Annotated in this window: 51 protein-coding genes and 1 rRNA gene (1 of these 52 running past the window's edge); 15 read left to right on the top strand and 37 right to left on the bottom strand. The window is 26.2% G+C overall.

Translation table 11 applies throughout. From position 1 onward, the window contains the following. The 3 genes in view from AWT65_RS04545 to AWT65_RS04535 are tightly spaced (at most 9 nt apart) and all read right to left on the bottom strand, a layout consistent with a single transcriptional unit that may run on beyond the window. Nucleotides 1-1,196: the 5' portion of a ring-infected erythrocyte surface antigen domain-containing protein gene (locus tag AWT65_RS04545; protein ID WP_066729804.1), read on the bottom strand. Its footprint begins 673 nt before the window's first position; 1,196 of the gene's 1,869 nt are visible here — the first part of the coding sequence; the start codon lies at nucleotides 1,194-1,196; its stop codon lies off the left edge, out of view. A 9-nt stretch (nucleotides 1,197-1,205) separates the two neighbouring features. After that, on the bottom strand, nucleotides 1,206-6,383 hold the full coding sequence (locus AWT65_RS04540) for a S8 family serine peptidase (RefSeq protein WP_066729802.1): 5,178 nt from the start codon (nucleotides 6,381-6,383) through the stop codon (nucleotides 1,206-1,208). A gap of 8 nt (nucleotides 6,384-6,391) precedes the next feature. After that, the gene (locus AWT65_RS04535; RefSeq protein ID WP_066729800.1) at nucleotides 6,392-8,404 is read right to left on the bottom strand and encodes a hypothetical protein; all 2,013 of its coding nucleotides are present in this window, start codon (nucleotides 8,402-8,404) and stop codon (nucleotides 6,392-6,394) included. A 310-nt stretch (nucleotides 8,405-8,714) separates the two neighbouring features. Here AWT65_RS04535 and AWT65_RS04530 point away from each other — a divergent pair, with 310 nt between their 5' ends. From AWT65_RS04530 to sppA, 6 genes are read left to right on the top strand one after another with little or no spacing between them, the layout of a single operon-like run. Beyond that, entirely contained in the window at nucleotides 8,715-9,524 is an 810-nt protein-coding gene (locus AWT65_RS04530) for a Cof-type HAD-IIB family hydrolase (RefSeq protein WP_066729798.1), read from the top strand. Next, nucleotides 9,521-9,889 carry a response regulator gene (locus AWT65_RS04525; RefSeq protein WP_066729796.1) on the top strand — a complete coding sequence of 123 codons (369 nt, stop codon included), beginning with the start codon at nucleotides 9,521-9,523 and terminating at the stop codon, nucleotides 9,887-9,889. The genes AWT65_RS04530 and AWT65_RS04525 overlap by 4 nt, the downstream gene beginning before the upstream one ends. A gap of 4 nt (nucleotides 9,890-9,893) precedes the next feature. After that, entirely contained in the window at nucleotides 9,894-10,256 is a 363-nt protein-coding gene (locus AWT65_RS04520) for a CidA/LrgA family protein (RefSeq protein WP_066729794.1), read from the top strand. After that, nucleotides 10,249-10,947 carry an LrgB family protein gene (locus AWT65_RS04515; protein ID WP_066729793.1) on the top strand — a complete coding sequence of 233 codons (699 nt, stop codon included), beginning with the start codon at nucleotides 10,249-10,251 and terminating at the stop codon, nucleotides 10,945-10,947. Before AWT65_RS04520 ends, AWT65_RS04515 begins: the two co-directional genes overlap by 8 nt. Then, nucleotides 10,944-11,984: a tRNA 2-thiouridine(34) synthase MnmA gene (mnmA, locus tag AWT65_RS04510; RefSeq protein ID WP_066729791.1), complete on the top strand. Its 1,041-nt coding sequence runs from the start codon at nucleotides 10,944-10,946 to the stop codon at nucleotides 11,982-11,984. Before AWT65_RS04515 ends, mnmA (AWT65_RS04510) begins: the two co-directional genes overlap by 4 nt. Next, a complete protein-coding gene (gene sppA / locus AWT65_RS04505; RefSeq protein ID WP_066729788.1) occupies nucleotides 11,978-13,717 on the top strand; it encodes a signal peptide peptidase SppA in 1,740 nt (579 codons plus the stop codon). Before mnmA (AWT65_RS04510) ends, sppA begins: the two co-directional genes overlap by 7 nt. A gap of 49 nt (nucleotides 13,718-13,766) precedes the next feature. Here the strand turns inward: sppA and AWT65_RS04500 are convergent, their stop codons facing one another. The 3 genes from AWT65_RS04500 to rpmB form a co-directional block, all read right to left on the bottom strand. Next, entirely contained in the window at nucleotides 13,767-14,042 is a 276-nt protein-coding gene (locus tag AWT65_RS04500; protein ID WP_066729785.1) for an HU family DNA-binding protein, read from the bottom strand. Nucleotides 14,043-14,152: 110 nt separating this feature from the next. After that, nucleotides 14,153-15,421, bottom strand: a complete 1,269-nt coding sequence (locus tag AWT65_RS04495; protein WP_066729783.1) for an MATE family efflux transporter — start codon at nucleotides 15,419-15,421, stop codon at nucleotides 14,153-14,155. Nucleotides 15,422-15,499: 78 nt separating this feature from the next. Then, the gene (gene rpmB / locus AWT65_RS04490) at nucleotides 15,500-15,766 is read right to left on the bottom strand and encodes a 50S ribosomal protein L28 (protein ID WP_066729780.1); all 267 of its coding nucleotides are present in this window, start codon (nucleotides 15,764-15,766) and stop codon (nucleotides 15,500-15,502) included. Between the two features lie 263 nt (nucleotides 15,767-16,029). Here rpmB and AWT65_RS04485 point away from each other — a divergent pair, with 263 nt between their 5' ends. From AWT65_RS04485 to AWT65_RS04475, 3 genes are all read left to right on the top strand, one after another. Continuing rightward, nucleotides 16,030-17,418, top strand: coding sequence for a hypothetical protein (locus AWT65_RS04485; protein WP_066729777.1), 1,389 nt, complete (start codon nucleotides 16,030-16,032; stop codon nucleotides 17,416-17,418). 185 nt (nucleotides 17,419-17,603) lie between these two features. Next, nucleotides 17,604-18,218 (top strand): hypothetical protein, encoded by a 615-nt coding sequence (locus AWT65_RS04480; RefSeq protein ID WP_066729775.1) that lies wholly within the window; start codon nucleotides 17,604-17,606, stop codon nucleotides 18,216-18,218. A gap of 112 nt (nucleotides 18,219-18,330) precedes the next feature. Beyond that, complete coding sequence (locus AWT65_RS04475) at nucleotides 18,331-20,247, top strand: hypothetical protein (protein ID WP_066729772.1); 1,917 nt, start codon at nucleotides 18,331-18,333, stop codon at nucleotides 20,245-20,247. Between the two features lie 81 nt (nucleotides 20,248-20,328). On the opposite strand, the gene AWT65_RS04470 is transcribed toward AWT65_RS04475, so the two are convergent. From AWT65_RS04470 to AWT65_RS04445, 6 genes are read right to left on the bottom strand one after another with little or no spacing between them, the layout of a single operon-like run. Further along, the gene (locus tag AWT65_RS04470) at nucleotides 20,329-21,441 is read right to left on the bottom strand and encodes a tetratricopeptide repeat protein (protein WP_066729770.1); all 1,113 of its coding nucleotides are present in this window, start codon (nucleotides 21,439-21,441) and stop codon (nucleotides 20,329-20,331) included. Nucleotides 21,442-21,496: 55 nt separating this feature from the next. Continuing rightward, nucleotides 21,497-21,916, bottom strand: coding sequence for a Holliday junction resolvase RuvX (gene ruvX / locus AWT65_RS04465; RefSeq protein ID WP_066729768.1), 420 nt, complete (start codon nucleotides 21,914-21,916; stop codon nucleotides 21,497-21,499). A 5-nt stretch (nucleotides 21,917-21,921) separates the two neighbouring features. Then, nucleotides 21,922-23,928, bottom strand: a complete 2,007-nt coding sequence (locus tag AWT65_RS04460; RefSeq protein WP_066729766.1) for a hypothetical protein — start codon at nucleotides 23,926-23,928, stop codon at nucleotides 21,922-21,924. Between the two features lie 22 nt (nucleotides 23,929-23,950). Next, complete coding sequence (gene alaS, locus AWT65_RS04455; RefSeq protein WP_066729764.1) at nucleotides 23,951-26,527, bottom strand: alanine--tRNA ligase; 2,577 nt, start codon at nucleotides 26,525-26,527, stop codon at nucleotides 23,951-23,953. 15 nt (nucleotides 26,528-26,542) lie between these two features. Further along, nucleotides 26,543-29,125 carry a DNA mismatch repair protein MutS gene (mutS, locus tag AWT65_RS04450; protein WP_066729762.1) on the bottom strand — a complete coding sequence of 861 codons (2,583 nt, stop codon included), beginning with the start codon at nucleotides 29,123-29,125 and terminating at the stop codon, nucleotides 26,543-26,545. Then, entirely contained in the window at nucleotides 29,112-30,383 is a 1,272-nt protein-coding gene (locus AWT65_RS04445) for an MFS transporter (protein WP_198142953.1), read from the bottom strand. Before AWT65_RS04445 ends, mutS begins: the two co-directional genes overlap by 14 nt. Before the next feature lie 116 nt (nucleotides 30,384-30,499). Between AWT65_RS04445 and AWT65_RS04440 the strand changes: the two genes are divergently transcribed. Genes AWT65_RS04440 through AWT65_RS04420 form a run of 5 tightly spaced genes read left to right on the top strand, consistent with a single transcriptional unit; the run spans nucleotide 30,500 to nucleotide 34,535 of the window. Beyond that, nucleotides 30,500-31,009: an NUDIX hydrolase gene (locus AWT65_RS04440; RefSeq protein ID WP_066729758.1), complete on the top strand. Its 510-nt coding sequence runs from the start codon at nucleotides 30,500-30,502 to the stop codon at nucleotides 31,007-31,009. Beyond that, on the top strand, nucleotides 31,006-31,425 hold the full coding sequence (locus AWT65_RS04435) for a hypothetical protein (protein WP_066729755.1): 420 nt from the start codon (nucleotides 31,006-31,008) through the stop codon (nucleotides 31,423-31,425). Before AWT65_RS04440 ends, AWT65_RS04435 begins: the two co-directional genes overlap by 4 nt. Further along, nucleotides 31,403-32,071 (top strand): M48 family metallopeptidase, encoded by a 669-nt coding sequence (locus AWT65_RS04430; protein WP_066729753.1) that lies wholly within the window; start codon nucleotides 31,403-31,405, stop codon nucleotides 32,069-32,071. The genes AWT65_RS04435 and AWT65_RS04430 overlap by 23 nt, the downstream gene beginning before the upstream one ends. An 11-nt stretch (nucleotides 32,072-32,082) precedes the next feature. Next, nucleotides 32,083-33,162 (top strand): M24 family metallopeptidase, encoded by a 1,080-nt coding sequence (locus AWT65_RS04425; protein ID WP_066729751.1) that lies wholly within the window; start codon nucleotides 32,083-32,085, stop codon nucleotides 33,160-33,162. Nucleotides 33,163-33,206: 44 nt separating this feature from the next. After that, a complete protein-coding gene (locus AWT65_RS04420; protein ID WP_066729749.1) occupies nucleotides 33,207-34,535 on the top strand; it encodes an autotransporter outer membrane beta-barrel domain-containing protein in 1,329 nt (442 codons plus the stop codon). A 24-nt stretch (nucleotides 34,536-34,559) separates the two neighbouring features. On the opposite strand, the gene AWT65_RS04415 is transcribed toward AWT65_RS04420, so the two are convergent. From AWT65_RS04415 to AWT65_RS04310, 22 genes are all read right to left on the bottom strand, one after another. Then, nucleotides 34,560-35,315 carry a formate/nitrite transporter family protein gene (locus tag AWT65_RS04415; protein ID WP_066729748.1) on the bottom strand — a complete coding sequence of 252 codons (756 nt, stop codon included), beginning with the start codon at nucleotides 35,313-35,315 and terminating at the stop codon, nucleotides 34,560-34,562. An 8-nt stretch (nucleotides 35,316-35,323) separates the two neighbouring features. Continuing rightward, nucleotides 35,324-35,875 (bottom strand): DJ-1 family glyoxalase III, encoded by a 552-nt coding sequence (locus AWT65_RS04410; protein ID WP_066729746.1) that lies wholly within the window; start codon nucleotides 35,873-35,875, stop codon nucleotides 35,324-35,326. Between the two features lie 20 nt (nucleotides 35,876-35,895). Next, entirely contained in the window at nucleotides 35,896-37,605 is a 1,710-nt protein-coding gene (ptsP, locus tag AWT65_RS04405; protein WP_066729745.1) for a phosphoenolpyruvate--protein phosphotransferase, read from the bottom strand. An 11-nt stretch (nucleotides 37,606-37,616) separates the two neighbouring features. Then, nucleotides 37,617-38,264, bottom strand: a complete 648-nt coding sequence (locus tag AWT65_RS04400; protein WP_066729744.1) for an ankyrin repeat domain-containing protein — start codon at nucleotides 38,262-38,264, stop codon at nucleotides 37,617-37,619. After that, nucleotides 38,261-38,983 carry a tRNA (guanosine(37)-N1)-methyltransferase TrmD gene (gene trmD, locus AWT65_RS04395; RefSeq protein WP_066729742.1) on the bottom strand — a complete coding sequence of 241 codons (723 nt, stop codon included), beginning with the start codon at nucleotides 38,981-38,983 and terminating at the stop codon, nucleotides 38,261-38,263. The genes AWT65_RS04400 and trmD overlap by 4 nt, the downstream gene beginning before the upstream one ends. Further along, nucleotides 38,980-39,468: a ribosome maturation factor RimM gene (gene rimM, locus AWT65_RS04390; protein WP_066729740.1), complete on the bottom strand. Its 489-nt coding sequence runs from the start codon at nucleotides 39,466-39,468 to the stop codon at nucleotides 38,980-38,982. The genes trmD and rimM overlap by 4 nt, the downstream gene beginning before the upstream one ends. Then, entirely contained in the window at nucleotides 39,461-40,084 is a 624-nt protein-coding gene (locus AWT65_RS04385; protein WP_066729738.1) for a hypothetical protein, read from the bottom strand. The genes rimM and AWT65_RS04385 overlap by 8 nt, the downstream gene beginning before the upstream one ends. Then, nucleotides 40,077-40,469 (bottom strand): PTS-dependent dihydroxyacetone kinase phosphotransferase subunit DhaM, encoded by a 393-nt coding sequence (locus tag AWT65_RS04380; RefSeq protein WP_066729735.1) that lies wholly within the window; start codon nucleotides 40,467-40,469, stop codon nucleotides 40,077-40,079. Before AWT65_RS04380 ends, AWT65_RS04385 begins: the two co-directional genes overlap by 8 nt. 1 nt (nucleotide 40,470) lies before the next feature. Next, a complete protein-coding gene (locus AWT65_RS04375) occupies nucleotides 40,471-41,034 on the bottom strand; it encodes an RNA methyltransferase (protein ID WP_066729733.1) in 564 nt (187 codons plus the stop codon). Between the two features lies 1 nt (nucleotide 41,035). Then, nucleotides 41,036-42,736, bottom strand: coding sequence for an NUDIX domain-containing protein (locus tag AWT65_RS04370; protein WP_066729731.1), 1,701 nt, complete (start codon nucleotides 42,734-42,736; stop codon nucleotides 41,036-41,038). Then, the gene (locus AWT65_RS04365; protein WP_066729729.1) at nucleotides 42,726-44,012 is read right to left on the bottom strand and encodes a transcription antitermination factor NusB; all 1,287 of its coding nucleotides are present in this window, start codon (nucleotides 44,010-44,012) and stop codon (nucleotides 42,726-42,728) included. Before AWT65_RS04365 ends, AWT65_RS04370 begins: the two co-directional genes overlap by 11 nt. Further along, nucleotides 44,012-44,884, bottom strand: coding sequence for an alanine racemase (locus AWT65_RS04360; protein WP_066729727.1), 873 nt, complete (start codon nucleotides 44,882-44,884; stop codon nucleotides 44,012-44,014). The genes AWT65_RS04365 and AWT65_RS04360 overlap by 1 nt, the downstream gene beginning before the upstream one ends. Beyond that, on the bottom strand, nucleotides 44,844-45,365 hold the full coding sequence (locus AWT65_RS04355) for a hypothetical protein (RefSeq protein WP_066729725.1): 522 nt from the start codon (nucleotides 45,363-45,365) through the stop codon (nucleotides 44,844-44,846). Before AWT65_RS04355 ends, AWT65_RS04360 begins: the two co-directional genes overlap by 41 nt. Next, nucleotides 45,346-47,136 carry a tetratricopeptide repeat protein gene (locus AWT65_RS04350; RefSeq protein ID WP_066729723.1) on the bottom strand — a complete coding sequence of 597 codons (1,791 nt, stop codon included), beginning with the start codon at nucleotides 47,134-47,136 and terminating at the stop codon, nucleotides 45,346-45,348. The genes AWT65_RS04355 and AWT65_RS04350 overlap by 20 nt, the downstream gene beginning before the upstream one ends. An 11-nt stretch (nucleotides 47,137-47,147) precedes the next feature. Next, the gene (gene mnmA, locus AWT65_RS04345; RefSeq protein WP_066729721.1) at nucleotides 47,148-48,230 is read right to left on the bottom strand and encodes a tRNA 2-thiouridine(34) synthase MnmA; all 1,083 of its coding nucleotides are present in this window, start codon (nucleotides 48,228-48,230) and stop codon (nucleotides 47,148-47,150) included. A gap of 81 nt (nucleotides 48,231-48,311) precedes the next feature. Next, nucleotides 48,312-49,334 (bottom strand): class II fructose-bisphosphatase, encoded by a 1,023-nt coding sequence (gene glpX / locus AWT65_RS04340; RefSeq protein ID WP_066729719.1) that lies wholly within the window; start codon nucleotides 49,332-49,334, stop codon nucleotides 48,312-48,314. A 112-nt stretch (nucleotides 49,335-49,446) separates the two neighbouring features. Further along, on the bottom strand, nucleotides 49,447-49,842 hold the full coding sequence (locus AWT65_RS04335) for a pyridoxamine 5'-phosphate oxidase family protein (RefSeq protein WP_374041690.1): 396 nt from the start codon (nucleotides 49,840-49,842) through the stop codon (nucleotides 49,447-49,449). A gap of 8 nt (nucleotides 49,843-49,850) precedes the next feature. After that, a complete protein-coding gene (locus tag AWT65_RS04330) occupies nucleotides 49,851-50,843 on the bottom strand; it encodes a lipoate--protein ligase (protein ID WP_066729715.1) in 993 nt (330 codons plus the stop codon). A gap of 16 nt (nucleotides 50,844-50,859) precedes the next feature. Then, nucleotides 50,860-52,557 carry a dihydrolipoyl dehydrogenase gene (lpdA, locus tag AWT65_RS04325; protein WP_066729713.1) on the bottom strand — a complete coding sequence of 566 codons (1,698 nt, stop codon included), beginning with the start codon at nucleotides 52,555-52,557 and terminating at the stop codon, nucleotides 50,860-50,862. A 14-nt stretch (nucleotides 52,558-52,571) separates the two neighbouring features. Further along, entirely contained in the window at nucleotides 52,572-53,594 is a 1,023-nt protein-coding gene (locus AWT65_RS04320; RefSeq protein WP_066729711.1) for a dihydrolipoamide acetyltransferase, read from the bottom strand. Nucleotides 53,595-53,604: 10 nt separating this feature from the next. Beyond that, a complete protein-coding gene (locus AWT65_RS04315) occupies nucleotides 53,605-54,600 on the bottom strand; it encodes an alpha-ketoacid dehydrogenase subunit beta (protein ID WP_198142952.1) in 996 nt (331 codons plus the stop codon). A 14-nt stretch (nucleotides 54,601-54,614) separates the two neighbouring features. Next, nucleotides 54,615-55,580, bottom strand: a complete 966-nt coding sequence (locus tag AWT65_RS04310) for a thiamine pyrophosphate-dependent dehydrogenase E1 component subunit alpha (RefSeq protein WP_066729709.1) — start codon at nucleotides 55,578-55,580, stop codon at nucleotides 54,615-54,617. A gap of 492 nt (nucleotides 55,581-56,072) precedes the next feature. Between AWT65_RS04310 and AWT65_RS04305 the strand changes: the two genes are divergently transcribed. Next, nucleotides 56,073-56,498, top strand: a complete 426-nt coding sequence (locus AWT65_RS04305; RefSeq protein WP_066729708.1) for a DUF2147 domain-containing protein — start codon at nucleotides 56,073-56,075, stop codon at nucleotides 56,496-56,498. 6 nt (nucleotides 56,499-56,504) lie between these two features. On the opposite strand, the gene AWT65_RS04300 is transcribed toward AWT65_RS04305, so the two are convergent. The 3 genes from AWT65_RS04300 to rrf all read right to left on the bottom strand — a co-directional run bounded on the left by AWT65_RS04300 (nucleotide 56,505) and on the right by rrf (nucleotide 57,616). Further along, on the bottom strand, nucleotides 56,505-56,936 hold the full coding sequence (locus AWT65_RS04300; RefSeq protein ID WP_066729706.1) for a DUF3021 domain-containing protein: 432 nt from the start codon (nucleotides 56,934-56,936) through the stop codon (nucleotides 56,505-56,507). Between the two features lie 9 nt (nucleotides 56,937-56,945). Beyond that, the gene (locus tag AWT65_RS04295; protein ID WP_066729704.1) at nucleotides 56,946-57,386 is read right to left on the bottom strand and encodes a LytTR family DNA-binding domain-containing protein; all 441 of its coding nucleotides are present in this window, start codon (nucleotides 57,384-57,386) and stop codon (nucleotides 56,946-56,948) included. Nucleotides 57,387-57,508: 122 nt separating this feature from the next. Beyond that, a 5S ribosomal RNA gene (gene rrf, locus AWT65_RS04290) occupies nucleotides 57,509-57,616 on the bottom strand. Nucleotides 57,617-57,671: the final 55 nt, after the last annotated feature.

Here is a 57,671-nt window from a genome sequence, read left to right as displayed (position 1 = left end):
TCAGTAGAATCAGTAGGTGGTAATTTCTTTCTATCCCCCTCTTCTTTACCTGTATGTATTTTATCAGTAGGTACTTCAACTTTAGATGGATCTTCTTTTTTATCATCATCTCTAATTGATTCATCATCATTCACTACAGGTGGATCTTTTGTAAAATCAAAAGTTCCATCAGAATTTTTAAAATGCTTAACTAAATTAGGTACTTCATTTTCTTCACTTTCATCTTCTTCTTTTATTTTTTCTTCAACTCTTGTAACTATATCAGGTTTATTATATGTACCATATTTTTCTTTATATGCATTTTCTACTTTTTCTCTTTTTGCTTCTAATTCTTTTATTCTTTTTTCTGATTCCACCTTTTTTTCTTCATACTTACTTGTATCACCATCTAGATTATCTACTATATGTTCATCAACACTAATAGCTACAGCTACCGTAAAACAATGATCAGTTTCTTCTATTTTTTTTCTAAGTTTTTCTAATTTTTCTGAATATCCTTTATCCTTAATTAAGTTTTCTTTAGCAATTTCAGGATGTTGATTTATATATTCATTTAATTCTGCATTTAATTGATTTCGTTCTTTTACTTTTTCCTTCAATTGCTTTTCAATTTCAACATACATTCTTTTTAAATCTTGTCTATCTTTTTCATCCTTATATACTTCTTTATATTTTGTTCTTTCTTTAATTTGACGATTCAATTTAAAAAGTTCTTCTCTTTCTTTTAATAGCCTATATTCTACATCTCTAACGCTTTTAAATGCTAATGAAAATTCAGTTGAAAATTTTTCAAAGGCTTTTTCACTTCTTACAGAAGCAAAATTAAGATTGTCTAATTTTTTTTCAAGAGCTATTAAGCTTTCTTCTTCTTTATCATTTTCTCTAATTTGCGAAAAATTATTATATGTATCAAAAGCTAATGTAGCTCCTATTCCTCCACCAACTTCGACTTTAAATTTTTTATATTTTGTATTAAAACTTTTACTTACACCTAAATTTGCACCAAGAGTTGATTTATAAATTTTCAAATCTCCTTTTACTAAATTACCTAAACCAACTTCATCAAACTCTTTCTTTGTTACCTTTTCAAAACTGTAACCCGTATTTACATCAAAATCAATGTTCACAGGTAATTTATTAGCTGAAAATGAACTAATAGTTAATAATAGTGCAAATAAACTTATCTTATTTTTCATATTAATCTCCTAAAATTCATATCTAAACATTGTAGATAGTGCATTATTTTTTATATTTCTATTTTTATATCCAAATCCTAAAGTTAAATTACCAATTTTTTTGTTTACATTCAACCCAAAGTTAACTATATTATCAGTTAATTTAACTCCTGAAATATCATTTACAAATTTATATCCCTTTAATTCACCCTTTGATTTTAAAGTTGTATCTACAAGATATTTTGTATAATCTGCATAAATGCTTATATCTAAATCTTTATCATATCTTACATTGAATTTTGTTCCTAAAGTCATGCTTGGTTTAACAAATACTTCCATTTCAGAATTATATCCAAATTCACTATTTTCATTGTAATAACCTTTAATATATACTGGTACATCCAAACCAATATATGGTTTAATACCTAAGCTTACCTTATTATTTACATCTTTTTCATATTTATATGCTACTATATTATTAATATCTACTAGGAAATCAGAACTTCTTGTATCTTTAACATCCTTATCTAATAATTTTCTTGAAATATGTTTATCTAAATAATCTGCAGATATTATAGTATTTGTTGATAAACCAAATTTAAAATCATTAGTATTAATCATTGCAAGACCTGCTCCATTTACATTAACATCTCCTAAGACATTTTCTTTTTTCAATCCTGCTTTAAAACTTAAATCTTTTAATTTAGAATTTGTGTAATTTAATGCTATAGCTATGTTATGTTTTGAAATTTTGCTTCTAAATTCTTTACCTACACCTGCAAAAAGATTTGTAACTGTAGTAATAATATTTCTTTTATCTTCTTTTCTAATTTTAGTATCTGTTTGTACACTTGCAAAAGTTTCAAATGATTTATTTGTATTTTTTTCTACAGTATCTAAGATTGCTCTATTTCTAATATTTAAATTTTCTAAACCTAAAGTCATAGAATCTACTAATATATTTCCATCTAAAGTTTCTACATCTTCGTCATCGGCAATTTCCAAATTATCTAATTGTATATTCAATTCATTTAATTCTTTATCACTAAGTTTTTTATTCATTTTAGAAACTATAAATTTCTTCAATTTTGTTGATAATGTTTGTACTTTTGGTCCTTCATTTTCTTTTTTATCATTTAATGGATCAAATATATGTTCTTTTCTTTCAAGCCAAATTTTTACAATATTCTTATTATTTTCCTTCTTTAATTCTGTAATCATTTTAAGCCCTGAACTTACACTTTCTTCTCCAAATGTTATTTTAGAAACATCAGCATCACTTACATCTTTGGCAACAAAAATTAATTTTTTATTGAAAGTATCTTCTGTTTTTTCATTACTTTCTTTCGTATCATCGTCATTATAATCTTCAAATTTCTTAACTTCTTTTAAGTCAAATGTCATCATTTGATATTTTCTAAATAAGTCTATATCAAAATGTGAAATATTTGATAAATCTAATTTATCAACACTTAATCTTGCCCCATTTGCTATACGAGTCAATGAATTTTCATATGGTATATATGTACCTAATATATTATCCTTGTTTGAATATGAGTATAGTTGCCCTTTATTTTTTACATTAGCGTAAATTCCACCTTTTAAAGGTTCAAGTCCTAACATTACTCTTGCTAAATTTCCTTTTTCAATATATTCTGAATCTAATTTCAATTTTGCATTTTCAGAAACTATAACATCTGAATTTTGAACACCTTGCACAACCAAAGTTCCTTCTTTTACATATGTTGGTTCTGTATAAGTATTATTACCTGATAAAATCAAAGTACCTTTTCCTAATTTTTCTAAACCTGCACTTTGGAATAATTCTCTTTCTTCAAAGCTCAAACTTGGCAAATATTTCTTTATCTTAGGTCTTAATTCATTTACTATTTGTTGTGGTGTTACTTTAGTTCTTTCTAAAACTCTTTTAACATTTTCATGTGTTTCAAGAAATTTAGGATCTAATATTTCTTCATTTTTAAATTGTGCTGTTACTACAAGACTATTTGCTTGTTCTAAAGTTATATATTTTCTTGATGACATGTGTTTTATAGGATCAAAGGCCCCTTGTATACTATTTCCAAAAGTAAATGTTCCATATGGTACATTTGCAACAAAGTTTTCTTGACCAACTTCATGTGTTAATGCTTTTACAAATCTTGCTGGTCCATCTAGGGCTGCTTCCTTATCCATTATTCCCCAACCTATATTTTCATCTACACCATATAGTCCTATTTCTTCAATTTTTATATTCGGTGTCTTATTTGGATTTTCAGTTGGATTTTCATCTTTCTTTCCTTTTTCTTTATTTAAATCTATAAAATTCAATCTATAATCATCTATAGCTGTTGTCAACATACTTGTTTTTATATCATGTGCACTCATCCATGGAAATTTTTCAGCTATCATACCAGCTACTGCTGTCATTCTAGGTGCTGAGAATGATGATCCAAATGCTATATCACTACCTATATCTTCTCCATCGCTATATTGCTTTTCTTCATTTGTTAATCTCTTTGTATAAACATATGATCCGTCAGCTGCCATAGTCCATAACATAGCTTTTCCTGCTCTTGAAAATGAATATCTTGTATCATCTTTTTCCATATCTTGATGTTCTGCAACCATTTTATCTACAGCTTTAATTCTAGATACTATTTCTTCTTTATATCCTTTAGGATATTTTTCAGGATTTCTTACTATATTATTTAATTCCTTAATTAAGAAATTATATTCTGACAACATTCCTATTCCAAAAGCTCTTAAACGCTTATAGTTAAATTTATCTGTGTATAGTGCCCAAGCATTTGAAATATCTTCAGTTGCTTCATATCCATAACTTGATGTCTTTGGTACAACTCCAACTGAACCTAATAAATTTTTTCTATAGTTATAGTTATATTTATATTCCTTTCCTTCTTCTCTTGCCTTTTCTTTTTCTACTTCATTCATATATGTTGGCAATGAAGCAAAATCATTACTATATTTATAGTTTGGATCATGATAAGCTATTTTTTTACCATTTTTATCATAATTTGCTAAATCTATTTGAGCATAAGAATAAGTATTTCCAGCTGATCTAACAAAAAGAATATCATGATTTGCAGCAGTTATTTCAGGTGCTTCTTTTAAGACACTTTTTAGTGTTAATAATCTCAAATCTACAAGTTTTTTATAGTCACTTGCACTAATTTGATTTCTTGAAGCAAAATATTTATATACACTAGGTATTCCTAAATAACCATTATAGTAATCTTTCATATTTTGTTCTGATTTTTCATCATCTGATTTTAACCATGATAAAACTGCATTTCTGAAATATGCATCTGTATTATATGCTTTTGCTCCTTTTTCAAAATCTTCTTGCTTTAATTTACTTAATTCTAAATATTCTTCTACATTATAGTTTGAACCATAAGACATATTGATTGCCTTAATATTTTTATTCAAATCTAATATAGATGATAAATTTTTAGCAGTATCACTTGTTTTTATATGCTCATCTCCAGAAGCAACACTAATAGTTGTGAAATGCAACTTAGAGAATTTTAATTTATCTAATTCTGGCATACCATAAACTTCTTTTAATAGACGAGCTAATTCTGGATACATAGTTTTGTACATTTCTTTTTTATTAGCATCTGCTATCTTTGCATCTATTACTACATTTGTTATTTCATCCAATTTTTCAGCAGCAGCTTTTACTTTATCCGCTAAATAATTTGTCATTTCTGGTGAATACTTATCTGCATACTTTGATAAAAGATTTCCAATAAATTTATTTAAAGCTTGATAATCTGGTATAAAGTCTGGTAAATTTCCTTTTTCTCCAATCTTGCAAAGAGTATCAGTTATAGCACCTGTCCAATAAAAAGCATCTCCTAAAACTGATTCATCTATCATAGCTCCTATTACTGTTGCACCATGTTGTCTTAATAAGTGTTGTAGAGCTTTTTTTCTTTCTTTTTCATCTGTAGCTTCTTTTACAAAATCCTTAACCTTATCATCAGCTTTTACCGTACCTCTATAAACTCTTTTTTCAACTTCTGGTGATAAATCAAAAAAAGTTCCGTCTGCTACTGCAACATTTACTCCATCAAAGCTTACAAAAGCTTTTTCTTTCTTTTGAAAAACTACTTTTCCATCTTGTAATATTTTTCTTACTACATTATGTAAACCTACATTTTTATCCTTATCTAAAATTTCAGTTACAAAACTTACTTTTCCAGTTTGAGGTTCTGCTTCACTATATTTTTCTATTTTTTGTGATAAATATTCATCAAAACCTCCTATAACCTTACCATCTTCTGTTAATTTAAGGCTTCTTTTACTAAGATCTGCTAAAAGTTTTGAATAATCATCTTTGAAATCTCCTAATTTTATTCCAAAATCTATATTTCTTTTATATTCTTTATCTTTCAAACCATCAATATGATCAATTAAGTCAACTCTTTTAACTCCAGCCAAATCATCTTCATCATAGTATTTATCTGGTTTAAAATAATTTTTATAATCATAAAATTCATAACCATTTACTATTTGTTTTTCTGCATCTGCTACATCTTCAAAAGGATTATCTAAGGTATTAATCTTATACTTAACTCTTTTATCCTTATTCAATTTTTTCAAATCTTCATATCTAATATTATCTGATATTTCACTAGGTCTTTCTTCAATTAAAACCTTATTATCTAATCTAATATCTTTTGTTTTTCCTGTAATATTATCTCTTACTTGAACATAGACATTATTTCTATCCTTATCTGTAACTACCTTATATTTTTCATTTTTTAATTCTGGCTTATCTGGGAAAAGTTCTCCACCTGTTTTTTCTACACCAACTAAAGTTTCGTAACCTTTACTTCCTTTTTTATACACCAAACTAGGCTTTTTGTTATATATTTTAACAATTGATATATTTTTATCTAAACTATCATTATTTAAATATATTACTTCTTTATCATACATTTTATCTAAATTTTTTATTTCAAAATTTTTAGCTGTAATATTTTTAAGTCTGTCTACAGGTTGTTTTTTTATTTCGCTGACTATTTCATTAACACCCTCATTAATATCATATTCAGGTTTAAAATATTTAACTTCTAATTTATTTGCTTTATCAGCATTATTTACCTTTTTTAAACTACTACAACTACTAAGAGCTATTAGACCAAAAAATATAGCTATGCTTTTATTATTTACTCTCATTTTACCTCCTACCATTTATACTTCAAATTTAATGTTAAGCTTGGTTTTAATTTTCTAAATTCAAATTTCTTATCTATTGGTCCAAATAAGCCTTCATCTGGTCTTTTTTCATCCTTTATCAAATCTATTACTTTCTTTTCAAAAAGAGTAGAAATTTCAAATCCTGAACTTAATTCTAAGTTTTTTATTGGCATATATACAACACTAACTTTAGGCTTTAATTCAAAACTTCCTCCTAAATTATATTTATTATTAACTGCATCACTTAACATAGGTTTTTCTTTTGTTTTTTCTATATCATTTGTATTATAGTTATACATTTTTTCACTTCTAAGTAATAGGGTATCAAATTTTGCAAGTACATCTAAGCCACTCTTTAAGGTCAATTTATCACTAATTTTTTTTGTATATTCTACAGAACTATCAAATTCCAAAGAATTTATTAAATATGTTAAAACATTTTTATCATCTGGTCTTGTTACATGATTAAGTGCTAAACTATTTTTATATTTTAATTTATTAATAAATACTAAATCTTTAAGCCCTTTATATTCTGTTTCTATGCTTAAATTCAATTTATTACTTGTATTATTAGGGTGTAAAATTTTTACTTTTTTAATTGTATCTTCTTTGAATTCATTATTTAAATTTACACTCAAATTCAAATCTTTTATTTCTTTATTTGTATATTTTATGTTCAATTTAGATTCAATATTATTTTTAGGTTCATTTTCTTTACTATCAGAAAATTTTACTATTTTACTTAGTTTATTATCAAAATCAAAACTAACATCTTGTTTATCATTTAATTTTCTAACATATTTTGTTTTAAAACCAAGTTTGAAATTATGCGGAACAACATCTGCATTTATATTTGTTGGGTATAAAAGAAAACTTGGAAAATATTCTAAACTTGTATCTAGTTCTAAATCATCCTTATTTTTATTATACATATATTTTAATTTAGATTTTAAACTTGGTTCATATTTTAATGCTAGTTCATAGTTTTCTTTTCTACTTTCATCTGGTAAATATTTTGTCATTCTTGCTTCTATTAAATTTCCTAAGCTATTATCAAAAACTAATTTACCTACTTTTAAATCAACATTATTACTAGCACTTAAAATAAGTTTTGGATCTAAAATATTATAGAAAGTTTTATATGGATCTTCTTTCTTTTGACCCTTAGAATATTCTGCATGATGTTTCATTTCTAATTTCAAACCATAATTATTCTTATTTTCAGAGTATTTAAAACCAAAATTAAATTTTTGATCAAATTTTGTTACATAATCTCCCGAATGGAAATCAGGAAATTCATCTAATTCTGTATCAAGTGCATCAAATGGTCTACTTGCTGCATTAAGATCTATGTCAAAATTGTATTCACTATTTAAAGCATATTTATCATTTAATTTTGTATCAGTTTTACTATTTACTTTAAAATATGCTTCATCTTTATCAAATCTATGAAATTGATTTGCCTTATATTCAATTTTTGAATCTATTTCTGTATTTTTAACTTTTCCTGAAATATTTGTACTAAATACTGTATTTCCTAAAGCTTGTTTTGTTCCATCATCTTCTAAATATTCAGTTTTTACTTCTTCTTTTATTGTCCCATCTTTTGAATAATTTTTCTTTATCCAAAAATCATCTAAATAATATTGAAAATTATTTGTCAATTTTAAATCCTTAGTCAAATTATTTTCATTATTAATTAAAAATTTCAACATGACATCATGATTTGCGTCTCTTTTTTTCCAATTATATATGTGCTTTATATCCTTATCATAATCATTAATTGAGAAATCTTTTCTTGCAGATTTAATATCAACACCAAATTCTAATTCTTTTAACGGTTTAATATTAAATTTCAAAAGATTTAACTCATAACCTGTGGTTTCATATTTGGGTGCAAAACTACTATTAACCTTAACTCCTGTTTCTACGCTTGCCTCGTAAGCATAAGAAGCCATCGATAATAGCACTGCTAAAAAACATATCTTTTTATTTTTCATTCCCTATCTCCTTTCAAGATTTTTCACTTAATTATACTATTTTTTAAAAAGTTTTTTAAATATATTTTATTAATAGTACCATAAATTTTATTTATGCTTGGACTTTTACTGTCTATGTCTTTACCTTTTTTATATAAAAGAAGAAAAGATATATGTGTATAAAGTTTTTATTCTATATTTTTTTCACAAAATTTAATTTATGTAAAAATATAGTTAATATTTTCACTTTATTTAATACTTTCATTACAACCTTAACTTTTCACTTTAATTTATGCTATAATATTCCATATATATTTAAAGGAGTGATTAAATGTTTAAAGCAGTTGTTACTGATTTGGATGGAACTTTATTAAATAAAGATCATTTTCTTAGCACATATACTAAGAATGTTATTAATAAATTCTTAGATAAGGGGTATAAGCTATACATAGCTACTGGTCGTGTAGAAAGAGGAGCAAGATTAATTGCAGATCAATTTTCACACTCTCTTTCTCTTATTACAACTAATGGTGCTAGAATAATTGATGAAAAAGGTAAAGAAATCTATTCAGTAACATTAAATAAAAAATGTAAAGATTTTATTCTTAATTTGGATTACAAGAAATATGGAAAAGAAATATTCATAAATGGCTATTCTGGAACAGATTGGTTTGTTATTTCTGAAGAATATAAGGATTTTTATTCAAAAAGAAGAGTAGATAAAACTTTTGGTGCTACAGTAATAGATATAGAAGAATTTAAAAAGAAAGACTTTAATAAACTTTTTTTTATAGGCTCTTTTGAAAATTTAAAAAAGATTCGTGAAGTTTTAAAAGAAAATATTTCAAAGGATGCAAATATAGATTTTGTTAGTGAAAATTCCTTAGAAATCTTTGATATTTCAGCTAATAAAGCTAATGCAAGTTTGAAACTTTTAGAAAAAGATGGTATAAATCCTGATGAAGTTATTGCCTTCGGTGATGGTTTAAATGACTATTCTATGTTGAAATTATTTAAAAATAGCTTTATAATGGCTAATGCCTTGCAAGAATTAAAAGATTTATTACCCGAAAAAGAGATTATAGACGATAGTCATTCTGATGCTGTTGCAAAAAAAATTGAAGAGGTTTTTAATTTATGAAAAGTGCTTTAGTTGTAGATGATAGTCAATATTTTAGACAAATAATTAAAAATATTTTAGAAGAATATAATTTTAATATTATTGAAGCTAACAATGGACTTGATGCTTATAAAAAATATATAGTATATAAGCCTGACATTGTTACAATGGATATAAACATGCCCATACTCGATGGTTTTGGTTCTATAGAAAAAATTTTATCTTATGATAAAAATGCAAATATAATAATATGTAGCTCTATGATGTTTTTGGATGTATATATTGCAGAAGGTCTTGAAGCTGGTGCAAAAGCCTGTCTTTGCAAACCTTTCACAAAAAACGAATTAATAAATGCTATAGATAATGTTTTGAATGGAGATGATTAAAAAAATGAATGTTTATAAGGAGATTATGTATATTTTAATATTCTCACTTATAGGAGAGCTTTTATCTAAAGGTTTAAAATTACCTATTCCCGGAAGTGTTATTGGAATGATAATTTTATTTATCTTTTTAGAATTGAAGTTCTTAAAAATGAAAAAAATTGAAAAAGTTGGAGAATTTTTATTAGAAAATTTAGGTATCTTATTTGTTCCTGCTGGAGTTGGAATAATGTCAAAATTCAATTTTATAAAAGAAATTTGGCTAAGTTTTTTTCTTATAGCCATATTTACAACCATATTCTCACTAATTGTTACAGTTAAAATTGTTGAATTTGTTAAAAATAGATTTGAAGGAGGCGAAGATGCTTAGTATTTTAATAAACAATCAAATGTTCGGAATTATGCTTACTATACTTATTTATGTACTAGCAGTAAAATTGTTTGTTAAAACTAATTCAGCTATACTTAATCCTATACTAATATCTATAGTATTAATTATAGCTATATTAAAATTTTTTAATATACCTTATGAAACATACAATATTGGTGGATCAATATTCACTACATTAATAACACCGGCAACCGTAGCTCTAGCAATACCCTTGCATAAAAATTTGCATTTGTTAAAAAAACATTTTTTATCTATTATTACTGGTATTATTGTAGGAAACACAATAAATTGTCTACTTGTTGGCTATATTTGTAAATTATTTGCCTACAAGCCTGAAATAATAGCTTCCTTTATGCCAAAATCTGTAACGACTGCAATAGCCGTAGGACTTACTGAAAATGTTCATGGTATAATTCCTATAACAGTAATTTTAGTAATAGTCACAGGTATAACAGGTGCTACTTTGGGTCCTGGAATTTATAAGATGCTTAATGTTGATGACAAAGTAGCCATAGGTGTTAGCTTAGGTTCTGCAGCTCATGCTGTTGGTACAAGTAAAGCAATAGAAATGGATAAGGAAACTGGTGCTATGGCTGGTTTATCAATAGGACTTACTGGACTTTATGTAATTTTAGTAGCTCCTTTAATACTTAGAGTAATCCTATCATGAAAAAAGTTATAGTTGGTATGAGTGGTGGCATTGATAGTTCTGTTGCTGCTCTTTTATTAAAAGAACAAGGTTACGAAGTTATAGGTGTTAGTATAAAACATTTATCCGATGAATTAAGTAATAGTAAAAATAAAACCTGTTGCTCCTTGGATGATATAAATGATGCTAGAATTGTTTGTTTTCAATTAGGAATTCCACATTATGTAATTAATGTTGAAGATAAATTTAAAAAAGAAATTATAACTACCTTTATTGAAGAATATAAAAAGGGAAGAACTCCTAATCCTTGTGTTATTTGCAATGAAAAGGTGAAAATTAGAACACTTCTAGACTTAGCTAAAGAATTAAATTTTGATTATGTAGCTACTGGGCATTATGCTATAAAAAGTGAAGATGGTCTTCTAACATATGTAGATACTGTAAAAGATCAAAGCTATATGCTTTATCGCTTGTCAAAAGAAGATTTATCAAAAATGCTCTTTCCTTTAGGAAAAACACCAAAATCTGAAATTAGAGAACTTGCTAAAAAAAATAATATAATCACACACGATAAAAAAGATAGTACTGGTATTTGTTTTGCACAAGATGGATATATTCCTTTTTTACAAAAAAATCTTGATACTAAGGAAGGGAATTTTATTGATGAAAGTGGAAAAATCTTAGGTAAACATAAAGGATATCAGCTCTATACAGTGGGGCAAAGAAGAAAGTTAGGTCTTAAACTTCCTTATCCCATTTTCATACTTAAAATTTTGCCAAAAACTAATGAAATTGTCCTTGGTCCATATGAAAAATTAATGATAGATAGCATACAAATCACGAATTATATTTTTCATGTAAATTTAACAGATATATTAAATAAAAGAGTTTTTGTTCAACCTAGATTTTCTTCAAAAGGACTATATGGTTATTTATTCTTTTTAGATGGGAAACTCTATTTTAAATATGAAATTAAAAATGCTCAAAATTCAAAAGGTCAACATATAGTTATCTTTTATGAAAATAAATTAATTGGAGGTGGACTAATAGAATGTTAAAAAAAATATTAAAAAATATTTTAGCTTTTATAATCTTTAATTTAAAAATTGTTTATTGTGTTGCAATATTCTTTATAATCAGCCTAATAATTTTATCTAAATCTAGCTTAAAATCAAATCAAAAACCCGTAATTTCTAATTACAAATATGTTGTATTTGATATAGATAAGGTAAAAGAAGAAAATAATCCAACACTTGCTTTTTTTAATGAAGATAATATTAATTTTAACACTGTAATTAACTCACTTAATAATATTAGACTTAATAAAAATGTAGAAGCTTTAATTATTAATCTTGATACTTTAAGATTAAGTCCTTCACAAATAGAAGAATTTATGAAAATTTTAAAAAAATTCCCTATGTCTAATAAAAAAATTTATGCTTATGGTAGCAATATCGACAATGTAACATATAGACTTGCTAGTGTTGCTGACAAGATTGTTATGCCAAATACACTTAGTGCAAGGCTTTCACTAAATGGCTATTATTCTAGCCAACTATATTTCAAAGATATTTTTGATAAATATGGTGTAAAAGTAGAAGCTATTCATGTTGGATCACACAAATCATTTGGTGAACAATATTATTTAAACAAAATGTCTGATGAATTAAGAAGTGATTTAACAAGGGTTTTTGATAATAGACTTAATAATTTTGCCCTTAATATTTCAAAAAATAGAAAGTTAGATATTAATACTTTCAAAAATAATATTTTAGATGGAAAATATGATTCTATAAGTCCTTATACTGCAAAAGATTATGGCTTGATAGATGAAATAATGGATTATGATATGCTAATGGAAAAATTAAATGCAACTGATGATAATACTATTAGTTTATCTGATATTGCACAGCAAGATATGGAAAATAATAGCAAAAATACAATAGCAATCGTTCCTTTAGAAGGAAATATTACTTCATCAAATGAGGATTTATCTGATTTAACACTTTCAGAAAAAAATGTTAGAAATAAATTTGAACAAATAGAAAAAAATAAAAATATTAAAGCTGTTATCCTTCGTATAAATTCTCCTGGTGGTAGTGCATTAGAAGCAGAAATGATACACAAATTAATAAAAAGATATACTGATACTTATCATATACCTATTTATGCTTCTTTATCAGATGTAGCTGCTTCTGGAGGTTACTATATAGCAACAAGTGCAAAGAAAATTTTCGCTAATGAAGCTACAATTACTGGTTCTATAGGAGTTGTTTCTTTATTGCCAAAATTTGATAAGGCTTTCAATAAGTTTAATATAAATAGTCAAGTAATACAAAAAGGAAAATATGCTGGAATTTATGATCCAAGTTATTCACTAACTGATGATGATAGAACACATTTGCAAAATATTTTACAAGATGTTTATACTGAATTCAAACATAGAGTTAGTGTAGCAAGAAATATACCTGATGAAAAATTAGAACCTTTAGCTGGAGGTCGTATTTGGTTAGGTGATGAGGCTAAAAAAATAGGACTTATTGATGATATAGCTAGTCTTGACGAAGTTATAGATATAGTTGCAAAAGAATGTAATCTTACCGATTACAATGTAACACAAATAAATACTAAAATGGATTATAGCAATTATTTAGATTTTGCAAAATCTATATTTAATTCAAATACTAAATTAGATATTTATGATAATATATATAAAAAGCTACTATTTATACAAAATAATAGTCTAACACCACTTTATTTCAATACTAGCTTAAATAAATTAAAATATTAAAACAAAAAAACACTAAGGTTATTCATAGCTTTAGTGTTTTTTATATGATCTATAAATTTATTGTTTTTTGTAAATTCTTTCCTACTTTAAACTTTATAACTTTTCTAGCTTTTATTTTAATTTTTTCTCCACTAGATGGATTAACTCCATTTCTTTCTGGCATATCCTTTGATAAAAATGTTCCAAACCCAATAAATTGAATATTTTTTCCTTTTTTTAAATTATTTTGAATTAATTCTAAAAACCCATTAATTAACTCTTCGGACCTTTTCTTAGTTTCTCCTAGTTTTTCAGAATAAACTGAAATAAATTCTTTCTTGTTCATTGCTACAGCTCCTTTCCCTCGTTATAAATATTTTACCTTAATTATTTAAAAAAAGCAACTTTTTTTAAAAATTATAGGCTTTTTCTTGAATATATTCAAAAAATTAAACTTTATTCTTTACAAAAATCTGTCATGATGAAAAACAAAACTAAACAAGTAACAAGCTCCACAACAGGTATTGTAAGCCAAACTCCTGTTATTTTAAATAAAATCTTTAATATTTCTGTAAAGGGAAAAATCACTATTATGCCTCTTAATATAGAAATTAATCTAGCAAATTTTACTTGTTTCGTACATAGTAACTTTATTTGTCCAAAAATATTCAAACCAGAAAATAAAATCGATGTGAAGTATAGTATCAAAGCTTCAGTTGCTAATTCTTGTAAAGCTTTTGATCTTTCCGGGTTAAACATTAATATTATATTTTTTCTAAATAAAACTAAAAACGCATATATAGTTACCGATAAAACAATTAACAATATATTAGTATATTTTGATAATTTTTTAACTGTGTCATATTTTTTCACAGCATAGTATTTTGTAAGTAAAGGTTGGACTCCTTGGGCTATTCCATTGTAAATAGCGGTAACAATTATCCCTAAATTTGTAACTATGCCATAAGCTGCAATACCAACATTAGCCTTAAGCTTGAAAATAATAAGATTAAAAACAAGTATTACAAGACCCCCACTAAGCTCAGATAAAAACATTGGAAAACCTGTAAATAAAATGAAGTGTGGTTTAAGATAAGCAATTCTTCTACTAAATTTCAAATTTTTAGACTTATAGCAATGTTTATACAATATAATAATACTTATCAATGGTGAGGCACAAGTAGCCATTACTGCTCCAAACATTCCTAGTTTAAAAGGAAATATTAAAATATAATCTAGTACAATATTAAATAAGGTTCCAACAAGCATAGCCTGCATAGCAAGTTTAGGATTCGAATCATTTTTAACAAAAAAATTAAGTATACTACTAAAAATAAAAAAAGGCGAAAAAATATATATGACCCTAAAGTACACATTCGTTATATCGAAAATTTCACTATTTGCTCCCAAAATTCTAACAAAATATGACGAAAAACTTGCACCAATAAGAACCATAAAAAAAGATATAAAAGCACCCAGCAACATCGTAAGAGTAAAAATTTCTTTTTTTAACTTTCTTGATCTTGAAAAACAGACTGAACCTCCAACTGCTAGCATTATACTAATAGCATTAATAAGGGTATAAGCTGGTATAACAACATTAAGCGATGCTAAGCCATTAACTCCTATACCCCTTGAAATAAACAAGGTGTCTGCAAATATATACAAAGACATTCCAAGAGTTCCTAAAACATTTAAAGATACATATTTAATATATTCTTTCATCTTCACCTCCTAAACCAAAAAAGCTGGAATAAAATTTTCCAGCTTTTTAACATTTAGAAACAGAGTCAATAAGCTAGATTACTCTGCTTCTGAAAATAAGACTTTAGATAATCTTTGACTTAGATTTTCTTTATTCTTAATTAAAATTTTTCTAACTTGATCAGAATTCTTTCCCTTTAAAGTCTTCATAGCTTTTGTGCAAACTCTAACTTTAATTTCTTGCCCATTAATAGTTAAAGTCATAACTTGCAAATTAGGCTTCCAAATTCTCTTAGTTGCTTTGTGTGAATGGCTAACTAAATTACCATGGCTAGTTCTTTTACCGAAAACTTCACATACACGCATATTAGTACCTCCTGACATTATTACTAGATTTCTATTATATCACATTTATTCAATACTGACAAGTTTTTATTAAATACATTTCTTTATTTTTTTGTTTAAAAAAGTATTTACCAAAAATTCCCTTTATATTTAAAAAGAACATAAGGATAAAATATTTTAGGTTAAAAAAGTTTAGTTTTTTTTATTTGTATTTTCTTTGCGAATTACTATTTCAATATATAATTGTATTAGAAGATAAAACAATCTTTTAAAGGAGAAAAAACATGAAAAAGACATTAATTTTAACTAGCTTAATCGCTACAATGACTGCATTTGCAGCAACAAAAGGTAATGTTGAATTCTTTAATGAAAATGAATTTGACAACACTAAATTCCAAATTAAAAAACTTGGTGTTAAATCTGACATTGAAATCAAAAACTTAGGTTTAAGTTTTGGTGGAGAAATAAAGGCTGAAGACCTTATTTACAACAATGCAAATGGAATAGATTTAAAACTTACAACTAAAAAATTTGCAGATAAATCAAGTGTTTATGTAAAATATCAATTACCTGATTTCAAAGGTTTAAAAACTTTTGTTAAAGGAACATTTGATCCTGAATTAGAAGATAATTACGCTTTAAAAGGTAAAACAAAATTAGAAGCTAATGTTGAATATAAATTAAAAGATATAAATTTAGGTTTTGACTCTGAAACAGAATTCCCATTCAAAGCAGATACAAATACATATAAAGCAAGCGCAATGTCTACTCAAAAAGTTTATGCTAAGGGAGATATTTTAAAGGTTAAAGGTATAGATGCAGAATTAGCTTTAAACCACAGCTATGTTGATGTTAAAAAAGTATCTGGTAAAGGTAAATTATCATACAGCCCAATTGACAAATTAGAATTAACTGCTAATGCTCAATTCTTAGCTGCAATCAAAGCTAACGAATTAGATTATAAAGACACTTTCTTAGGTAACAAAGATCTATATGAAAAGGCTAATGTTGAAGCTAATGCTAAACAAGATGGAACTGATTATGGAAAGAAAGAACTTAAAGAAGGTAATGGTAAATACGCTCATGCATACAGCTTAGAAGCTAAATACACTGGTTTTGATCATTTAACATTAACTGGTGCTGGATATTTAAACCTAATGCATACTACAAAGGACAATAAAGCTCAAGTATCTGTTGTTCCTTCAGTTGATTTTAAAGTTGAATATAAGGCTTTAAATGACAAATTAGCTTTAGAAGCTAAAACTACTTTAGGTGGATATATTAGTAAATTCAATGAATTTAGAACTCTATTATTAGCTCTAGATACTAAGGTTGGATATACTTTTGATATAAATAATAAATTAAGTATAACTCCAGAATTAGGTATCTATACTAAACATGGATTCAATACTACTTTAGATTATAAAACAAATGATGATACTCATAAACCAACAGAACCTAGAAAATTACATAATAATAAGGCTTTATCTTTCTTAACTATAGGTCCAAAGGTTAATTTAAATTACAAACCTATTACTGACTTAACTTTCACTGCTTCAGTTGAAGTTCCAGTTAATTTTGAAGGATATAATGTAACTGATGCAAAACACAACTTCAAATACAAGAGCTTCTCTGTTAAACCTAATTTGAATTTAAAATATGAATGGAAATAGTTTTAATTGGCACACTTCGGTGTGCTTTTTTTAAAATAAAAAAAACAGCAAGGGGGCTTGCCATTTTCTTTAAAAAATTGTGAAATTCATTTATCTATATATTTGTACCCTTTTTTTCATAAATGTCAAGATATATCCTAAAGATATATATATTTTTGACTTATCATCTAAAAAAAGGAGAATTTATGAAAAAATTTTTTTTATTTCTATTCGTACCATTTTGTAGTTTTGCAAATTTAGAGCTTAATTTAAACAATGATATATATTTGAATTATACCATAGCTAAAAATACAAAACTTTTATACTCCAATTCCTTAGGTTTAAAATATATGAACTTTTTTTCAAAAATCAGGTTTGATAAAATTGAAATAAAAAACTCAAAAAATTTGAAGAAAAAGCATATTACAAATATAGATGCTTTTGCTGGTGTAAATTTTAATATAGATGATTTAGAAATCAAACCTATTATAGGCTACAATAATATAGGATATCTTTCAATTACAGCTAAGTATGGAAAGCAACTCAAAGGCTATATATCATCTACTATATATTTTGATAATAGTTCATTAAATGAACTAGGTTTAGAATATGTAAAAAATATAAAGAATAGTAAAATAAAGATAAAAGTTGGAACCAATCTATCAAGTACCAACAATTTTAAACCTATATATCTTAGCTCTATTGAAATTAACCAAAAAAATATAGTTAATTCTCATGTACATTTTGTAATAGGTTTAAAACTTTTCAATTATGGAAACTCACATGGTATCGGGTTAACTTCCGATATTAACATACATTAGTATCATTTAAAATTTTAAATATATGATGATAAGTCAATTTTAAACTATTCTTTTTTTAAAAAAAGTTGTATAATAAAAGAAAATAGACCACTTTATTAAGAAAGGATAAATTATGAAAAAAACAATTATGTTGGCAACTATAGTTGCATCACTTTATTCAATGGCTAGTTCTGTTTCTGGTCATGTTGAATTTATTAATAATAATAACTTAAAAGTCGAAACTACACAAAAGGAGTTAGAAGATAAAGAAATAACAACACCTAGTACTGGTAGTTCTAATACTGCTTCTACTCCTAAGAAAACTTATAAATCAGAAAAAGATGGTTCTACAAAGCCTAGTTTTAAAACTGATTTAGGTGTTAAAACTGAAGTTACTTTAAATAAAATAGGTTTAAGTTTTGGTGCTGAATTTATGGGAAAAGATGTTGAACTTTATCCAACTAAAGATAAAGCAGGATATAAATTTTCTGAAGATTCAAATGTATATCTTAAATACCAAATACCTGAATTTATGAATATTAAATCTTCAGCTAAATTAGGTTTCATTCCTAAAGTAAGTAAGGATAAAAATGACAAAGCAAGTTTTGCAGGTGAAGCTTTAGTTGAATTAGAAGGATCATACATTTTAGATACAATTAATCTTAATTTAAATTCTTCTACTCACTTACCTTTATACAAACCAAGTGAAGGAACATATGGAGATAAGATGTTCTCAGTTCACAAATTAACTGCTAAAGGTGAAACTGGTGTAATTAAAGACTTAGATGCTTATTTAGAAATTAAAAATGATTATTCTATTTTCAATGCTTCAAATAATCAAGATACAAGTTCTCCATTAAAATATGTAAAAGGTGGACTTGTTGGAGATTACAAAGATGTTAAGAATTTAACACTTACTGCTCATGCAGATTTCTTATACTTACCATCTGATGATAATGATGGACAAACTACAAAGAATATCTTAAAGAATGATGATGAAAAACTAACAGTAGCTAATAGCTATTCACAAGCTTATGAATTTGAAGCAAAATATACTATGCTAGAAAATAAATTAGATTTAAAAGCATCACTTTTAGGACAACATGTACATACTGGTGGACATACTGTACAAGTAGGAGATGTGCATGAATATGTTAATAAGCTAAATGATTTGAAAACAAAATTAGATAACATAAAAAATGATTGTAAGACTGAAATTGATAGTGAAATATTAAAATACTTTAAAGATGACACAGAATTAAATGATGATTTAACTAAGTTAAATGAAAAAATAAAGAAAAATAATACAACACCTGCTTCAGCAACAACTAATACGCCTGCTGCAGGATCTACTAGTACACCTGCAGGGGATAATACGAATGCGGTTGTTCCAGCAACTAATGATAGTATAGAAAAGGACGCAAAAGACTGTATCACTAAGATTGAAGCTCTTTTAAAGAAAATAAAAGAAAATAACTATGATGATAAAACAGATTCAAAATTAAATAAGTTAAAAAATGATAAAAGACAAAACGCCATAACTGAAAAAGCTTACTTTGGTACAAAACTTGGTGTAGCTTATAGACCAATTAATAATTTAGAAATAACTGCTGGTACAGTTTTAGGTGGAACTTATGTTCAAAACTTTGAAGATAATGAAGAAGATAAAATAGATGGTTATGATATAACTGGATATATTAGATTAGATTCTGGTGTTAAATATGTTTATACTCCAGTTAAGAACATAACTGTTGTTCCAGAATTTAATATTTCAGGTTCAGTTGATAATTTGGATGCTAGAAATAAGAATAAATTCCTTAGTGCTAAATTAAACTTAAATCCTAAAGCTTCTATTGCTTATACTCCAATTAAGAATTTAGAAATTGCTGGATTAGTTGAATTACCTATTGAATTTAAACATGTAATAACTGAATACACTACACCAAAAGATGGTGGTTTATTAAATGATGATAATATTTATAACAAAAGAAAATTCGCTTATTCAAGCACAACTTTCAAGACTGGTTTAAATATTAAATATTCTTGGTAATAGTTCATTAAACCCTAAAGTTTTTAACTTTAGGGTTTTTTCTTGCTTTATATAATAAAAAAGGACAATATCACATTGCCCTTATTTCATTTTTTCAATTTCTTTTAATAATTCTTTTGCTATTAACAAATTATTTTTTAATGCTTCTTTTGCATGTTGTTCTGCTAAGTCTAATTTATGATTTGCCATATAAATTACAGTTAATAACACATCTGCTTCTTTTGTTCCTTCTTCCAATGATTTATTTGCATATTTTATTGCTTCATCATACTTATGTTCCATGTATAAGAATTGTGCTACTCCATAATTACCTTGAGCTTTCTTTAACATTTCTGAATATTTATTAATTCTTTCAACATCTTTAGCTGCTATTGATTCTAATAATAGAGCTTTAATATATTCAATATTATCTTTTTCAATATTTAAAGCTTTTTCATATTCTTTTATAGCTTTTTTTGTATCCTTTATATCTTCTGAATATATTCTTGCTATGGTACTAATTAAATCTGCATCATTTGGTGTAAATGCTTCTGAAGTTATCAAATACATTTTAGCTGTTTCAACATCTTTATGTAAAAGATAAAATTTTGCAAAAACTAAACAAACTTGTGCTTTTATATTATTAAAATCTGAAACCGCCGCTTTATTAAGCATAGCTATTCCTTGGTTTTCTTCATTTTGTTCCAAAAATTCTTTACCTAAAACATAATAAAATTGATCTCTAAATTCTGCCTTCTTACTTTCAGCTTCTTTTATAATTTTACTATAATTTTCTATATCTCTTTCCTTATAATAATTAAAAGCTAAATCAGCAAAAATGTCTAAATCATCACCTAGTCTATCCCTTAATAAGTTTAAATACACTAATTTTTCTTTTGGGTTTTTAGCTTCTTTAGCTAGTAATTCATTAGCTAATACTGCATATTGCCCCTTAGATTTTGGATCAGAGCTTGCTTTTTTTAGATACATTTCTTTTTGCTCAGGAGTAATATCAGCTCTAGTTCCCAACATATAATTTATTCTTTCAAATGCTTCCTCTTCCCCTTCTACATTTTTACTATTTTTCAATATCGTGAAAGCTTCTACAACTTTCCCATTATCCAATAAATTTAATGCCTTTTCTAAATCTGCCTTAGGTCCAGCAAATGAAAGGAATGTAGTAAATATAGTTATTATTGCTATTTTTTTATTCATAATATCCCTCCTTGTATACAACAATTTTACTTGTTTTTTTATTTTTTTTCAATTATTAAATTTTTTTCTTTCTATCTAAAAATGTTTGAAGTATAATAGTTGCTGCAAGCATATCTACTACTTGTCTTTTCTTTTTTCCATTTTTTTTAGAAAAATTATTTAAATAATACTCTGCTTGTTTAGTAGTATATCTTTCATCTACAAAATATATATTTATTTTATCTTCTTGCTTTTTTAATTCATTTACAAATTTCTCAACTTTTTCAACTTGTATTTCACTATTTCCATTAAGTCTTAAAGGTTTCCCTACCACTAATTCATAACTACCTTCTTCTTTACAAATTTCTAATATTTTTTTTATTGCATCTTCTTTTTGTCTATTAATTGTACAATAACCTGTAGCCAATATCTCAAGTGTATCACAAGTTGAAATTCCTATTCTTGTATCTCCATAATCAATTCCTATATATTTCATAACTATTACCACACATATTTAATATTAAATTTAGTTTTTATTGCTGTATTACTATAATTGAATTTTTTACCACCTTTATTATCAAATTTAATTGGTATTTCTATTTCTCCATTAATTTTCAAATTATCAATAGGTGTTGATACTGCACTTAATTTTGGAGATAAAATTAATTCTGCATCACAACTTTTTTCAATATTATATAACTTAGCTATTGCATTAAATTCTGGCGATACAGTAATATTATCCTCATCCTCTGTATAATCATATTTAATACCACTTTCTAATTTAACATAGCCCTTTGTATATTTTTCAAAAGATAATCTTGTATTACCTGCAAACATTCCATTTGCACTAAATGTCAATTCATCCATAATCTTATACTTCGCCCCTAATTTAATTCCATAATTAAAGTCATGTGCAGGAACACCAAAACCTAATTTTGAAAAATTAGAAATAGTTTTATTTACAAGATTATCTATTAATAATTTTGAAGATCCTGAATCATTAAATATTTGATTCCATAATTTTTCAATTAAAGTTTGCTTTTTTATATATCCATTTGGTTCTTCTCTCCATTTATTGCATAGTGTAGTTAAAAGCGAATATATTTTATAATCACTTGATATTTTAATTTTTAAGTTATCTTTTTTTGCTTTATATTCCTTTATACTTCCAATAAACGGAGCAATTTTTGGATATATATTTCTTGCTTCCATATCATTTAATCCTAATTTTTTATTTATAAAGTTTGTAATAATTTCATATGTTGTTGCAGGTCTTTCTTGATAATTTTCTAAATCAAGCACTGTCATACTTGGATAAAATTTATATTTAATTTCATTAAGAACTTCTTCAAGTGTTTTATTTTCATTAGCTCCATTTTTAATTTTATTCAAATTTTCATAAACTATTTTTCTTACTTTTTCATTTTCTAAAATAATTTTTTCCATTTCTATAATATTTTTAAAGGCTTTTTCTCTTGATTTTCCTAAATCTTTTTGTCCCTCTTCATATTTTTCTCTAGCTATTTTGGCTACTTTTTTATAATTTTCATATTCTTCTTTATGTTTATTTAAAAAATCTTTTTCTTCTTCATCAAATTGTATATTTTTTAAACTATCAAATAAAACAGTAGAAATATCAGTATTTTTATCTTTATACTTATATATCTTGCTTATTTCATCTGATGTTATAGATACTGAATTAAAATAAATATGTTGAAAAAATATTCCACCTGTTAACTCTAATCTATCATTTAATGTTAAATAACTTGTATCTAAAGTATATGAATGTTCATAATCCTTTGGATTAAGTTCAAAATCTTCATCTGTTAATATATTTTTGACTTTAGATGTATTATTAAATTGATATCTAAAATCTGTTTTACCATTTAATTTAAACTTAGGAGTTGCATCATATTCTCCTTCACTATTAATGCTTAAATATCTTAAGGCACTTGTTTTATGGTATGAATTTTTCAATTCTATACTAGCCTTAATATTTTTTAGATTTTTAATATCTTTCCCTTCAAGGTACAACTTATTCGTTGTTAAAATATCATTACCTGTAAAAGGAAATTCAGTTTTAGAATTAAAAGCTATTTTAGAATCAGGTAAAAATTCATAATTCGCTTCCCCTTCTAATTCAGCTACGCTAGTCTTAAATGATAAGTATTCATTTTCTCTCTTTACTTTTGGTTTCAATGTTCCCTTAAAATATCCACCTATGCCTTTAAATTTAGGAGTTTTATACTTAATAAATATATTTGAATTATCAAAAATACTATTAACTAATGTATGTTCTTTAATTGGAACAGATACATCTTTCATCTTAAGTGTTGCTCCTAATGATACTCCTTCATTTTTCAAATTAATTTCTGTGCTTAATCCTGTTTCTTTAATATTATAGCTATCTTCATATTTTCCATCATATATTCCTTCAATAAAGCCTGATGTAGCATTAGACATACTTACTGTTGCAATTATTAAATTCAAAAATATTATTTTTTTCAAAACTCCTCCTTACATTACATATTTATAATAAATTATTGAATACTTCTCCCATAGCTTCACTCAACTTACTTACATCTTTTCCACCAGCTTGAGCAAAGTCTGGTTTTCCTCCACCATTACCATCTGTAATTTTGGCTACAGTCTTAACTATATCTCCAGCTTTATATTCTTTTGTTAACTCTTTTGTAACTCCACAAGCAAAGCCTATTCTTCCATCTTCAACTGCAGCTAATAGAACTATTGAATTATCAAGTTTTTCCTTTATTTTATCTACATATTTTTTCAAATCTTTTATATTTGCTTTAATAACCTTAGATACTACATTTATATTTTTTATAACTTTTTTATCTTGTATAATATCTAATATTCTATGACTTATTAATTCATCCTTTAATATTTCTACTTCATTTTCTAATTCAGTATTCTTTTCCAAATTCTTTTTAATCGTATCTTCTAATTGGTTTATATCTGTCTTACATTCATTAGCTAAATTATGCAATAAATCTCTATTTTCATTAGCATAATCATAAGCACCAAATCCTGTTACAGCTTCTATTCTTCTAACCCCACTAGCCTTTGCTTGTTCTGAAACAATATAGAATGAACCTATCACTCCTGTGCTAGGGCAATGTGTTCCTCCACATAATTCTGCTGAATAACCAACTATATCTACTACCCTGACAATATCTCTATATTTTTCATCAAATAAGGCTATAGCTCCCATTTCATCTGCTTTTTCCTTTGTAGTATAAGTAACTGTCAACTTATTATTATTTTGTATTATTTCATTAACTCTTCTTTCAATTTTTCTTAAAGTTTCATTATCTATTGCCTTACCATAAGTAAAATCAAATCTCAAACCTTTATCATAAACTAATGACCCTGCTTGATTAACATGATCTCCTAAAATTTCTTTTACTGCTCTATGTAAAATATGAGTTGCTGTATGGTTTCTCATAGTTTTTGATCTAAAATCTTTATCTACTTCTAATTCAACCATATCACCGACATTAGGTATTTCACCTTCAATTGTAACATAGTGTATGAATATATCTGATTTTTTTATTAAATCTTTAACTGTTGCTTTAAAACTATCATTATATATTATTCCTTGGTCACTTACTTGTCCACCTTGTGCAGCATAAAATGGTGTTTTATCTAAAATTAATTGATAAGTATCAGCATCTTTTTTAGAAATATGTAAAATTGTAGCTCTATCTTTTAAAGTTTCATAACCAGTAAATTTAGTTTCTCCATGTTGCTTATAGAAATTAGATATAAATTCATCTTTTATCATATCACTCATAACTACTCTTGAACTCTTTGATCTTTGAACTTGTTCTTCCAATTTTTTATTAAATTCTTCTTCAGAAACTTCTATGCCATGTTGTTCACAAACCAATTTTGTTAATTCAAATGGGAAACCAAAGGTATCATATAATTTAAAGGTTGTATTTCCATCTATTTTTATACCCTTATTTATATCATCTAAAAGTAATTCTGTACCTGCTTTTAATGTCTTAGCAAATTTTTCTTCTTCATATTTTATTACTTCTTTTATTTCTTCTTTTTTATCAACTAATTCAGGATAAGCTTCTTCCATAGTTTCAACTACAGAATCTACTATTTTATATAGAAAACTTTGCCCCTTATCAAATATTTCCTTATTTGCAATACTTCCTGCTCCATAAGCTCTTCTTATTAATTTCTTTAATATATAACCTCTTCCTTCATTTGAAGGTAATACTCCGTCACAAATTAAAAAAGTTGCTGCTCTAACATGGTCGGCTATAATTTTTATTGCTGTTGAATCCTTATCAGTAAGATTTATTGTTTCCTTTATTGATTTTATTATTTTTTCAAATATATCTGTATCAAAATTATTAGATTTATGTTGAACAACAGAAGCTACTCTTTCAAGACCTGCACCAGTATCTATATTCTTTTCAGGTAATGGAACTAGACTACCATCTTCTTTTCTATTCCATTCAGTGAATACCAAATTCCATATTTCTAAAAATCTATCTCCTTCATCTCCAGGTTTACAATTAATTTCTTCATTATTTTTTCCCATATTTAAAGTGTCATAGTAAATTTCACTACAAGGTCCACAAGAACCTATAGGTCCTGCTGCCCACCAATTATCTTCATCACCTAATCTAACTATATGTGAAGGATCTATACCTATTTCATCTTTCCATATGTTATATGCTTCATCATCAGTCTTATACACAGAAACATATAGTCTATTTTTATCTATTTTTAAAACTTCTGTAATATATTCCCAAGACCAACTAATAGCTTCCCTTTTGAAATAGTCTCCAAAAGAGAAATTACCCAACATTTCAAAAAAAGTATGGTGTCTTGGTGTTTTACCAACATTTTCTAAGTCATTTGTTCTTATACATTTTTGATAAGTTGTTACTCTTTTTGTTGGTGCTTTCTTTTCCCCTAAAAAGAACTTTTTAAAAGGAACCATACCTGCAACTGTTAAAAGTAAAGTCTTATCTTCTGGAACTAAAGAAGCACTTTCGAAGTGTTGATGTTGTTTACTTTTAAAAAATTCTATAAAACTTTTTCTCAATTCATTTCCTGTCATTTTTATACTCCTTCATCAATCTAAATTATTAATAAATTCTTTTAATTCTTGTAAAATATTTAATGCCTTAAGTGGTGTTAAATTGTTAATATCTATTTGTGTTATTTCATTTTTTAATTCTTCTAATTCTTCATTTCTCTTATCCTCATCTATTTTTTCAACATAGCTTGGATTATCAAAAAGAGATAATTGACCTATATTCTCATTTTTTTGAATAAGAGTATTTCTTTTTTCTAATTTATTCAAAATTTTCTTTGAATCTTGTAAAACTATCTTAGGTAAACCAGCTAATTTTGCAACATAAGTTCCATAAGATTTATCTGCAGATCCTTTTGAAATAGTTCTTAAAAAAAGAACTTTTGAATTTTTTTCTTCTACATTAATTCTATAATTTATTATTCTTTCATATTCATTTTCTAATTCATTCAATTCATGATAATGTGTTGCAAATATTGTTTTTGCCTTTATTTTATCATGTATATATGAAGAAATTGCAGTGGCTATGGCTAAGCCGTCGTAGGTTGAAGTACCTCTACCAACTTCATCTAATATAATCAAACTTTTTTCTGTTGCTGTATTCAAAATTTGAGATACCTCACTCATTTCTACCATAAATGTACTTTGCCCTGTTAATATGTCATCTGATGCTCCAATTCTAGTTAAAAATTTATCTATTATAGACAAATTAGCAGATTTAGCAGGAACAAACATACCTATTTGAGCTAAAATACAAATTAATGCTATTTGCTTCATATATGTTGATTTCCCTGCCATATTAGGCCCAGTTAAAATGATAAAATTCTTATTTTTTGTAAAATGTACATCATTTTCAATAAATTGTGTATTAATTAATTGTTCTACTATAGGATGTCTCCCATTTAAAATATGTATTTCTCCCTTATCATTAAATTCAGGTTTACAATAAGAATTTGTAACACTAACATAAGCATAACTTGCAATTACATCTATGTATGCAACTATATTAGCAAGTTCCCCCAATTCTTCCTTTTTATCTTTAATTAAATTAGATAATGACTTAAATATATTATACTCCAATTCCACTAATTTTGCTCTAGCATTAATTATTTTATCTTCATATTCTTTAAGTTCTTCTGTTATATATCTTTCACAATTAGATAAAGTTTGTTTTCTAATATATCTATCTGGAACATCTGAAACGCTTGATTTTGATACTTCAATAAAATATCCAAATAATTTATTATATTTTATCTTCAAAAATTTTATGCCTGTACTATTTTTTTCTCTATTTTCTATATCTAGCAAATAGTCTTTACCATGTTTTAGTATCATATTCAATTCTTTTATTTCATCATTGAAATCTTCTCTTATCATACCTCCTTCTCTAACTGAAAAGGGAGGATCATCAATCAAATATCTATCTATTTCCTTTGCTAATATATCTAAAAAACTAATATCTACATTTTTAAATTTTTCTTTCCATAATTCATAAATCTTTTTATAATTTTTAAAAGTAGAATACAAGGCCCTAATATCTTTACCATTTTCATTACCAAATATTATTTTACTAACTATTCTTTGCAAATCATATGTTTGTGCTAAGCAGTCTCTTATATCTTCTCTAAGAAGCATATTATCTATAAGGTACTTAACATCTTTTTGTCTTTCTTTTATTTTTTCAATATCTATTAATGGATAATTTAAATATTCCTTAAGTAATCTACTCCCCATGGCTGTTTTACATTTATCTAAAACCCAAAGTAAACTACCATAAGTAGATTTATCTCTTTGATTTTTCAATAATTCCAAATTTTTTGAACTACTTAAATTTATATTAGCATAATTTGTATTATGTAGCATATTTATTTTAGGTATATTTATTTCTATACTTATTTGTGTTTCTAATATATACTCAAGAAGACTTGCACAGCAATCGATTAACAATTTATCTGTTATTCCAAAACTATCAAGAGAAGTTATAGAAAAGAAATCTGTTAAAAATTCAACACTATTTTTAGGTTTTTCAATTATAGTAGTACTTAAATTTTTGCCTTCCAAATATTGTTCAAGACTTAAACTCGTATATTTTGTCATAAGTATTTCTTTTATATCAAGCATATATATGTATGAAGAAATATTTTTAGCTTCTACAATACTTGCATTAAATACTCCTGTTGTAATATCTATATATGATATATATGCTTTATTATTTTCTATAATAACACAGGCAATATAGTTATTTGAACTAGCCTCAAGATTATCTACATCTATTATTGTTCCTGGTGTAATTACTTTTATGACCTCTCTTTTAACTATTCCCTTTGCTTGTTTAGGATCTTCTACTTGTTCACAAATAGCTACCTTATATCCTGCATCAACTAATTTTGAGATATATCCTGCTACACTATGATAAGGAACTCCTGCTAAAGGAACATCTACTCCTTTTTCTCTATTCCTTTTAGTTAGGGTTAAACCTAAAATTTTAGATGCTATTATGGCATCATTGTAAAACATTTCATAAAAATCTCCAAGTCTATATAACAATATTTCATTTTTATATTTATCTTTTATTTCATGATATTGTTTCATAAGTGGAGTTGTACTATCAATTTTCGACATTTTTTACACCTTGTTTCATAACTAATTTAATAAATACTATTATAATACTAATAATTGTAACTATTGTAACTAAAATAAAAATATTCTTTGGATTAACCTTAAGAGCCTTTGCTAACCAGATATACACTCTATCTCCAAAAAATATTCCAAAAGCAAAGAAGCCTTGAAAAATTCCCATGCTAATGTTTCTATTTTTTTGTTCAAAATATTGTAAAGCTATAGACATAAGTGAAATATATGTTCCTCCATAACCAAATCCATTGAAAATATAGCCAAAGAATGCTAAATATGGATTATTTGTAAATATTATTATCAAATAAAATAGAAGAAAACTTGAAAGACTTAAGAGTAGAGTTTTTTCTATACCAAATTTATCTTTAAAATATGTCCCAACCAAAACACTTGCAATAAGTTGAGGTGTCGCAAACATTGTATCAAGATATGCAAGCATTATTGAAGGCATATGCAAATATTTACTTGCATAAACTATCATATTAGGTCCACTTGTTGAAAATTTAACAAAGGAAATTATAATTGCAACAAAACAAATTATTAAAAATTTCTTATTTGCTAAAACCAAGCTAACCTTTTCTTTCGTAAACTTAGAATTTGTTTTAATTTCTTTTATAAATATACTTAATGTAAATGTAATTATTGCAAGCAAACCTGAAAACAACCATAAAAGACTATACATCTTCACCTGTGAATAAGTCCCTATATATTGAATCGGTGCTGCTAAAAATTCTGCTAATAAAGGAGCAACTGATAAAATAGAAGCCGATACCGAAGCATTACTTTCTGAAAAAGTTTCAGAAAACATTACATTGAATATTGCAAGCATTGAAGCACAAAGCCCCATTGCTAAAGATGAGTAATAAAGTGTGTTTACGCTAGGTTTCAAATATACAGAAAATGAAGTTAACATTATACAAAATATTGCTATTTGTATAAAAATTTTTCTTTTTTGTAAAATATCCGTCAAAAAAAACAAAGGTAATCTTATTATACAGCTTATTAACCCATATGCTGAAGTTACTTGTGCAGCAAGTATTGCACTTTGCCCAAGTCCACCTAATTCAATAGGTGCTACTACATATAGCTTTCTATATGCTCTTATAGTACTTATACTTGTCCAAAAAAATACTAACATCCAAAATATTACTAATTGATTCTTATTTAATTTATATTTTTTTGCTAATATTTGAACAATAATTCCTGTTGTTATTATCATAATAATTGATAAAATAATTTTCTCCATTCAAACTCCTATTCATTCATTTAATTATACCAAAAATACTAAAAAATATCTATAATATAAGTATTTGACTAAAAATTTTAGATATAGTAAAATTCAATTATAGAAAGGAAAAAGATATGAAAGCTATTAAAGATAATTTTAAATTTTTAAAAGGTGATACTAAAATACATCCTACAACTGGAATTACACTTGAATATTTGGTAAAACAAGATGCTATTTGTGTAGCTGTTTTTGATAATAGTTTAGAAAATATATATTTAGTTTCTCAATATAGACCAGGAGCAGATAAAAAATTATTAGAAATCGTTGCTGGCTTAATAGAAAAAGGAGAAAGTCCATTAGAAGCTTGCTACAGAGAATTTAATGAAGAAACTGGTTTTCTTAAAACTGATGTAGAAAAAATAATTTCCCTTAAAAATCCTCAATATGTAAGCCCTGGTTATTCAACAGAAAAGCTATATTTTTATGCAATAAAACTAAAAAAAGGAGCTATTCCAAAAGAACAACATTTAGATTTTGGTGAAGATTTAGATCTTGTTAAATTGCCTATAAATCAAGCATTAGAAATCGCTCTAGATATGAAGACTATATTTTCAATAAAATATTTTTTAGGAGAATTAAAATGACCTTTGTATTTATATTTCTTTTATCATGTATTTCAATATATATTATTTATCTAATATATGTTTATGCAAAAATGAATGCTAAAGAAAATTTAGTTATTAATAAGGATCTAGCTATTTTAAATAATAAATATGTTATTAATTTCAAAGATGCTAAAATTATGAAAATTAATACTATGAGAATAATAACAGAAAAAAGCACAAACAAATCTGCAATTATTGATCTTGATATTAGTATCTATACTGAAAATACAATGGTAAATATTAGGGAATACAAACATGCTATAAAAATAATATCCTTAATAAAAAAATATAATGAATATAATTTTGAAAATTTTTTAAATAAATTTTTTAGTCTTCAACCTGAACTTAAACTCTTACTTGAAAGTGAATTAAATGATGAAAATACTGGATTATGATGTAGAAAGAAAGAAAATAAAAAATATTAATTTAAGAATTAGACCTGATGGAAGTGTATATATTTCTGCACCACTTCATTTACATGAAAGCCAAATAGAGAATTTTATTATTTCAAAAAGAGCTTGGATAGAAAAAAATAAGAAATTAATGCAAAACTACACAAAAATAAAAAATGAATTGGAACTTTATTGTGACAATTCACTTATTCTTTATTTTGGAAAACTTTATACTTTAAGAATTTTTAATAGTATTAATGAAACTATTAATATCAATGAAAATATAATTGAAATATATACTAATTCAACTAATATTAAAGAATTCATATATAACAAGCTCTATTATCCAAAGGCAAAAAAATTATTTCAAGACAGACTTAATTTTTATTTAACCCTTACTAAAAATGAAGCAGTTAATCTTAGAATAACAAGTATGAAGGGTAAATGGGGACTTTGCATTCCTAGTAAAAGAAAAATTAGTTTAAATATAGATTTAATGAAAAAAAGTCAATTAGAAATTGATTCTGTTGTAATACATGAAATTGCACATTTAACTCATCCAAATCACAGTAAGGATTTCTATAACTACATTGATAAATATTTTAAAAATTACAAAGAAATTAATAAAAAATTAAATAAAATATTATAGAAGGAGAAACAATGAACGATAAAATTAAAAAAATTTTTAATACTTTAAATGTTGATGGTCTTTTATTAACTGATTATTTTAATAAAAGATATTTTACTGGCTTCACTGGAACTACTGGTCAAGCTTTAATAACAAAGGAAAAAAAATATTTCTATTCTGATTTTAGATATGTTGAACAAGCTACTATGCAAACTAAACCTTATGGTTTTGAATTTGTCCGTATAGAAAGAAGAGCTATAGATCATATTATTGAAGGAATTGAAAAGCATAATATAAAAAGATTAGGTTTTGATGATTTGGCTATGCCTTATGCAGAATATCAAATGTATTCTAAGGCTTTACCTAATGTAGAATTAGTTCCTGCTGGTAATGAAATGCTAAATGCAAGACAAGTAAAAAGTGAAAAAGAAATAGAATATCTAAAAAAAGCTGCAAGTATAACTGATATTGCTTTCAAAGAAACTTTAAAAATAATTAAAGAAGGTATAAGTGAAAAAGAAATTGCTGCTCATTTAGAATATATTCAAAGATTAAATGGTGCTGAAGACAAATCTTTTGAAACTATCGTTGCAAGTGGCTACAGATCTTCAATGCCTCATGGTGTTGCAAGTGATAAAAAAATTAAAAGAAATGAATTTATCACTATGGATTTTGGTTGTTATTACAATGGTTATGCATCAGATATGACAAGAACTATTTTCTTTGGGGATAAAGCTTCTATTAGTCCTGAACAACAAAGAATTTATGATTTAGTTTATCAAGGTCAAACTATGGGTATAGAAATGTTAAAACCTGGTGTAATAGGTTCTAGTGTTGATTTAGCTGTTAGAAAATATTTTAAAGAAAATGGAGATATGGACAAATACTTCGGTCATAGCTTAGGACATAGCTTTGGTTTAGAAGTACACGAACCTCCTTATTGTTCAAAGATTTGTGATGACAAGTTACAAGAAAATATGGTTATGACAGTTGAACCAGGTATTTATATAGAAAATTTCTGTGGTGTTAGAATAGAAGATGACATTTTAATTACAAAAGATGGTCATGAAAGAATAACAAAATCACCAAGAGAATTGATATTTATTGGATAGGAGAAAACTCCTATCTTTTATAATACCAAAAAGGAGTTATTTTTATGAGAAAATTTTTAATGTTTTTTTTCTTATTTTGTTCAATGTTTACTTTTAGTAAAGAATTAAAATTCAAATTTTTTGCAAATGGAAAAACATATATAATTACTGACAAAGATTATACTGACATACCTGTAGAATATATCGATAATCAGTTTATGATTTTTAAATTTAAAATAATTAATAATGGTCTAAGCGATGATAATTATATCCTTGAGATAAAACATGATAATAAAAAATATAAAATCAATGGAATAAAAGAAATTGAGCATATACCATTAAATAAAACATGGAATTACTTCATTGGAAGCAAAAATGGATTTATAAGATTTAGTACTGGTAAAAAATTCTACGCCGATACTATAGATGCAAACAATGATGTTCAACTAAAACCTGCTCTAATAGATACAAATATCGATCTTTTAAAATCTAGTATTAGTGATTTTGACAATAGAAAGATAAATAAAATAAAATTAAATAATAAATATAATTTATGGGGTAGATATACGACAGAATATAATGAAAGCAAATTTCCAAATTATTTTAAAACTATTTTCATTAAAAATATAGGCTTAAAATATCAACAAAAATCAAAAAATAATACTTTTTTCAAAAAATCAATAATACAAAATTTAAATATTGGAATAGATAAAGTATATAATAATAGTTCAACTGGAATATTTTTAGCATTTGGACTAGAAAATTCAAGAGGTTATGAAACTTCAAAATTTGGCGATGGTAATAAATTAGAAATATTAAAAGATAAAAAAAATGGTTTCTATGTATCTGACACTCTTGCTACAATGTTTGGTATTGGTATTAATCATACTAAAAGTTTTTCAAATGGAATATATTATGATGCATTAGCACAAATTTCTGGATTTAATAGAAATATGACTTCTCATGATGGTCAATATGCTAATTCTACAGCTTTTGCTACTAGTCTTTCTTTTGAAACTGGAATTAATAAAAAATTTAATTATAATATGGTTTCTATTACTCCACAAGTGCAACAAATATATCATTATTATCATCAAAATAAATTTACTAATAGTTTAGATATTACTATGCCAAAAATAAACAAACATATTTTTGACACACGATTTGGTATGAAAGTTGAACACAAAAATTTTTATGAAAAATTAAATATTTATTTAGATTATGCTAAATATCTAAATAGTATTAACATGGAATGTGAATTCGGATTTGATGAAAAAATAAATGAAAAATTCAATATACATTCAAGTCTTTCATATCAACAAGAAATTTATAATAAAGATTTTAAAAGTAATATAAATAAAAAGATAAAATCCAATTTAGGTATTATATATTAAGGGGCTTTTTAAAAAGCCCCTTTATTATTTTTTATTTGCATACCATAGTCCCATAGTTACTATTATTCCACCACCAATAAAATTACCTATTGTAACAAATAGAAAATTATACAATATGGCTTGTATAGTAACACCTTCAAAGCCATACATATATGATAGTGGTAAATATAGCATATTAGCTACAACATGGCTATAACCCAAAAGAATAAATAGCATTATTGGAAACCAAATACCAAAAATTTTAGAAATCCCATCCTTAGCAATATAACCTAAAAGAGAAGCTGTACAAACTAAAATATTACACATTACTCCTTTTAAAATCATATCTACTGCACCAGTCGTAACCTTATGATGGGCATATACTTGTAAAACTTTTATAGAATTTTCATTAAATGTACCTGTTTTATATGTAATAAATGCTATTATTACTCCACCAACAAGATTAAATATCCATACTATAAATAGTATTTTAAACATTTTACTTAACTTCATTTTCTTTTCTATAACTGCTATAGTCATCATACAATTGCTTGTAAAAAGTTCAAATTTAAGCAAAATTATTGCTATTAATCCTACTGGAAACACACAAGCTCCCAAGAATTTAGCTAAATTTATATTTGTAAAAAATATATCTGAACTAACAAAAATATTACCTACTGCTCCTAGGGCAATGAATATTCCTGATAATATTGCAAGTATTGCTAATTGTAATAGATTCTTTTCTTCTCTATGCTTTCCAGCCTCTATTACATATTCTAATAATTCCGATATTGTTTTCATATCATCTCCTAATATACTATTGCTTTTTCAACTTCAGCTCTTTTTTCTTTACCTTCTAACATTTCAACAAGTTTTAATCCAAAATCAATTGATGCAGCTGCTGCACGACCTGTAATAACATTATCTGATACAACAACTTGTTCATTTACTAATTCTGCCTTATTTTCTACTAAGACATGTTGAAAACTAGGGAAAGATATAGCTTTTCTACCTTCTAATATTCCTAAATTAGCTAAGACAGAAGGCCCCGCACAAATTGCTGAAACCATTTTCTTATTATTGTAATTTTCCTTTACCTTATCCAATAATTCTTCCTTATGGTCATAGTAATTCTTTGTTCCTGGTCCTCCAGGTAAAATAACTAAATCATAATTTGATAAATCTACATCCTTTAACTTTTTGTCTACCTTTATTTCAACATTAATCGCACTTTTTACATAATCCTTATTTTCAACTGATATTACATCTACATATATACCAGCTCTTCTTAACATATCTAAAGGAGCCATTGCTTCTACTATTTCAAAATCACTAACTAATGTCAATGCAACTTTTTTCATATATATTACCTTCTTTCATACTAATTAAGTGCATCTATAACTTCTTCCGGAGTATTTTTACTTAAAATTATATCTCTATATTTTTTAGCATCTTCATATTTTAAATCTCTAATTTTTTTCTTAACTGCTAATATTGATCCTGCACTCATAGAGAATGAATCAAGACCCATACCTAATAGTATTTCTGTTGCTTTTCTATCTCCTGCAAATTCACCACACATACTTACAGTAATTCCTCTATCATGTCCTGCATCTATTACTTTTTGTATAGCTTCTAATACTGCAGGATTATATGCACTATACAATGCAGAAACTTTTTCATTTCCTCTATCTACTGCTAAGAAATATTGTGTTAAATCATTAGTTCCTATTGAGAAGAAGTCAACTTCTTTTGCAAATTTATAAGCTATCATTGCTGTTGATGGTGTTTCAACCATTATACCAACTTCTATATTTCTGTCATATACCTTACCTATTTCATCTAATTCTTTCATACATTCTTTCAAAATTTCATTAGATTTTCTTATTTCATTTATAGAACAAACCATAGGATACATTATTTTTATTTTTCCATATGCACTTGCTCTTAATATAGCTCTCAATTGAGTCTTAAACATATCTTTATGTGTTAATGAAATTCTTATTGCTCTATAACCCAAGAATGGATTCATTTCCTTTGGTAAATCTAAGTATGGTAATTCCTTATCTCCACCTATATCCATTGTTCTGATTGTAACAGGCTTACCTTTTAATTTTTCAGCAACTATTCTATATGCTCTATATTGTTCATCTTCTGTTGGCAAGTGATCTGAATTCATAAATAGGAATTCTGTTCTATAAAGTCCTACACCTTCACCACCTGCAGCTATTACTGCATCTATATCTTCAGGTTTACCTATATTACCCATAACTTTAACAGTTCTTTCTCCACAAGCTGTTATAGCAGGTAAATCTTTTATTTTTTTAAGTTCTTCTTTTTCTTTTATATATGCTTTTTTCTTACTTTTATATGCTTCAATAACTTCTTCTGTTGGAGATAGGTATATTAGTCCTCTTTCACCGTCTAAAACTAAGAATTCCCCATCTTTTACTGTTTGTACAATATTTTTAACACCAACAACTGCTGGTATTTCAAGAGATCTTGCCATAATAGCTGAGTGAGCTGTTTTTCCACCTACTTCAGTTATAAATCCAGCACAATGGTCAAGGTCTAATTGAGCTGTATCAGAAGGTGTTAAATCTTCTGTTATAACTATAGTATTTGGTTCTAAAATAGATAAATCTTTTATTCTCATTCCTAAAGTATTTTTTATCCATCTTTTACAAATATCTTTTAAATCGCTAACTCTTTCTTTCAAATAGGCATCATCTAATTGTGATAAAATCTTACATGTTTCTTCTATTCCTTCATATATTGCATATGCGGCACTCATTGATTGTGAAGTAATTCTTTCTTTTATACCATCTTGAAGATCTTCATCTTCTAATAATTCAATATGTGCATCAAATATTGAGGCCTTATCTTCTCCTAATTTTTCTCTTACTCTTTCTCTAATTGCTAAAAGTTGAGATTTTGTCTTTGTAACACCATCATTTAATTTAATTAATTCTGCTTCAACCGATAAACTAGATTGTTTTAAAGATTCTAAATCTATTTTATCATCTGTATAAATAAGTGCTTTTCCTAGAGATATTCCTTCAGAAGCACCTATTCCTGTCAATCTTATCATTACATATCCTCCTATTTTGATTTACTTAATTCATAATCTCTTAATATTTTAACTATAGCTCCCTTACCATGTCTTGTTGCTAAATCATATGCATTATTTCCTCTTTTATCTTTTTTCCTTATATCAGCACCATTTTTCAATAATTCTAATAATACTTCCTTATTTTCTTTCAAAACTGCCTCTTCTATTGCTAACCAACCATCAGATTGACTAGCTTGATTAATCATTTCTTTATGATGAGTTATAAGGTAAATAGCTACCTTTGTTGAATTATATGCTATAGCTGTTGCTAACATAGTTTTACCCAAAATGGGATGAGAACAATTTAAATTTGCTCCTTGTTTTATCAAGAACTCTAGTATTTCAAGATTATCATACATACATGCGATAATAACTGGGGTATACCCTTGCACATCCTTAATATTGGGATCAATATTTTCATCTTTTTCAATGTCCCAGGGAATATTATATGACTTTGAATTTTCTTTCTTCTTTTTTTCTAATAACATTTTGGCATATATGTTATTTTTTGTTTTAATAGCATTAAATAATTTTGTTATTTCTTTTTCTTTTTCAATATTTTTATTATACTCAAAGATATAATCCTTAGAGAAAGAAAGCCAGGGTAACAAAAGCAATACTATCAAAATTTTTTTCATAATAAATCCTCTATCATTTTTCTAAATTCATCATCTTCTTGCAATTTTTTTGCAATCAAATCCGGTCTATTTTTTATAGTCTTCTTAACACTTTCAATAAATCTATAATTTTCTATTTCCTTATGATTACCGCTTAATAAAACTGCTGGAACTTCGTGGCGTCCTAATTTACTTGGTTTTGTATATTGTGGAAACCCTAAAAGTCCATTAAAGAAAGAATCTGTTTTATATGATTCTTCTGTAATAACTCCGTCTACTTGCCTAGCAATAGAATCCAAAATACATAAAGCTGGTAAATCCCCACTTGTTAAAACAAAATCTCCTATACTTATTTCTTCATCTACATATCTATCAATTACTCTTTGATCTAAGCCTTCATATCTTCCTGATATTAAAACTATGTCTTCCTTTTCCTTCAATTCATTTATTTTTTCTTGATTTAAAGCCTTACCTTGTGGACTAACAAAAATCACATAAGGTTTTCTTCCTTTTTCTTTTTGTTCAAAAAAATATTTGAAAAAAGGTTCTGGCTTAAGTAGCATTCCTGCACCTCCACCATAAGGTGTATCATCGACTTGATGATATGTATTTGTAGAATAATCTCTAATATTTATTAGTTCAAATTCTAAATAATTATTTTCAACCGCCCTTTTTAAAATTGTTTGTGATAAGTATAGGTCAAAAAGTTCCGGAAATAAAGTTAATATGCTTATTTTCATCTCATACCCTCTATAAGTTCAACTTTTATTTGCTCTTTTTCATCGTCTATTTCTTTTACGAATATGTCTATAAAAGGTATCATTATTTCTTTCTCACCTTCTACAATCAAAATATCATGTGCAGCTGTTTCTAAAATATCTATTACTTGTCCTATATTACAAGAATTTTCATAAACTTGATAACCTATTATAGATTTTTCTTCTTCATAATCTGGTATTAGATCTTTTCTAATGTCTATATTATATCCTACAATTTTTTTTGCATCATCTATATTATCTACATTAGAAAAAGTAAAAATAGCTCGAGATTTATTAGCATTTTCAATTTTTTCTATTTTTAGAACTTTAATATCTGTTCCCTTAGAAATTAAAACATTTTTATCAACAAGACTCACTAAGTCCATAAATTTTGTACTAACCTTAACAGAACCTGCTAATTTATGTGTACTTGTTATCTTACCAATATAGTATGTACTATTATCCATTTATCCCACCCCTAATTATATCATTTTGTTCCAAATTTTTATATAGCAAAAATGAACTAATTGCAAAAATAAGGGGAGAAAAATATGACAAAACCATACTATTTTTTAGTATATACTTGTATACTTCGTTATTTGTTAAAATTATATTTTCAAAAAAATTTATTTTTATAATAAAATACGCAGAAAACACTATTGACAATATAAAAATATGTGCAAAATATGTAAAAAGTATCCTAAATATATTATTTTTCACCAATTCCATAGCTACAAATATAGAATCCTTAATTTTTAATTCTCTCAAAAGAAGTATTAAGCTTATAGGTAAAAATATATATGAAAAAGGTATTCTAACTATTAAAACTAATACAAAAAAGGAAATAATTACATTTTTGTTAATTTTTATTTTTTTATATAATATTTTTTGTAAAAGTTCATATATTGAAAAATATATAAGTGGTACTAACAAAAATATTAAATTTGCTTTTCTTAAAATAATAAAGTTAAAAATAAAATATATCCCTATACTTGGTATCAACATATATAAGAATATTAAATATGTTACAAGTATATTTTGAGATATCTTCATCTTTTTACCATTTAAGATTTTTTTAATCATTCTTAACCTTTCTGAAATTTCTACTATCTTCTGCAATTTTTCTCAAAGTTTCTAAATCAATACTTTCATCATTCCCTGCTACTGCAGAAATTGCTCCTTCAACTAAAGGTGCATCCGCTATTTCAACTCTTATTTCCTTTTCAACTTCTTTTTTTGCTTGCATAGCACAATCTATAGAACTTCCTAAATCTAATAAAATAAGAACTCCTTGCCCTTTATTTGCTTTTTTTATAGCTTTAACTACATAGTCTTTAGTTGTACCAAATTTTACATTTTCATCTGAACCATTAACTAATTCAAAATCACTTGTCTTAAATACATCTAAAAAATTTATTAAATTTTCACACATTTTATTGCAATGACTTATTATTACTATACCTACCATTTTAATTTTCTCCTAACAATCTATCTAATATTATACTAACTGCTGCTCTAACTGATAAATGATTATATTTTGTATTTGCCCTTATAGGTTCAATTATTTTGTATGACTTTTCCATAACCTCATCAATAAGACCAAACCCTGTACCAAATAAAAGTAATATCGGATCTTCTATTTCTAAAATATGCTTACTCATATCCGAAAAACTTATACTATTTTTATGAATTTTAGCTGAAGTCGTAACTATTTTAGGTTTTTTACCTGTTAATTCTTCTATATTTTTCATTGCTTCTTCTATACTAGAAACAAGTCTTGTATTTTCAAAAGCCTCATTTCTATCCTTGTTAAAACCTATACCATCACCTTCTTGCCAATACCCCATTATTCTTTTTGTTAATTCTTTTTGTGACTCTACTGGAGTTATGATATAGTATTTATTTATATCATAAGTTCTACTTGTTCTTGAAATATCATGTATATCAAAATTTGTAACTGAAGTAGCTACAATTTCATGATTTTTATTATATACTGGATAGTGAACTAAACCTACAAAAATTTTATCTCTCATTTTAATTATAAATATAAAGCATAGCTTTTTTCAAAATATTTCTTTGTGATGAAAAAGTTAAAGTCTTCATAGCTTGTTTATAATCTAGCCATTCAGCAAAAACTAATTCCTTTTTGTCGATTAAAATATCATAATTAATAGCCTCTGCTACAAAGATACTTACCTCTTTATATGTATTTTCACCTAATATATATTTTAATCTCTGCTTATATTTTGTATTTATAGCAATGTCTATATTTGTTTCCTCCTTTGTTTCTCTTATTGCCGCTTGTTCTTCTGTTTCATTTTGCTCTATATGTCCCTTAGGAAAACCAAAACTTTTTTCATTTATTCCCTGTATTATCAAAAATTGATATTTTCCTTCATATTTTCTATAAACTACTGCTCCTGAACTCTTTTCATATAATAATTTTTTATGTTTAGCATATTTATCTAAAATATATAGTAAAATATCATATTTATAATTTGCTATTTTACCTTTTAATACTGCAGAAAACGCCCACATTTTCATTTCTATAAACTTTTTATTATTCAAGCCTAAATTATATAAATCAACATTGTCTAAATCTAAATCTGATAAAAATACTGGTTCTTCTGCCATATATAGTCTTTGTATATTATATAGAATTTTAAGTATATTCTCTATATCTAATTTATATAAAATCATTATTAGATTAAATAATTTACAAACTGTCTTATTATTAACCAAATCTAGTAACATTCTTTTTAACATTATTAAAGAAAGTTTCTTATCTATAATATTATGATAATATATCAAATTTTTAACATTATTTATAGTAAAAAATTTAAAAGTATTTTTAAAATCTTCATAGTAGACTATACTATCCTTTTCATAAGATCTTTCATAGTTTAATTTTTTCTTTCCTGAAAATGAAAAAAGAACAGTATATGCCAATTCTAAATCAATATTCTTATATACCCTCAACATATACTTATATTTTTCACAAATCATTTTAAATACTTCTTTATTAAAAGTAAGATTAGAAAAAATAGGAATAAAATGCTTCAAAATATTCAATGAAAACATTAACTCCAAAGCCTTATCAGCATATGGTAATACTATAATTTTATTAAATTCTAGTAAAAGTCTATCTTTTGAAAAAAAAGAAAAAAGATTTTTATCCCGAGCCAAAGCTTCTATTGCTTTTTTTAAATTATCCTCTAAATCAAAATTGCACTTTGCAACAAATCTGAAGGCCCTTAAAATTCTAATTCTATCTTCCTTTAACCTTTGTTCTGGTTCACCTATAACTCTTATTATCTTATTATTTAAATCTTGATAACTTAAAAATATATCGATAAGTTTTATTCCATTATAGGCAAAAGCATTTATTGTAAAATCTCTTCTTTTTAAATCTACTTTTATATCATCAATAAAATTTATTTCCTTAGGATTTCTTCCATCAAAAATACCTTTATCTTCCCTTAATCTTGTAATTTCATATCTCTTATCTTTATGCTTAAAAGATATTAATTGATATTTTTCAGAATTAATTATAGGTTTATATTCAGAAAAAAGTTCTAATATTATTTTTTTATCTATATCTGTTGCTATATCAATATCTTTGCTTTCTATACCCAACAATTTATCTCTAATATAGCCTCCAACAATATAGGCCTGTCCCATTTTTTTTAATTTAAAAAGAATTTCTTCAACATCTTTATCAACATTAATTTCCATTTTTCTTCCTTAATTTAATAATATAGAAATTATCAAGAAATTCATTTCTATAATCTAAATAAATACCTCCAATTTCATCTTTAATATAATGAATTTGTTTTGGTATTTCTAAGGGACAAACTTCAAGAAAAGGATATTTTTCTAATATATATTTAATATTATTTGTATTCTCATTTTTTGTTATGGTACAAGTGCTATATATTAATTCTCCTCCAATTTTTAGATAAGGTAAATTCATTTCTACTATTTTTTTCTGTATTTTCTTTAAGGCTTTTATATCTGCCAACTTAACTCTATATAGTTTTTCAGGTTTTCTTTTTAAAACTCCTAAACCTGAACAAGGAACATCTAATAAAATTTTATCAAACATTTCTTTTTCAAAATTATTTGCCTTCGTAGCATCCTTTAACTCTACTTTCATATTTTCAAAACCATATTTCTCTTTCACACTATTAAGCAAATCTATTTTATGTTCATATATATCAGTAGCTATTAACTTTTTAGGCTTTTGTATATTCATTATACATAAAGCTTTACCACCTGGACTACTACAAGCATCTAATACCACATCTTCTTTTTTTGCATTTACATTTTTAGCTACTAAATAAGAAGCTGCATCTTGAATAAAATATTCATTTTCTTGTAATTTTTCCAAACATTTATTTGATTTCAAATAAATTACACTATCTACTCTAAATAGAATTTCATCTTTATTAGCCAAGCAAAATTCGTCAACATTAACTAAATCTTGATTTAATCTAATTGACAAATAAGTCCTTTTTTTCAATGCTTTTAATATTTCTAAATATTCTTGTTCATAATCTATTTTTATTTTTTGGAAAATGTCCTTTGGATATGAATACTTTTTATCCCACAATTTATTATCTTCTATTTCTTTATTAAGTTCTGGCAGCTTTACTATTATTTTCTTTAGAGTAGAATTAACAAACTTAGCTTGATATTCATTTATATTCTTAGCTATTTCATTTGCTTCATAAACTACTCCTTTATTATCTGCTTTTGTAAAAATTATCTGTGTCAAAGATAGTCTTAATAAATGTCTTATTCTTCTTTTACTAATATGCTTTGTAAATTTATCTAAAATATAGTCAAGGTAGATTAAATTTTTTAAAACTACACTAACTATATTTTTTATAAAATTCTTTTGTTCCCTTGTATATTTATTATGATTAAATTTATAATTAATTTCTATATTACTATATTTTTCATCATCTATTACCGCTTCTAATATGTCTATTATATCTTCTTTTATCATTATTTATCTATTATCCTTCTTTTTATAAGTGTCGATAAACTAGCTAATTGTTTTTCTGATTGTATATCGATGTACACATAATCTGCTAATTTTTTGTCTATTGGCATATACATCATGTCCATACAAGCATTTTGTATATTAATATCCTTATATCCTAATTCTAATATCGCTATTTGCATATCTTTTTTTGCTTTATTAGAACTACCATAAAATATATACTCGCCTTTTTTTACTAACCTTTGTTGCAAAACTTTAACCTTTAGATAAGCAACTTTTAAAAAACCTTCATTAAAACCATAAAGTCCCATACCTATTCTACAATATTCATATTTTTTACCATATTTTAACAAGGTTTCAGTTGAAAATAGGTGTTTAGGTATATTTGGATAATGTCTTGCAAAAGCTTCAAATTTTTCTATTTGTTCTTTTACTCTTTTTTCATTAAAGGCATCAGAAATATGTGAATATACACTCAAAATTTTAGGAAAATCTACTAATTTATCAAAACCTAATCTATTAAGTCCTGTATTAAAAGACAAATGTACAGCTATGTCTTTATATTTTTTTATTTGTTTTTCTGAAAATAAGGTAGGCTCAAAAATATATTTTTTAACTAATTCAAGATCTTTTTTATCTACATCTCCTAAAATCATAATTCTACACTTAGCATCTAATTTTCTAATTTTTAAAGCTTCTTCAATATTACTAACAGCAAAAAAATTCTCACCTTCTTCTAACAAGATTTTTGCTATATTTTCTATGCCCATACCATAAGCATTTGCTTTTAAAACATAAATATTATTAGATGAATATTCTCTTATTTTTTTCAAATTACTTATCAATCTTTTTTTGTATATTATTAATTCTGCCATATTTTCCAAGTCCATAATCCAAAATAACTGCTAAAAATTCTAATACTGCCTCAATAGACAAAAACATTTCTAAAATATTAAAATATGCTACCAAGATATATATAGTTGCCAAACATCTATGTTTTTTACTTACATATGCTCTATATGCAAAATAGAAAGTAGATATCAAATATGACCATTTTGCTAAAATAACCATATACATAAATTTATCATTAAATATCACCAAATTGCTTACTACTGTTGAAGCATTGATAGCCACTGTAATTAAGCTATTATATACTAAAATTAGCAAGCAAAGACCTTTTAAATTGAATCTCATAATCGTGTATTTTTTTGAAAAATATATGCAATAGAGCAATGTTAATACAATTCCTCCTACAGTTATATATATGCTTGGAACTTTACAATAATCAACTAACAATTTTAAAATCAAAAAGATAAGTAAAGCTAAAGTTGCTAAATTATATAGAATTTTCTTCATTTTTATCTCCAAACACTAGATAAAATTTTTCAAAAACTTTTTCAGAATAAGTACCTTTTGATATTATTTCATAAATTTTTGCATTATATCTTTCCTTTATTATTGGTAAGGCACTAGATATCTTTTTTATTAATGATAAGGCTATATTAAGCGTATTTTCATTAATATTTGTTTCTTTTAAATAGTATCTTAAAATTTTATCAGCTTCATATACTCTATATTTATTATATCCAAAAACATTTAATATTATATCAATATAGTCTGAATAATACTCCATAAATTTTTTATCTTCTATATCTTTTTTATTTATTTTTTCATTTGATAATACTTCAAGTGTAGAATTAAAAAATTTATTAATAGCTTGATTGAAAGTTTCACAACTTGTGTCAATTTTAAATCTTTCAATTCTTTGCTTAGCATTCAAATCATAGGTAAAAATTTTAAACTCAAAAGAACCTAGCTCATCTTTCACATTCAATTGCCCTGTTAATATCATATCTAAATTAGAAATACCCTTTTTTAATCTTTCGAAATACTCTGTACTATATTCATTTCTTATAAGCTTCACACCTAAATCATCATATAAAAATACACTAGCACTTCTTAGATTTGTTAATATATCAATTTTTTCATTTAGGTATAAATGTATATTTTTTGAAATATCTATTATTTTATCTTGTAATTTAAATTTAGTATTTAAAACAAAGGGTAAAATAAGTATAGTCTTCCCATTTTTTTTGTCTTTTTCTTCCTTAAATAGCATATTATATATCGGTTCTTTTAAAAGTAAACTCTTTGTCTTTCCCCATGAATCTTTTTTCAAATATGAATTATACTTTGCTAAGCTTTCATTTTTTAATTTTTTCTTTAAAAATTGCTTTTCATAAATATAGAAATTTTCATTTAAATTTTGTCTTTCGTACAATTGATATAATAAATTAAGACCTTTATCACATTGATTATCTTTAAAATAAAAATTTAATATAATTTGATGAATTTTTTCTTCATTAGTTGAAATGTCATATAAAGGTAAAATATAATTTTCAAAATCTACATATCTATTATTAATTAATAAAAATTTTGCCACTTCATATAAATGGTCATCTGTTAAATGAAATTGTAAACTCTTAAGATAATTTTCTATGCATTTATCTAAATTATTATTTTTGTAATATATATCTCCTATTTCTTTATATAAAAACCACGAATTAAGAACGGCTGCTTGTTCTTGCAACCACTTCAAATAATCTTCTGAATCATATTGTTTCTTTACCAATTCCTTAAGTTTATACAAGGCCTTAGTGTAATTCTTATTTAAAGATATAGAAAAAAATAAGCTCTTTTCCATACCTTGAATATCACCAATTTGTTCTTGAGCAAGTGCCATTTCATAATACATTGCATAAGTCAAAGAATTCCCATTTTTTGAATATTTTTCATATACATCTATTGCATCCGAATATAATCCATTTTTTTCATAGCATTGAAAAAGTAGACTAGCACATCTTTGATCTTGAGGATATTTACTATATAATCTTAAGCAATATGTCACAACATCTTTAGAAACTCCATAACTTATTGCAAGTTCTAATTTATCATATTTTTTATTAAGACTTGCATTAGATGCTAAAAATTGTTCTAAATCTTCCAGCCATTTCTTTTTATCTACTTCTATTAATTCTCCATTATCATCATTTATTTTTATTTTTTCAACTATCTTTTCTTTTCCTTTTTCTTCCTTCTTTTTTCCCAACAAAAAATCCCAGAACATAAAACCATCTCCTATTTTATTATTTCATCAATGGCTCCTCCACCTATACAAATGTTAGCTAAATATCCAACAATAATTTGACCTTCTGTAACAGCTCGTTGTGGTTCATCAAATATAACTTGAATACTAGAATTTTCCTTTTTATATATAGTCGCAGCTACATCTTTTTGTCTATATCTAAATTTCACAGTACATCTTAATGGAAAATTAATTATTTCAGAATTTATAATATTAAAATCTTTACATATTAAACCTTTAGAATAAAGTATGCTTGTATCCCCCTGAGAAACAACTAATTCATTTTTTTCCAAATTTTTATAAGCAACAAAATATGGTTGTCCATTTCCTTCTTTGCTATTACCTATACCTATACCTTTTCTTTGTCCTATAGTATAGTACATAAGTCCATTATGTCTGCCTAATATTCTACCCTTGTTATCAACAATGTTACCTGCTTTTGAAGGTAAATATTGGCTTAAAAATTTATTAAAATCTCTTTCTCCTATAAAGCAAATACCTGTACTATCCTTTTTCTTAGCTGTTTTTAAATTATACTCTTCTGCTATTTTTCGTATTTCTGGCTTTGTATAATCTCCCAAAGGAAATATAACCTTTTCTAATTGTTCTTTTGATAATTCAGATAAGAAATATGACTGATCTTTATTATCATCTATTCCCCTTAATAGAATTGCTCCCTTATCACTATGTATTACTTTAGCATAATGCCCTGTAGCTACATAATCTGCCCCCAAACTAAAAGCATATTCTAAAAAAGCTTTAAATTTTATTTCTTTATTACACATTACATCTGGATTAGGTGTTCTTCCTTTTCTATATTCTTCTAAAAAATATTCAAAAACTCTATCCCAATATTCTTTTACAAAATTAACTGAAAAACAAGGAATACCTATACTTTTTGCAACTTCTTGTGCATCCAAATAATCTTGTTCACTGGTACATTGACCATTTTCATCTTTTTCTTCCCAATTTTTCATGAATACACCTATCACATCGTACCCTTGTTGTTTTAAAAGTAAGGCTGTTACAGAAGAATCAACACCTCCAGACATACCTACAACAACTTTTTTATTCATAAATAATTACTCCGTTTTTATTTTTATTATACACTATTTAATTATTTCTTACAATTAAAAAGGGAAAGCTTTAAAACTTTCCTATTTTAATAAATGAGTTATATTTGGATCCTTATAATTTAAATTATGTATCGAATTAATATATCTAATTGTTTTAGATGAACCTCTAACTAATAAGGTTTGAGTTCTGGCTATATCTCCCTTTCTTCTAACACCTTCAAGTAAATCTCCACTAGTTACTCCAGTTGCTGAAAAGATTATTTCATCTGTATTAACTAAATCTTTTAATGTTAAAACATCACCTACATGTAAACCTCTTTTTTCACATCTTACTTTTTCAAAATTAGAAATTTTATCATTTTCAAGTGATATTCCTTTAACTTCTGATCTTAATTTAAGCCTTGCTTGCATATCTCCACCCATAACTTTTATTACAGCAGCAGATATAACACCTTCGGGAGCTCCACCTATGCCATATAGCATATCAACTTCTGAATCTGGCATACATGTTAATATTGACCCTGCAACATCTCCATCAGGTAAGGCATATACCTTTATACCTTTTTCTTGTAAATCCTTTATTATTTCCTTATGTCTTGGCTTATCTAATACAACTATCATTAGATCTGTTATCTTCTTATTCTTAGCCTTTGCTACTATCTCAATATTTTCTATAAGTGGTTTTGATAAATCTATCAAACCCTTAGCTTCAGGTCCTACTATTAATTTTTCCATATACATATCAGGAGCTTTTAAAAATGTTCCTCCTTTAGCAACAGCTAATACTGCTAAAGCATTTGATTGAGCAAGTGCTGTCATTCTTGTACCTTCTATTGGATCTACTGCTATATCCACCTTTTCATAATTAACATTGTTGTCTTTTAAGCCTACTTTTTCACCAATATATAGCATAGGTGCTTCATCTATTTCTCCTTCACCTATAACAATTTCTCCATCTATCTTAATTCTATTAAGTATAGTTCTCATGGCATCAACACCAGCTTGATCGGCTGCTTCCTTATTACCTCTACCTATCCATTTATATGCTGCTAATGCAGCAGCTTCAGTAACTCTAGCAAATTCTAATGCTAATTCTCTTTTCATTTTTCCTCCATTTTTAAAGGTCTATCACTTTACTAAATGTATATTTTCTCCATATTTTTTTTATATTATATCATAAAAATAGCTAGTAACCAACTAGCTATTTTTAATATAATTATTTAATTTCTTGTCCAGCTGTAGGACCTGATTTTAAAGTATCTATTCTTTCAATTTTTATTACTGTTACAGCTTTTGGAACTCCCATTTTACCTTCAGCCCATTTTTTAGCTTCTTCGTAATACTTTCCTTCTTTATATACTTTTGCCTTTCCAATAAATCTATAACCATCTAATTTTTCACGATCTACTACTATTATTGTAACATTACCTGTTCTTTCTATGTTTTTTTCTGTTCTTCCAGCTGTATTTTCATTAAAAACTATAGTTTCATCATCATAAATTCTTCCTGATCTTTTAGGACCTACATTAGCAGTCAAGTCTTCATTTACAGTTGCTATTATTGGTAATTGTTCAGAAAACATTTTTTTCATTTCTTCTGTTAATTTCATTATAACTCCTCCTATATCTCACATATTGCTTTAGCTACTTCTTCTTTTGTTATACCTAAGAAATATTTTGATATATCAATGTCTTTTAAAGCTTCTAGTACATCCTTGTAAGTATATCTTCTACCTATCAAAACTTTTTCAATATCATCAACATCCTTAATACCAAAGAAATCTCCATATATTTTAATATTTTTAATAATTGATCCTTGTACATCTGCATATGTTGTAATTTTACCAGATTGATACTTAACCCCTCTTTTTATATTATAGTCTGGAGCCTTGCCGTATACCCAATCCCATGTGGCTTGTTTTGTATCTCTTGCATGCTTTATTTCTTCTAATTGTTTTTCTGTAAATACATATTCAGTAAAATCTTTTTTGGTACTCTTCATTTCTTCTAATATCATATCCATAAATTGCTTTATAGTAATCTTTTTAGGTAATTCATTCAATATATTAGTAACTCTACTTCTTACTGATTTTATTCCTTTTGATTCTATTTTATCCTTAGATACCTTAAGAGCTTTTGTTAAAACTGTTAAATCTACATCAAATAAAAGACAACCATGATGCATCATTCTACCATTGAAATATGCTTGTGCATTTCCACAAATCTTTTTATTATCTATTTGTATATCATTTCTTCCTGTAAATTCAGCATTAACTCCTAATTTTTTTAGTACATTTATAACTGGTTGTGAAAAAGTTTTAAAATCAAAAGCTTCATTTCCTACTTTTGAAGAAATAATAGTATAATTTAGATTATTTAAATCGTGGTAAACTGCTCCTCCACCTGAAACTCTTCTTGCAACACAAATATTATTTTCTCTTACATATTCTGCATTAATTTCTTCTATTGCATTTTGATGTTTACCTATAATTATTGATGGTTGATTTATCCACAGTATAAAAATTTCTTCTTCATCTGTTAATTTTTTAAAGCAATATTCTTCCATTGCCATATTAAAATGTGTATCATTCGTTTTACTAACTATATACTTCATTTATTTTTACCCTCTTCTATTTATTTATCTTTTTTGGTAAATGTATAGCTTCTCCTAAGACATCAAGACAAGCTTCATATAAAGCTTCTGAGAATGTTGGATGTCCATGTATAGTTTTAGCTACTTCATCTACAGTAATTTCCATTTCTACTAATGTAGCTGCTTCATTTATTATTTCTGCAGCTGCTGGACCTATAATATGTACTCCTAATATTTCTCCATATTTCTTATCTGCAATTACTTTTACAAAACCTGTTGTTTCATCTGAAGCTATAGCTCTACCATTACCTGCAAAGTTGAATTTACCTACAGAAATATCATATTTTTCTCTAGCTTGTGTTTCTGTCAATCCAACCATACCTATTTCTGGCATTGTATATACAGCTGCAGGAGTAGAAGCTAATTTTATTTTTCTCTTATTTCCTTGCATTGCATTTTCTGCAACCAATTCTCCCATTCTAAATGCTGCATGAGCTAACATTTTAATACCATTTACATCTCCAGGTGCATAAATTCCTTCTATATTAGTTTCCATATATTCATTAACTTTTATTCTACCTCTTTCAAGTTCAAGACCTAAATCTTCAGTACCTGTTAATTCTGGAACTCTTCCTATTGATAATAGTGCTTTATCAACAACTACATCTTCTTTACCTTCTAATTTAAGTGTTAATCTTCCTTCTTTTTCTTCAATAGAATTTAATCTACTTGATGTTAATATCTTTATTCCTTTACTTTCAAGTGATTTTCTCAATACTTGTGAAACTTCTTCATCACATGATGGAACTAATCTATCAGACATTTCAATAATTGTTACATTTGAACCGAATGAATTGAAGGCTTGAGCTAATTCAACTCCTACAACTCCTCCACCTATGATTCCTAATGTTTCTGGTACTTGTCTTAATTCAAGTATATCATCACTTGTTAAAACTAATTTACTTTCTATACCTGGTATATTTATTTTACTTACTTTAGATCCTGTAGCTATAACTATCTTATCAGCTGTAAATTTCTTATCATTAACTAATACTGTCTTATCTTTTTGTACTTTACCTATACCATTTATACAATCTATACCATAGCTTCTGAATAAGCCTTTAATACCATTAGTTAATGTCTTAACTACGTTATTTTTTACATCAACTGTTTTATCCATATCAACAGTATATTTTTCATCCTTTAATATTATACCTCTTTTTTTAGCGTGTTGTATATTTTCTATTATTTCTGCATTCTTTAGATATGTTTTTGTTGGTATACATCCTCTATTTAAGCAAGTTCCACCAACTTCAATTTTTTCTATTACCAAAGCCTTAGCTCCCAATTGAGCTGCTCTAATTGCACAATAATATCCTGCTGGTCCTCCACCTATAACTATTATATCATAGTCTTTTGAAGCTTTTGTTTCTTTTTCCACTTTTTCTTCTTTAACTTCTGTTTCCTTATTAGCTCCTTCTGGATTTATAACCTCACCTTTTTTACCTATATATGCTATTACTTCTGTTACTGGAACTGTTTCACCATCTTTTCTTAATATTTTCAATAAAGTTCCTGAAACTTCAGCTTCTAATTCCATATTTGTTTTATCAGACATAATTTCAAGAAGAATTTCTCCTTCTTTTACTTCATCGCCCTCTTTTTTCTTCCATTCTAGTATTTGTCCTTCTTGCATATCAACACCAAGTTTTGGCATGATTACTTCTGTCGCCATATTTTTTCTCCCCTTTACACTAACATCATAATTGGATTTTCTAATAATTTCTTTAAATCTTGCATAAATTTAGCACCAGCTAAACCATCAACTAATCTATGATCTATAGTCAAGCATAAATTCATCATAGGTCTTATTACTATTTGTCCATCTCTTACAACTGGTTTATCTACCGTTGCACATACTCCTAAAATTGCTGAATTGGGTTGATTAATTATTGGATTAAAACTATCAACACCATACATTCCTATGTTACTAATAGTAAATGTACTACCACTCATTTCATCAGGTTTCAATTTCATTTCTAAGGCTCTTTTTGCTAAATCTTTTAAGCCTACAACTATTTCTGTTAAACTCATTTTATCAGCATTTTTTAATACTGGTGTTAATAAACCTTCATCATAACCTACTGCCATTGATAAATTTACATAATCATGTAATTCAATATTTTTAACATCTGGTGTTAATGAAGCATTAACAAATTTATGTTCAGGTTTTTGTAATGTCTTTATAACTGCCATAGAAATTAAATCTGTATATGTTAATTTTAAACCTGTTTTTTCTTTAATAGGTTCTATTAATTTTGCTCTTAGTGCCTTTAACTCTGTCATATCTATTTCATAATTCAAGGTAAATGTTGGTGCTAAGAAATAGCTTTCTGACATTCTTTTTGCAATAACTTTTCTCATTGCAGACATTGGTATTATATTACTATTTTCTACAGGTTTAGTAATAACTTCTTCTTTTTCTTTCTTAACTTCTGCAGGCTTTTCTTTATTCATTAAAGCTAAGATATCTTCTTTCATTATTTTTGATCTAAAGCCACTACCCTTTATTTTAGTATAGTCTATATTATTAATTTCTGCAATTTTTTTAGCTAGTGGTGTTATTCTAGGTCTTTCATTTTCCATAAACATCATTACATCTTCTTTATGTATTCTTCCTTTCGCTCCTGTTCCTGATATCATTGATAAATCTACTTGCATTTTTTTTGCCATATTTCTAGCTGCAGGAGTAGCTCTTAATTTTTCTTCCATTTTTCTCCTCCTACTGTTTATTCATAATATCGTGTATTTTTTTCTTAATATCTTCGACACTTGGTATCATTTGTACTTCTAATACTCTTGCATAAGGTATAGGTACATCTTCTCCAGCAAGTCTATATATTGGCGAATCCAAATAATCAAAGGCATCTGATTCAGATACCATTGCAGAAATTTCACCTATAAAGCCACCTGTCTTGTATGCATCATTTACTAGCATTAATTTACCTGTCTTTTTAACTGACTCTATTATTATTTCTTTATCTAATGGAACTAAAGTTCTTGGGTCTACAACTTCTACACTAATTCCTTCTTTCTTAACTTCATCTGCAGCTTGTAAGACTCTTTCTAACATTCTTCCATAAGATACGATTGTTAAATCCTTACCTTCTCTTTTTATTTCTCCTTTACCTAAAGGTATAGTATAATCTGGATCTAAAGGTACTTCTGCTTTTCTACCATATTCAGCCTTTGGTTCTATAAATATTACTATATTATTATCTCTAATAGATGATTTTAATAGCCCTTTTGCATCTGATACTGTTCCTGGTGCTACAACTTTTATACCCGGTATATGACAAAGCCAACTTTCTAATGCTTGTGAATGTTGAGCTGCTGATCCTATACCTGAACCTGAAGCACATCTAATTGTTACTGGCACTTTTATACCTTGACCACCAAACATATATCTCAACTTAGCTCCTTGATTGACAATTGCATCTAATGCTATTGTTATAAAATCCATAAATGTTAAGTCTACTATTGGTCTAAGCCCTGTAATACTAGATCCTATAGCACAACCTGCAATAGCTGCTTCAGAAATTGGTGTATCTATTACTCTATCTGGTCCAAATTCCTTAAACATACCTACTGATGTTCCGAAATCTCCACCATAGATTCCTACATCCTCACCCATTAAATATATATCTTCATCTCTTCTCATTTCTTCACTCATAGCAAGATTAATTGCTTCTCTATAAGACATTAATTTTGTTTCCATCATTTTCCCCCTATTTAATCTGCAAAAACATCTTCGAATGCTACATCAAGTGTTGGATCAGGACTATTTTTTGCATATTCTACAGCATCCGCTATTCTTTGTTTTGATTCTTCTTCTAGTTTGCTTAATTCTTCTTGTGTTGCCACCTTATTTTCAATTAAATATTCTGAAAACTTTTTTAATGGATCTCTTTTTTTCCATTCGTCAACTTCTTCTTTTGTTCTGTATACCCCTGCATCTGCTGTTGAATGACCAAACCATCTATATGATTCAACTTCCATTATAACAGGTCCTTTTCCACTTTTTACATGATCTATTGCTTTTTGAAATTCGTTATATACTTTAACAACATCATTTCCATCTTTTTCATATAGACCTAATATACCATAAGCATCTGCTCTAGTATATAAATGTGGTGTATTAGTAGCATGGTGTATATCCATACTTATTCCATATTTATTATTTATAATAAAGAATATTACTGGTAAATGCCATGTTGCTGCCATATTAACTGATTCATGAAATGATCCTTCATTTGTTGAACCATCCCCACAAATTGCAACTACAAAATTTCCTGTTTTTTTCTTCTTTTGTGTAAAAGCAGCACCTACAGCTAAGGCAAATCCTCCACCAACTATACCATTAGTACCATAATTTCCTTTTTGTATATCAGCAAGGTGCATAGATCCACCTTTACCTTTTGATACACCTGTAACTTTTCCAGCTAATTCTGCCATCATCTTATTAATATCCATTCCTTTACCTATACATTGAGAATGTCCCCTATGAGTAGTAAAAAGAATATCCTTATCTGTCATTGAAGCAGTTACAGCTATCCCTGCAGCTTCTTCTCCAACCGAGAAGTGTGTCATACCTTGAACAAATCCTCTTCTAACAAGTTGATTAATTTTCATATCAAAGTTTCTTGCATCTTGCATGTGAACAAACATTTCAAGTAGCTTTTCTTTTGTAATTTCCATAACTTCCCCCTTTATACACTATATATTAATTTTAAACCCAAAAATCAATAATGTCAAACAATCTTTACAATAAACCCTCTATTTACTTATTGTTAATCTTTTAACAAGCCTTTTATTTCATCTAGTAAAAAACATGATAAGAGAAAAAGGATATATATGGAATAATCATAGCTATATATTATCCTCTATATATTAATTTTAAACCTAAAAATCAACATTTTCAAACAACTTTTACTGCAAAACCTTTATTTACTTATTGTTAATCTTTTAACAAGCTTTCTTATTTCATCTATTAAAAAATATTAACCATCATTTTTAATTTAATTATTTTTTAACAAATTCACTTAATTTATACATTTTCGCCTTTAATATATTAAATTAAATATTAATAATATAAAAATAATTAGACATTAGTGCATAAACTACATAAGTAGCCTAAGTTGATTTTAAATATAACTTGTGTTATAATTACCATAGAATGAGGAGGTAAAAATGAAAAAAACTATTTTATTTATTTCATTAATCGCAACAACATTTTTTTCATTTGCAGCCAAAAGTGATTATTTAGGTATTTGGAAATCACAAGCAGCTAAAAGTGGAAATGTTGCAACTATTAAAATCTTTGAAGCAAACAATAAATTATATGGAAATATTATTGGAATGACACATCCTAAAAAAGATGATAAAAATCCTGATAAGTCTAAAAGAAATAGAGATATTGTTGGTATAACAATAATAAGTAGTTTTACATACGATAAAAACAATGACAGTTTTGAAAATGGAGCAATTTACGATCCTGAAACAGGTAAAACATATTATTGTTCTTTAAAATTAGAAAATCACAATACTTTAAAAGTACATGGTTATGTAGCTGGTATCAAACTATTAGGTAGAACTGTTATATGGAAAAGAAAATAAGGAAGGTTATTTACCTTCCTTCTTTTTCTTTAAGCACATATTTATCATATCTACTTCTTTTTTTCTTTCAATATATATTGCAATCCAAATTACTAAGTATATAATAACAAATACCAATAATGAGAACCATAAATTTTTTATACTTAACCATTTTAAATATTTTCCTACAATAATAAAATATACTATTAAGCCCATTAATTGTAAAATTGTTTTTAATACTAAATGTATTTTTAATTTGTAAATTTTACTAGTTAAAAGTCCAACAATACCAAAACCTCCATAAAATATACATTGAATAATTTTTGCATACCCTGAAGGTACACTGTCAACAAATGAAGAAACACCAACGATATTAATATGTAAAAATATTGATATTATTGCTTCAATTAAACTCCCTATACCAACACCAATTAAAAAACTATCTATATACTTTTTCATAATACCTCCTTACAATCCAAGTAATGTTTTAAAAGTCTTTAATTTTCTTCTAGAAACATATGAATATTCACCATTTTTTAATTCTACAGAAATTGTCCCTATAAACGATAAATCTAATTTTTCTATATAATCTAAATTAATAATTTCGCTTCTTGAAATTCTAATAAACTTTTCCAAGAATAATTTTTCCTCTAGCTCATAGATTCTCTCACGAATTTCATATGTGTCTTTCATAGTACTTACAAATACTTTTTTATCTAAAGCATATGCTCTAACTATCTCATCAAAGTCTAATAAATACGTCTTATCATCTTTAATTGCTAATATTTTCTTAGTAGCTGATGATAATATTCTCTCATATATATTTTGTATATCACTTGTGTATTCATTACAATAAATTACAACTTTAGGATTAGAATATTTTTGATCAATTGAAATTTCTACTTTCATCTTACCTCCTCGATATTAATATATCAAATAAATTAAGTATTAACAATAGATTTGAGATATACGCAATATTTTTAAAGATAAAAGGTAAAAAAAAAGGAGTCATAAAACTCCTGTCAAAACAAACTTGGCAGTTACCAATCTTCCCCATTACTGAGTATTTTAGGCGTATATAGGCTTAACTTCTAGGTTCGGTATGTTGCTAGGTGTACCCCTATAGCTTTGCCACCAAGTTTTAATAAGACAATTAGAAATAAATAGTAGTTGTAAAAAAGATCCTTTAGTAAA

Origin of the sequence: Sneathia sanguinegens (assembly GCF_001517935.1) — a bacterium.
GTDB lineage: Bacteria > Fusobacteriota > Fusobacteriia > Fusobacteriales > Leptotrichiaceae > Sneathia > Sneathia sanguinegens.
Note: the sequence above shows the minus strand (reverse complement) of the source record. Positions and strands in the feature narration are given on the sequence as shown.

Excerpts from the sequence above, each read along its gene's own strand:
- AWT65_RS04540 (WP_066729802.1), bottom strand. The coding sequence starts at position 6,383 with ATGAGAGTAAATAATAAAAGCATAGCTATATTTTTTGGTCTAATAGCT.
- AWT65_RS04535 (WP_066729800.1), bottom strand. The coding sequence starts at position 8,404 with ATGAAAAATAAAAAGATATGTTTTTTAGCAGTGCTATTATCGATGGCT.
- AWT65_RS04530 (WP_066729798.1), top strand. The coding sequence starts at position 8,715 with ATGTTTAAAGCAGTTGTTACTGATTTGGATGGAACTTTATTAAATAAA.
- AWT65_RS04525 (WP_066729796.1), top strand. The coding sequence starts at position 9,521 with ATGAAAAGTGCTTTAGTTGTAGATGATAGTCAATATTTTAGACAAATA.
- AWT65_RS04520 (WP_066729794.1), top strand. The coding sequence starts at position 9,894 with ATGAATGTTTATAAGGAGATTATGTATATTTTAATATTCTCACTTATA.
- AWT65_RS04515 (WP_066729793.1), top strand. The coding sequence starts at position 10,249 with ATGCTTAGTATTTTAATAAACAATCAAATGTTCGGAATTATGCTTACT.
- mnmA (WP_066729791.1), top strand. The coding sequence starts at position 10,944 with ATGAAAAAAGTTATAGTTGGTATGAGTGGTGGCATTGATAGTTCTGTT.
- sppA (WP_066729788.1), top strand. The coding sequence starts at position 11,978 with ATGTTAAAAAAAATATTAAAAAATATTTTAGCTTTTATAATCTTTAAT.
- AWT65_RS04500 (WP_066729785.1), bottom strand. The coding sequence starts at position 14,042 with ATGAACAAGAAAGAATTTATTTCAGTTTATTCTGAAAAACTAGGAGAA.
- AWT65_RS04495 (WP_066729783.1), bottom strand. The coding sequence starts at position 15,421 with ATGAAAGAATATATTAAATATGTATCTTTAAATGTTTTAGGAACTCTT.
- rpmB (WP_066729780.1), bottom strand. The coding sequence starts at position 15,766 with ATGCGTGTATGTGAAGTTTTCGGTAAAAGAACTAGCCATGGTAATTTA.
- AWT65_RS04485 (WP_066729777.1), top strand. The coding sequence starts at position 16,030 with ATGAAAAAGACATTAATTTTAACTAGCTTAATCGCTACAATGACTGCA.
- AWT65_RS04480 (WP_066729775.1), top strand. The coding sequence starts at position 17,604 with ATGAAAAAATTTTTTTTATTTCTATTCGTACCATTTTGTAGTTTTGCA.
- AWT65_RS04475 (WP_066729772.1), top strand. The coding sequence starts at position 18,331 with ATGAAAAAAACAATTATGTTGGCAACTATAGTTGCATCACTTTATTCA.
- AWT65_RS04470 (WP_066729770.1), bottom strand. The coding sequence starts at position 21,441 with ATGAATAAAAAAATAGCAATAATAACTATATTTACTACATTCCTTTCA.
- ruvX (WP_066729768.1), bottom strand. The coding sequence starts at position 21,916 with ATGAAATATATAGGAATTGATTATGGAGATACAAGAATAGGAATTTCA.
- alaS (WP_066729764.1), bottom strand. The coding sequence starts at position 26,527 with ATGACAGGAAATGAATTGAGAAAAAGTTTTATAGAATTTTTTAAAAGT.
- mutS (WP_066729762.1), bottom strand. The coding sequence starts at position 29,125 with ATGTCGAAAATTGATAGTACAACTCCACTTATGAAACAATATCATGAA.
- AWT65_RS04445 (WP_198142953.1), bottom strand. The coding sequence starts at position 30,383 with ATGGAGAAAATTATTTTATCAATTATTATGATAATAACAACAGGAATT.
- AWT65_RS04440 (WP_066729758.1), top strand. The coding sequence starts at position 30,500 with ATGAAAGCTATTAAAGATAATTTTAAATTTTTAAAAGGTGATACTAAA.
- AWT65_RS04435 (WP_066729755.1), top strand. The coding sequence starts at position 31,006 with ATGACCTTTGTATTTATATTTCTTTTATCATGTATTTCAATATATATT.
- AWT65_RS04430 (WP_066729753.1), top strand. The coding sequence starts at position 31,403 with ATGATGAAAATACTGGATTATGATGTAGAAAGAAAGAAAATAAAAAAT.
- AWT65_RS04425 (WP_066729751.1), top strand. The coding sequence starts at position 32,083 with ATGAACGATAAAATTAAAAAAATTTTTAATACTTTAAATGTTGATGGT.
- AWT65_RS04420 (WP_066729749.1), top strand. The coding sequence starts at position 33,207 with ATGAGAAAATTTTTAATGTTTTTTTTCTTATTTTGTTCAATGTTTACT.
- AWT65_RS04415 (WP_066729748.1), bottom strand. The coding sequence starts at position 35,315 with ATGAAAACAATATCGGAATTATTAGAATATGTAATAGAGGCTGGAAAG.
- AWT65_RS04410 (WP_066729746.1), bottom strand. The coding sequence starts at position 35,875 with ATGAAAAAAGTTGCATTGACATTAGTTAGTGATTTTGAAATAGTAGAA.
- ptsP (WP_066729745.1), bottom strand. The coding sequence starts at position 37,605 with ATGATAAGATTGACAGGAATAGGTGCTTCTGAAGGAATATCTCTAGGA.
- AWT65_RS04400 (WP_066729744.1), bottom strand. The coding sequence starts at position 38,264 with ATGAAAAAAATTTTGATAGTATTGCTTTTGTTACCCTGGCTTTCTTTC.
- trmD (WP_066729742.1), bottom strand. The coding sequence starts at position 38,983 with ATGAAAATAAGCATATTAACTTTATTTCCGGAACTTTTTGACCTATAC.
- rimM (WP_066729740.1), bottom strand. The coding sequence starts at position 39,468 with ATGGATAATAGTACATACTATATTGGTAAGATAACAAGTACACATAAA.
- AWT65_RS04385 (WP_066729738.1), bottom strand. The coding sequence starts at position 40,084 with ATGATTAAAAAAATCTTAAATGGTAAAAAGATGAAGATATCTCAAAAT.
- AWT65_RS04380 (WP_066729735.1), bottom strand. The coding sequence starts at position 40,469 with ATGGTAGGTATAGTAATAATAAGTCATTGCAATAAAATGTGTGAAAAT.
- AWT65_RS04375 (WP_066729733.1), bottom strand. The coding sequence starts at position 41,034 with ATGAGAGATAAAATTTTTGTAGGTTTAGTTCACTATCCAGTATATAAT.
- AWT65_RS04370 (WP_066729731.1), bottom strand. The coding sequence starts at position 42,736 with ATGGAAATTAATGTTGATAAAGATGTTGAAGAAATTCTTTTTAAATTA.
- AWT65_RS04365 (WP_066729729.1), bottom strand. The coding sequence starts at position 44,012 with ATGATAAAAGAAGATATAATAGACATATTAGAAGCGGTAATAGATGAT.
- AWT65_RS04360 (WP_066729727.1), bottom strand. The coding sequence starts at position 44,884 with ATGGCAGAATTAATAATATACAAAAAAAGATTGATAAGTAATTTGAAA.
- AWT65_RS04355 (WP_066729725.1), bottom strand. The coding sequence starts at position 45,365 with ATGAAGAAAATTCTATATAATTTAGCAACTTTAGCTTTACTTATCTTT.
- AWT65_RS04350 (WP_066729723.1), bottom strand. The coding sequence starts at position 47,136 with ATGTTCTGGGATTTTTTGTTGGGAAAAAAGAAGGAAGAAAAAGGAAAA.
- mnmA (WP_066729721.1), bottom strand. The coding sequence starts at position 48,230 with ATGAATAAAAAAGTTGTTGTAGGTATGTCTGGAGGTGTTGATTCTTCT.
- glpX (WP_066729719.1), bottom strand. The coding sequence starts at position 49,334 with ATGAAAAGAGAATTAGCATTAGAATTTGCTAGAGTTACTGAAGCTGCT.
- AWT65_RS04330 (WP_066729715.1), bottom strand. The coding sequence starts at position 50,843 with ATGAAGTATATAGTTAGTAAAACGAATGATACACATTTTAATATGGCA.
- lpdA (WP_066729713.1), bottom strand. The coding sequence starts at position 52,557 with ATGGCGACAGAAGTAATCATGCCAAAACTTGGTGTTGATATGCAAGAA.
- AWT65_RS04320 (WP_066729711.1), bottom strand. The coding sequence starts at position 53,594 with ATGGAAGAAAAATTAAGAGCTACTCCTGCAGCTAGAAATATGGCAAAA.
- AWT65_RS04315 (WP_198142952.1), bottom strand. The coding sequence starts at position 54,600 with ATGGAAACAAAATTAATGTCTTATAGAGAAGCAATTAATCTTGCTATG.
- AWT65_RS04310 (WP_066729709.1), bottom strand. The coding sequence starts at position 55,580 with ATGGAAATTACAAAAGAAAAGCTACTTGAAATGTTTGTTCACATGCAA.
- AWT65_RS04305 (WP_066729708.1), top strand. The coding sequence starts at position 56,073 with ATGAAAAAAACTATTTTATTTATTTCATTAATCGCAACAACATTTTTT.
- AWT65_RS04300 (WP_066729706.1), bottom strand. The coding sequence starts at position 56,936 with ATGAAAAAGTATATAGATAGTTTTTTAATTGGTGTTGGTATAGGGAGT.
- AWT65_RS04295 (WP_066729704.1), bottom strand. The coding sequence starts at position 57,386 with ATGAAAGTAGAAATTTCAATTGATCAAAAATATTCTAATCCTAAAGTT.